Here is a 54,002-nt window from a genome sequence, read left to right as displayed (position 1 = left end):
ATATCAAAAACAGGTCTGGAAAAATCCGAAGATTTTTCCAGACCTGTTTTGTTTCTAGAGACTTATGTCACAGCCTCCTCAAAATATTGATGAACTTTAACTAAACTTATTCAGCGAAAACCATGTTGTCAACGCTAATAGTCTTAGTATCACCCTTTTGTGCAGCGTTTTGTAATTGTTCTGCATATAAGATGAAGGTGTTTGATGATTCAGTTGCACCAGTGACAACATCAACCTTAGTTGGGTCACTTGATTTAACTAATGACTTGTTCAAAGCTGGTTGATAAGTCTTAGGGTTAGTCTTTGAAATCTTCTTCATTTGCTTATTGTAAGCAGCATCGTCAACTTTTGACTTGCCCTTCTTATTAACTTGGTCAAATGCAGACTTCGTAATCTTGTTATTCTTAACGGTGATTGTGAAGGTGTCACGATAGCCGTGTGAATAGTTCTTTTCAGCTAACTTGTAAGTGCCATCTTTCATCTTGGCACCGTTGTTGATCTTGATCGTAGCCGTGTTGCCAGCTTGGGCAGCTTGAACTAATTGTTGCGCATAGTTTTGGAAAGTCTTTGATGATTCAGTCGCACCTGAAACAACGTCGATTGTTGAAACGTTACCAGTTGCAGCCGCGCCTTCCAAGGCCTTGTTCAATTTAGGTTCGTAAGTCTTAGGGTTAGTCCCTGAAACTTTCTTCATTTGTTTGTTGTATGACGAATCATCAACCTTTGATTTACCATTCTTGTTAACTTGGTCATAACTTGACTTCGTAATCTTACCTTTACTATTAACGGTAATGCTGAACTTAGTCTTGTAACCATGTGAATAGTTTTCTTCGGCGAGTTTATAAGTCCCCGCTTTCATTTTGCTACCAGCCGTTAATTTAGCAACCTTGGTAGTTGATGATGAGCTAGATGAAGAACTCTTCTTTGATGATGATGAACTTGAACTCGATGAAGAACTCCCACAACCTGCTAATGCTAATGCAGAAATCGCAACTACTGATGCACCTGTAATAACTGACTTAAACTTCATAATATCCCACTCCTAACCTTTTTGTATGAAAATTCACATTAATCTTAACGTTTATTATCAGTTTAGTCAATCTAATTTTATAAAAATAATCGTATTTAGACCGTTTAGTGTCGCCATTGGTGACGCTTTACCGTTTAAGAACCTCACCCAACTAATCCCCGTCCGATATAATGTGATTTATTATGCATTCTAATCAATAATTCATAGACAAACGCTTCCATAACTTATATAATTGTTAGTGGAATTATTACTTTTTTTATTATTTATTCAAGGGAGTTGTTACGCAATGGCAAAGAAAAATATTGTCGTTGTCGGCGCGGGTTTTGCTGGGGTTTATGCGACTAAGAAATTAGCCAAGCATTTTAAGAAGAATCCTGACGTTGAAATCACGTTAATCGACCGGCACTCGTACTTCACGTACATGACTGAACTACATGAAGTTGCGACCGAACGGGTTGAACCAGAACATATCCAATACGATTTGCAACGGTTATTCTCACGGCGCAAGAATGTTCGATTAGTGACCGATACGGTCAAGAACATTGACAAGGACAAGCAAACCGTCATCACCGAAAACGGCAGTTATCAATATGATCAATTGTTAATTAGTTTAGGTGGCGAATCGAACGATTTCGGGACCCCTGGGGTCAAGGAATTCGGTTATGAATTGTGGTCCTTCGAACAAGCGATGGCATTACGGGCACATTTGGCTGAAATCATCCGCCGCGGTGCTGCTGAATTAGATCCAGCTAAACGTAAAGCAATGTTAACATTGACTGTTTGTGGCTCTGGTTTTACCGGTTCTGAATTGATTGGTGAATTAATTGAATATCGTGACGTTTTAGCACGCGATAACAAATTGGATCCAAATGAAATCACCTTACAATTAGTTGAAGCAGCGCCAACCATTATTAACATGTTAAATCGGACGCAAGCTGGTAAGGCTGAAAAGTACATGACCAAGCATGGCGTGGATATCATGACCAACTCAATGATTACTGAAGTGTGTGAAGACCACGTTAACTTAAAGGGCCAAGATCCAATTCAGACATATACCTTGATTTGGACAGCTGGGGTTCGTGCCAATAGTGTTGTTAAGAACTTTGGTATCGAAACCAACCCACGCGGTGGCCGTTTGATGGCTAATGAATTCATGCAAGCTAAGGATTGCGACAACATTTTCTTAGCTGGGGATTCTACAAGTTATCAAGAACCCGGTCAACCACGGCCAGTACCACAAATCGTACAAGGGGCCGAAGAAACCGCGGCCACTGCGGTTCAAGGAATCATTAAGAACATTGACAATACCGATAAAGAAATCAAGCCTTTCCATGGCGCTTATCAAGCTTCTGTGGATTCAATTGGCTCAAAATATGCGGTTGCCCAAGTTTTAGATAATTGGAACGTTTCCGGCTTCATCGCAGTGATGTTGAAGCATGCCATCAACTGGTTGTATTACGTTCAAATTTTCTCTGGGTACTACTTATTCCAATACTTCATGCACGAATTCTTCCGGACTCGCAATCGTCGGAATGTCTTCCGTGGTTGGACGTCACGGATGGGGAATGTGTTGTGGAGTGTCCCACTACGGTTCTTCTATGGCGCTATGTGGCTATGGGACTGCTGGACTAAGGTTCAAGGTTCTGAATCATGGTTCACTGATAAACTACGCTTGCCATTTAGTTGGATCCAAGTTGCTGCTACTAGTGGTGCCAGTGAAGCAGCCACTAAAGCAACCAGTGGTGCCAGTGAAGCGGCAAGTTCTGCTGCTAAAGCAACCAAAGGGGTCTTCAGTTTATCGTACATGTACGGTAAGGATCCATTGATGGTCTTTGAAAAGTCACCACACTGGTTCGAAGCGGTCACGAAAGTCTTTATTCCAAACATGCAAATGGCCCTCTTCTTCCAGAAGTTCATGACTTGTGTTGAAATCATCATCGCCTTATGTATCTTCTTTGGTCTTTTCTCATGGTTAGCAAATGCGATCACCATTGGTTTGGTCGTCGTCTTCTGCTTATCTGGGATGTTCTACTGGGTTAACATCTGGATGGTCTTTGTGGCCCTTGCCTTAATGAATGGTTCCGGCCGGACATTTGGGTTAGACTACTGGGTTGTGCCGTGGATGCAAAAGCACTTCGGACACTGGTGGTACGGCAATGTCAGCTCCCATTACGATGCTGTCAAAACCCGCTAGATGCGTTATAATTAATTGAATAGTTTCCCGATGGTTCAAGGGTAGCTTTTACCTTGAACCATTTTTTATTGAATCAAATCAGGAGGGGTAATGATGCATCGATTAAAAGCGGCACACCAAGTCTTAAAACGCTATGGTGGCATGATTCGACCCTTTGATTATGTCATTGTTGTGGCGTTGCTCGTGTTATCGTTTACGCCCCTGGTCGTCTTTTCCTATCAACAACGTCAACAGGCCGTGCGTGAAGCTCAAATTGCCAAGCAGCAAGCCAAGCAACCGGCCCGCCACACGTTAACAGCAGTCGTATCACATAATGGTACCGTTTTAAAAAAAGTCAATCTGACGGATTTAAAACAAATGATTCACTATACGTACCGTGCTAAAGATGGTGATTATAACCGCGTCACGTTCGAACCTAAGCGCGTCGCCATCACCAAAGCGAATTGCTCAGATCAAGTTTGTATCCGTCGTGGGTGGATCAAAAAACCTGGTCAAACGATCGTCTGTTTACCGCATAAACTCTTAATTGAAATCAAGTCTAGCACCGGTCACGTCAAGTCCGGCGGTAACGGACTGGTTACGGAGTAAGCCTATTGAATAATTCGTATGAACAATCTAATCGGACCCACCGCAATATTTACATTGCGTTATTAGTCGCCCAGGGGGTCATCATCGGCATCTTAGAGCGCATGATTCCCTTCCCTTTTGCATTTGCACCAGGCGCAAAACTAGGGTTGGCCAACTTAATTACTATCGTGGCCATTTTCACGCTCTCCTTGCGTGATGTGATCACCTTAACTTGGTTACGGCTCATCTTAACCGCATTATTAGGTGGCACGCTATCGACCTTTCTGTATAGTTTTGGAGGCGCATTTTTAAGTTTATTTTCAATGTTGCTGGTCAAACAACTCGGTCCAAAACGCGTGAGCATTATTGGTATTTCGGCAACTGGGGGCGTCATGCATAACGTGGGGCAACTGCTGATTGCTAGTCTCATCGCACAAACTTGGACTGTCATGTTGTACTTACCGATTCTCTCCATTATTGGGATTGCCGCTGGGGTGGCGTTGGGGATTGCCGCCAATTATTTATTTACTCACGTCACAATTCTCAGCTATTTACGTTTTAATCATGAACAGCAACCAAGTAAAAAGAAGGAGTAATTGTCATGCAAGCAACGCAACTACATCCATTATGGCGCGACTACCCGGCCTTACAGCCGGAATTAGCCCAAGTCATGCAATTGATGGATGATAATATTAATCTATCCGACCCCGCTATTACTGAAGCCATTTTGGCCATGATTCACAGCGGTGGCAAACTCCTACGACCGGCTTATTGTTTGCTTTTCTCGCAATTCAAAGCCACCGATCGTCAACGCATGATTGCCTTAGCTGCCTCACTAGAAACCTTGCACACGGCAACTTTGATTCATGATGATATTTTAGATGACGCTAAGTTACGCCGGCATCAAGTTAGTATTCAAGAACAATTCGGGAAAGATGTTGCCGTTTATGCTGGCGATTACTTGTTTGTCGTGGTCTTCAAGATTTTAGCCCACTACTCCAGTAGTTTTCGCAGCATCCAACTTAACTCCGAAAATATGGAAAAGATTTTAATCGGTGAAATCCATCAAAAAGACCGGCATTACTTACTGGACGTTACTTTAGATCAATATAAAGAACAAATCCAAGGTAAAACGGCCGAACTATTTGGACTTAGCTGCTTCTTGGGGGCCTATGAATCTGGTCAAGGTGAACTCTTCGCCAATAAAGCCCGCAAGATCGGCATTGCCATCGGGATGGCTTTCCAAATCTTAGACGATATTTTGGACTACCAAGAAACCAGTCATGAGATTGGCAAGCCGATTTTAGAAGACGTCGCTGAAGGCGTCTACACGTCGCCGCTTATTTTTGCCCTACAAACCGAGTACCGCCAACAACTCTTACCTCTCTTGCGCAAACAAGGCCAAATAACCGTCGCTGAGCGCGAACAGGTCCAAACCTTAGTCCGTGCAGCTGGCGGTGTTGAACAAGCTCAGCAGCTTGCAACAGCCTATACAAACACCGCGTTGCGCCTGCTTAAGCGGCTACCAAAAGTTCCAGCCCAACAGATGTTAACGCAACTAACCCAACAGTTACTTTACCGTCATAATTAAGTTAACAAAAAAAGCCCGATGCAACAGCTAACACGCTGTTACATCGGGCTTTTTAGTTGTCTAATTCAAGTCAGAAAAAAATCACTTAAGACTGCGATACGCCATCTATGTTGAACATAAATAACTTCCGAACTAGACTTAGTTACTTGTTGCAGTAACCACCATCATAACGTCCGTCAACCAGCAATCCCAGTGATCCGTAAAAACTTTAATTAGTCAACGAGTTCCAAGACAACCATTTGTGCACCGTCGCCACGACGAGGCATAGTCTTGTAAATTCGTGTGTAACCACCATTGCGGTCAGCATATTGAGGACCTAAGTCACTAAATAGCTTTTGCAAAGCAGTTTGTACAGTTACGTTGTCGCCATCTTCTTTAACATCGGCAACAATGTCGCGCATAAATGCAGCGGCTTGACGACGAGCATGTAAGTCGCCCTTCTTAGCCAATGAAATCATCTTATCAGCAGTTGAACGAACTTCCTTAGCGCGGGCTTCAGTAGTTTCGATCCGGCCGTTAACGATCAATGAACTAGTCAAATCACGAAGTAAGGCACGACGTTGTGAACTTGTACGTTGTAATTTACGGTAACTCATGAACGGATATCCTCCCTTGTATTAGTCTTCTTTGCGTAATGATAACCCGAGATCAGCTAATTTTGCTTTAACTTCTTCGAGTGACTTGCGTCCAAGGTTGCGAACCTTCATCATATCAGCTTCAGTTTTGTTAGTTAATTCTTGGACCGTGTTGATACCAGCACGCTTCAAGCAATTGTATGAACGAACAGAGAGATCTAACTCTTCAATCGTCATTTCTAACATTTTTTCCTTATGCGTTTCTTCCTTCTCAACCATCACGTCAGTGTTTTTAGCTTCATCAGTGAGATTTACGAAGATTGAAAGGTGATCAGTCAGGATTTTGGCTGATAGACTAATGGCTTCACTTGGAGTGATTGAACCATTTGTCCAAACGTCTAAGGTTAACTTATCGAAATCATCACGTTGACCAACCCGCGTGTTTTCAACTTGGTAGTTGACACGTTCGATTGGAGAATATAATGAATCAACAGGCAAAACGCCAATTGGCATATCATCTTCACGATGTTTGTTATCCTCAGCGGATACATAACCACGACCAGTATTAGCAGTCATACGCATATGGAAGTGTGCGCCATCTGCGACAGTACAAATTGCCAAGTCAGGATTCAAGACTTCTACGTCCGCATCACCGATAATGTCACCGGCGGTAACGTTGGCAGGTCCCTTAACATCGATTTCCAATGTCTTAGATTCGTCTGATTCCAACTTAAGTGCAATCTTCTTGACGTTCAAGATAATCGCCGTAACGTCTTCTGTTACGCCTTCAATCGTTGAAAATTCATGAAGAACACCATCAATTTGGATACTGGTAACAGCAGCGCCAGGTAAAGAAGAAAGAAGAATCCGACGAAGTGAATTCCCTAAAGTTGTACCATAACCACGTTCAAGTGGTTCTACAACAAACTTACCATAGTTGTCGTTTTCATCAATTTTATGAATGTTAGGTTTTTCAAATTCAATCATTCTTATCTTTTACCCCTTTCAAAACGCGTGGTGTTTAGTAGTTGTGCGTACAAAATGAAGTTTGCCCTCAAAATGAACGTCACAGATTAAACACGACGGCGCTTTGGAGGACGAGAACCATTATGAGGAACTGGCGTAACATCACGAATTGCACTAACTTCCAAACCAGTGGCTTGTAAAGCACGGATTGCAGCTTCACGACCTGAACCAGGACCTTTAACAGCGACTTCAACAGTCTTCATGCCATGTTCCATTGATGCCTTAGCAGCAGCTTCTGCGGCCATTTGAGCAGCAAAAGGTGTTGACTTACGACTACCCTTGAAACCTAATGAACCAGCTGATGACCAAGCAATAGCGTTACCTTGCATGTCAGTGATCATCACAAGTGTGTTGTTGAACGTTGAATGGATGTGAGCCACACCGGATTCAATGTTCTTTTTTACCCGACGACGACGGGTTGTCTTTCTAGTTGCCATAAAATTCGAAAACCTCCCTTATAATTATTTTTTACGTCCAGCGATGCTGACTTTTTTACCCTTACGAGTACGAGCATTGTTCTTCGTGTGTTGACCACGAACTGGTAAACCACGACGATGACGCATACCACGGTATGAACCGATTTCTTGAAGTAACTTGATGTTCAAGCTAACTTCACGACGTAAGTCACCTTCAGTTTTGTAACCGTCAACGACGGCACGGATCTTATCTTCTTGTTCAGGAGTTAAGTCGCGTACACGAACGTCTTCTGAAACGCCGGCTTCAGCAAGGATCTTCTTTGCAGAAGTATTACCGATACCGAAAATGTAAGTCAAACCGATGACAATACGCTTGTCACGTGGTAAGTCAATTCCTTCAATACGAGCCATTAATTTTTCACCTCCGACTTAGTTAAATTATTTACCTTGGCGTTGCTTATGCTTTGGATTAGCAGAGCAGATAATCATCACGCGGCCTTTACGACGAATAACTTTGCAGTGTTCGCACATAGGCTTTACAGATGGTCTTACTTTCATGAATATTTACCTCCTATAAGGTACGAAGCGTCGCCCCTATTTGAAACGATAGGTAATGCGACCCTTAGTTAAATCATAAGGTGACATTTCGACTGTAACCTTGTCACCAGGCAAGATACGAATGTAATGCATCCGAATTTTACCAGAAACGTGAGCTAAGATTTCAGCGCCGTTTTCAAGTTCGACTTTGAACATTGCGTTAGGCAGTGTTTCTTTAATAGTCCCTTGAATTTCGATGACGTCTTCCTTTGCCAAGTAGTTGTCCCTCCTTATTATCTTGGTTTCGTGCTACCACGTATTTGGTCCGCTTTTCGAACCAGTCGTTGTTTAAATTATGATTAAGTTAATCCTAAATTATTCAACGGCTAAACCTGAATAAGTTTATCACAACGGCATTTGAAAAGCAAATGAGGCCACTGCTAGTGGGACAATTTGTTAAAGGTTGTCAAGGATAGTTTTAATATCTTGATAAACGACATCAATGTCGCGATCACCATCGACATTGTGTAATAAGTTTTCTTTGCCATAAAAATCGATCAATGGTGTGTTCAACTTAACGTTGACATCCAACCGATTTTTAACAGTAGCTGGCTTATCATCATCCCGTTGATAGAAATCATGACCGCCACAAACATCACAAGTGCCTTCAACCTTTGGCTTGTTATACAACTTATGATAAGTTGCACCACAAGTCCGGCAGATGAAGCGACCCGAAAGCCGTTCAACTAACACACTAGGTTCAACATGGATGTTGATGACGCCGTCCAATGGCTTGTTCAAATCTTTACCGATTTGTTCGAGCGCATGAGCTTGATCAATATTACGTGGATAACCATCAAGTAAGAAGCCATTAGCCGTATCGCTTTCAGCTAACCGTTCCTTAACGATGCCATTAGTGACTTCGTCAGGAACCAAGTTACCTTGGTCGATATACTTTTTAGCTTCAATACCCATTTTGGTTTCGTTCTTAATTGCTGCCCGGAAGATATCACCCGTTGAAATATGAGGAATATCAAAATCTTCAAGGATCTTCTGTGCTTGAGTACCCTTACCGGCACCTGGCAAACCCATCAAAATCAGGTTCATTGTTCCCATAGTTTTTTCCTCCTATAATGCACAAATGTGCTGAGTCTCCCCAACACACTCGCTTGATTAACGAATGAAACCGACGTAGTCACGCTTCATCATTAACCCTTTAATTTGACGAATTGTTTCAAGGGCAACCCCAACAACGATTAACAAGCTGGTCCCACCTAAACCAATTGATTCATCTAAGCCCCAGATATCTGAAGCCAACAATGGAATCAAGGAAATTAATCCAAGGTAAAGCGCACCAACGGTACTTAACCGCATTAACAATTTTGAAACCCAGTCTTGGGTATCCTTACCAGGCCAGACGCCTGGAATATAGCTGCCTTGCTTTTGTAAATTCTTCGATAATTTTTCAGGATTGACCTGAACAAAGGCATAGAAGAAAGTGAAAAGCACAATCAAGACGGTGTATAAGATCGCCCCGGGTGTTGACTGCATATTGAAGATACTACTCATAACTGTGTACCAAGTTTCGTCACCATGACTGGATTGGAAACCAAGTAAAATCGTTTGTGGCGTTGCGATGAAAGAACTCGCGAAGATAACGGGAATAACCCCGGCAACATTCACCTTAAGTGGTAGGTAACTACTGTCAGGTGCACCAGCTGCACGGCGCGTATATTGAATTGGTACCCGGTCATTAGCTTGTTCAACCCACGTTACGAACATAACAATTAGGATGACCAAGACTAATAAACCAAGACAAAACAGAATACTTTGCCACCATTGACTCTTAGCAACATTGACAAATTGTTCTTGATAAATTTGATAAAGTGACGTTGGGGTCCGAGCAATAATCCCGGCGAAGATAATGATAGAAACACCATTACCCATCCCACGGTCAGTGATCATATCCCCTAACCAAGTCGTAAACATCGCACCACCGGTCAAAATGATCCCGATAGTTAAGTATGTCGACACACTTAGATTATTCACTAATTTAAGTGAACTCAAGGAGTTGAACCCAGCCGTGATCCCAATCGATTGAACGAAAGCTAAGATGATCGTTAAGTAACGGGTTGCTTGATTAAGCTTCCGTCGCCCAACTTCACCTTGCTTGCCCCATTCAACAAATTTAGGAACAATGTCCATTTGCAATAATTGGACAATGATTTGTGCAGTAATGTAAGGGGATACCCCCATAGCAAGGATGGAATAATTTGTTAAACCGCCACCACTGAATGTATTCAACATACTTATAAGTCCAGATGATGCAACGGATTGAAGCGCCTTTGCATTAACTCCTGGAACTGTGATATAAGAGCCAAGACGAAATACAATCAAAACGCCCAACGTGAACAGAATTTTATTCCGAATATCCTTAACTTTCAGAGCGTCCTTCATGGTAGTCAGCAAGTTAGATCACCTCAGTTTTACCGCCAGCAGCTTCGATTGCCTTAACAGCAGATTCGGAGAACTTGCTTGCCTTGACCGTTAACTTTTTGGTGAGTTCGCCATTGCCAAGAATCTTGACAGCAGCGCTCTTCTTAACCAAGCCGGCAGCCTTTAATGATTCAGGTGTTACTTCAGCACCATCATCAAAACGGTTTAAACCATCAAGGTTAACAACCGCATATTCTTTACGGTTGATATTAGTAAATCCACGTTTTGGAATCCGACGGTACAATGGCATTTGGCCACCTTCGAATCCAACACGAACCTTACTACGCGCCTTTTGACCCTTTTGGCCACGACCAGAAGTCTTACCTTGGCCACTTGAGTCGCCACGACCAATCCGACGACGTGAAAAACGTGAACCTTCACTTGGTGTTAATTCATGTAACTTCATCTAGTAGGCACCTCCTCTTTAAATATTTTAATTACTTAATGATTTCCACATCAACTAAATGAGCGATATGGAAGATTTGACCGCGAGTTGCTGCGTCATCTGGCTTAATAACTGAGCTGTTTACTCGGCCTAAACCTAATTCCTTAACGATTGTACGTTGCTTAGGAAGACGATGAGCCGCACTGCGCACTAAAGTGATCTTTAATTGAGCCATGTTGTTTGTCCTCCTATTCAGCTAAATGTTCAACTGAAACGCCACGTAAAGCAGCAATTTGTTCAGCTTTCTTTAAGCTCTTTAAGCCTTCAAACGTTGCACGAACAACGTTAACTGGCGTGTTTGAGCCAAGACGCTTACTTGTAACATCATCAATACCAGCCAATTCCATGACGGCACGAACGGCGCCACCAGCGGCAACACCAGAACCTTCAACGGCAGGCTTAAGCATGATGCGGCCACCACCGTAAACTCCGAGTGCTTCATGAGGAATGGTTGTACCGACCATAGGTACGGTGATCAAGTTCTTTTTAGCAGCTTCAGATGCTTTCCGAATTGCTTCAGGAACTTCTTGAGCCTTACCAGTACCAAAACCAACGTGTCCTTTGTGGTCACCAACGATTACCAATGCGGCAAAGCGAAGACGACGACCACCTTTAACAACTTTAGTAATCCGGTTGATGGCAACAACATTATCGTCAAGATCTAATTTTGATGGATCAATGAAAGTCATGTGGTATTATTCCTCCTTTGTTAGAATTTAAGTCCGTTTTCACGAGCGGCTTCAGCCAAAGCTTGAACCCGACCATGATATAAGTAACCGCCACGATCGAAGACAACGTCAGCAATCTTCTTTTCAGCAGCACGCTTTGCAACAATTTCGCCAACTGAAGCAGCTTTTTCACTCTTGGTGTTGCCAGTTACTTCGCTATCTAATGTTGAGGCACTTGCGAGCGTTACACCCTCTACATCATCAATAACTTGAGCGTAGATGTTTTTGTTTGAACGATAAACATTTAAGCGTGGGCGCTCAGCAGTACCAGAAATCTTACCGCGGACACGAGCGTGACGACGTTGACGTGTCTTATTTTTATCTGGTTTTGAAATCACAATAGTCACCTCTAATATATAGTATGGACAGCACTAAGCTGCATTATTTACCAGTTTTACCTTCCTTACGACGAACATATTCATCGACGTAACGAATCCCTTTACCTTTGTAAGGTTCAGGTGAACGAATTGCCCGAACTTCGGCAGCAAAGTCACCAACAGCTTGCTTACCAATACCAGAGATATTGATGTGCGTGTTGTCAGGAACTTCAACTGTTAAGTCTGCAGGTGTTTCGAATTCAACAGGATGTGAGTAACCAACGCTTAATACTAATTTCTTGCCTTGCAATTGGGCACGGTAACCAACACCGACCAATTGAAGGTTCTTAGTAAAGCCTTTAGTAACCCCTTCAACCATGTTGTTAACATTAGCACGGGTAGTACCGTGTAATGCCTTCATCTTGAAATCATCAGTTGGGCGTGTGAATTTAACTTCGTTGCCTTCAACTGCCATCGTAATTTCGCTAGCAATCTTACGCGTTAAAGTACCTTTAGGGCCCTTAACCGTAACGTCTTCACCAGCTTGTGATACTTCTACCCCAGCAGGTAGTTCAATTACTTTATAACCAATACGACTCACTTACTTGCACCTCCCGTCTTAATTATTTATTACCAAACGTAAGCTAAAACTTCGCCGCCAAGCTTCTTAGCACGAGCTTCTTTATCAGTAATGACGCCTTCTGAAGTTGAGATAATAGCAATACCTAAGCCGTTTAACACCTTAGGAACAGCATCAGCTTTAACATATGAACGCAAACCAGGTTTTGAAATACGCTTCAAACCACTGATTACCCGTTCGTTGTCTTTACCATACTTCAAGAAGACACGGATGATGCCCTGTTTGTCATCATCGATGTATTCAACGTCGCGAACAAAACCTTCATTCTTTAAAATTTCGGCAATGTTGCGTTTGATTTTTGATGCAGGAACTTCTAATGAATCGTGGCGTACCATGTTAGCGTTACGGATACGAGTCAAGAAATCTGCGATTGGATCAGTCATCATGAAAGTTTAACCTCCTTTAACTTGGGTTCGTTTTTACCAGCTGGCCTTTTTCATGCCAGGGATTTGACCTTTGTGGGCCAGGTCGCGTAAGCAGAGACGGCACAAGTGGAATTTACGGTAAACTGAATGTGGACGACCACAACGTTCGCAACGAGTATAGTTTTGAACAGCAAATTTCGCACCACGTTTTTGTTTAGCAATTAGTGATTTTTTAGCCAACTTCGATTAACCCCCTTCGGATTATTTAGCAAATGGCATGCCAAATTGAGTTAACAACTCGCGTGATTCTTCATCACTTTCAGCAGTTGTTACAATTACAATGTCCAAACCGCGTACACGGTTAACATTATCATAGTTGATTTCTGGGAAGATCAATTGTTCACGGACACCCAATGTGTAGTTACCGCGACCATCAAATGAACGAGTACTTACACCATGGAAGTCACGAACACGTGGTAATGATACGTTGATCAATTTGTCCAAGAAGTCATACATACGTTCACCACGTAAGTCAACCTTGGCACCAATTGCCATACCTTCACGAAGACGGAAACCGGCGATAGATTTCTTTGCGCGGGTAACCAAAGGTTTTTGGCCGGCGATCAAAGTCAATTCTTCAACAGCTTCGTCTAAGTTCTTAGCGTTGGTAACTGCATCACCAACACCCATGTTCAAAACGATTTTTGCCAGCTTAGGTACTTGCATAACTGAAGTGTAATTAAACTTGTCTACTAATGCTGGAACGATTTCTTTGTCATATTGAGCTTTTAAACGGTTTTCCATGAAACTTGCTTCCTCCTTTCAGTCAGAAATATTAGTTTTCTAAGTCTTTGCCAGACTTCTTCGCAAAGCGAACACGCTTGCCATCTTCACGACGAACACCTAAACGAGTAGGTTCGTTAGTTGATGGGTCAAGGAACATAACGTTAGAAGCATCGATTGGTGCTTCGACATCAACGATACCGCCTTGTGGGTTAACGTTCGTAGGTTTTTGGTGTTTCTTGATCTTGTTAACACCTTCGACAACGACACGGTTCTTGTCAGAAATTACCTTTTTAACAGTACCTTCTTGACCACGATCCTTACCGCTGATTACACGAACTTTATCACCAGTTTTAATCAACATTAGGTTGCGCACCTCCTTATTTACGGTGTGTGACTACAGAACTTCTGGAGCTAATGAAACGATACGCATGAAGTCTTTATCACGTAATTCACGAGCGACCGGGCCAAAGATACGAGTACCTTGAGGGGTCTTGTCATCACGGATAATAACTGCAGCATTTTCGTCAAATTTGATGTATGAACCGTCAGCACGGTGTACACCAGACTTAGTCCGAACGATTACTGCCTTAACGACATCATGAGCTTTGACAACACCACCGGGTGTTGCTTGTTTAACCGTAGCAACGATGATATCACCAATATTAGCAGTTTTACGACCAGAACCACCTAATACCTTAATAGTAAGGATTTCACGGGCACCGGAGTTGTCAGCAACTTTTAAACGACTTTCTTGTTGGATCACAGTAAGTGTCCTCCCTTCATGTAATTTTATTCAGCTAATAAACTAGATAATAACAGCTTTTTGAACAACTTCAATTAAGCGGAAACGCTTTGTAGCTGAAAGAGGACGAGTTTCCATGATCTTAACGATATCGCCAGTCTTGGCTTCATTGTTTTCATCATGAGCCTTGAATTTCTTTGAATAACGAACACGCTTGCCGTAAACCGGATGGTTCTTGTAAGTTTCGACAATGACAACGATGGTTTTGTCCATCTTATCAGAAACAACGCGTCCTTGGATCACCTTACGGCTGTTACGAGTATCTTCACTCATTCGTGATTGCCTCCTTTATACTCTACTTGTTTAACTCTTGTTCACGCAACGCAGTTTTAATACGCGCAATATTCTTACGAACTTGTTTTAAACGAGCGGTGTTTTCAAGCTGACCAGTGGCCAATTGAAAACGCAAGTTGAAAAGTTCGTCTTTGTAAGACTTTTCTTTTTCGAGCATTTCAGCAGTGGACAATGCCTTAATTTCTTTAGCCTTCATCTGATTCGCCACCTACTTCCTCACGCTTAACAATCTTAGTTTTCACAGGTAACTTCGTGCCGGCTAAGCGCAAAGCTTCGCGAGCAACTTCTTCAGGAACGCCACCGACTTCAAACATAACCTTGTTACGTTTTACTGGGGCAACCCAACCTGCAGGAGTACCTTTCCCATTACCCATCCGCACACCAACACCTTTTTCAGTGTAGGACTTGTGAGGGAAAATCTTAATCCATACTTTACCGCCACGCTTCATGTAACGGTTCATAGCAACACGGGCAGCTTCAATCTGCCGGTTACTAATCCAGTGTGATTCGAGTGTTTGTAAACCGAATTCACCAAAAGCAACTGTCTTACCGCCCTTAGCTTCACCGCGCATTTTACCACGATGAACACGACGATACTTAACCCGTTTAGGTACCAGCATGTTTATTTTCCTCCTTTATCTGCAGATTTCTTTTCTGGCAAGATTTCGCCACGGTAGATCCATGTCTTAACACCGAGCTTACCATAAGTAGTCATGGCTTCAACCCATGAATAATCAATGTCAGCACGGAGTGTATGCAATGGAACAGTACCGTCTGAGTATGCTTCAACACGTGACATGTCGGCACCGTTTAAACGGCCGGCAACTTGTGTCTTAATACCCTTGGCGCCTGAACGCATAGTACGTTGCATCGCACCACGCATCGCACGACGGAAAGCAACACGGCCTTCCAATTGACGAGCAATACTTTCACCAACTAATTTAGCATCTAAATCAGGTTTCTTGATTTCGATGATGTTGATGTGTACTCGTTTACCAGTTAAATTGTTCAATTCTTTACGAAGTGCTTCTACTTCAGAACCACCCTTACCGATAACCATCCCTGGTTTTGCGGTATGGATTGAAATGTTCACGCGATTTGCAGCGCGTTCGATTTCAACGGTGGAGACGGAAGCGTCGGCAAGTCGTTTTTCAATATACTTACGGATACGTAAATCTTCGTTTAAGTAAGCAGCAAAATCTTTTTCAGCATACCATTTTGCTTCCCAGTCGCGAATGATTCCGACACGTAATCCGGTTGGATTTACTTTTTGACCCACGCGTTATTCCCTCCTATTTTTCAGTAACTGTGATCGTAATGTGGCTAGTCCGCTTGTTGATTGGTGAAGCAGAACCTTTGGCACGTGGACGGAACCGTTTTAAGGTTGGTCCTTCGTTGACGAAGGCTTCGCTTACGACCAAATCTTCACGATCTAAGTCAAAGTTGTTTTCAGCGTTAGCAACTGCTGAAAGTAGTACTTTTTCTACTACTGGTGAAGCACCCCGTGGAGTAAACTTCAAAATTGCAAGTGCTTCGGCAACGCTTTTACCTCTGATAAGATCGACAACTAGGCGGACCTTACGAGCGGCGATACGAACAGTTTTTGCAGTTGCGCGTGCAGATGTTACTTGTTCAGCCATTCTTTATATCCTCCTAACTATTACTTCGTTGTCTTATCGTCTGTACCATGACCATGGAAAGTCCGTGTAGGAACAAATTCGCCTAACTTGTGACCTACCATATCGTCTTGGATATAAACTGGGACATGCTTACGCCCATCATAAACAGCGATTGTGTACCCAATAAAACTTGGGAAAATTGTTGAACGACGTGACCACGTCTTGATGACAGATTTCTTGTCAGAATCAGATTGTGCATCGATTTTCTTTAATAAATGCGCATCTGCGAAAGGTCCCTTCTTTAAACTACGACCCATCGTGTGACCTCCTCTCGAGAACTACAGTAATTTCAAATATTAGTGCTTGCCTGGGCGACGACCACGAACAATAAGCTTGTTTGAACGAGCCTTCTTGTTCCGAGTCTTCTTCCCAAGGGTCTTCTTACCCCATGGAGACATTGGAGATGGATGACCGATTGGAGCCTTACCTTCACCACCACCATGAGGGTGATCGTTAGGGTTCATTACAGAACCACGAACTGTTGGACGCTTACCTTGCCAACGAGAACGACCGGCTTTACCTGAGTTGATCAATTCATGTTGTTCATTACCAACAGTACCAATAGTAGCACGGCTAGTTAAAAGAACTAAACGAACTTCACCAGATGACAAACGTACGATAGCGTACTTGCCTTCCTTACCAAGTAATTGCGCAGAGGTACCAGCTGAACGAGCTAATTGGCCACCCTTACCAGGTTTTAATTCGATGTTGTGAATCACAGTACCAACTGGAATGTTAGTTAATGGCAATGCGTTACCAACCTTGATATCGGCTTCGACACCTGATTGAACTTGCATCCCAACTTCCAAACCTTTTGGTGCTAAGATATATGACTTAATCCCGTCAGCGTATACCAATAAGGCAATGTTAGCTGTCCGGTTTGGATCATATTCGATTGCTTTAACCGTAGCTGGAACTTCATCTTTAATCCGCTTGAAGTCAACTAAACGGTATTGTTGTTTATGACCGCCACCACGATGACGAACAGTAATGTGACCATAACTGTTACGACCGGCAGTGTGACTTTGTGAGTCTAATAATGACTTTTCTGGTTTCGTCTTAGTGATTTCTGAGAAATCAGAAGCAGTCATATTACGACGGCCGTTAGTGGTTGGTTTATACTTCTTAATACCCACTAGAGTTACCTCCTATAATAAGATTTATTGTTGATCGTCGTTGAACAACTTAATTTCGTTTGAATCAGGAGTTAAGGTAACAATGGCCTTACGACGCTTCTTAGTGTAACCGGCGTAACGGCCTTGGCGCTTAAGCTTCCCTTTAACGTTCATTACGTTAACTTTAACGACTTTGACATCGAAGATTTCTTCGATAGCCTTTTTAACTTGAGTTTTAGTTGCCTGTACGTTGACATCAAATGTATAGCGCTTGTCGTCCAAGTCAGCCATTGATGATTCAGTAATTACAGGACGTAAAATTACATCGCGTGCTTCCATTATGCGAGCGCCTCCCCTAATTGATCGAGGGCTTTTTGGGTAACGACTAATTTGTCACTGTTAGCGACATCTAAGACGTTAACGCCATTGGCTTTGAGGATCTTAACATTTGGTAAGTTCCGACCTGCCAAAGCAGCCTTTTCGTTGTCGTCTTCAACCAAAACAAGGGTCTTGGTGTTGACGTTGAGGTTACTTAATACATTAGCAAATTCCTTAGTCTTTGGTTCGTTGAAAGCTAAAGCTTCAACTGCAACTAAGCTACTGTCCAATACTTTTTGTGAAAGGACGGACTTCAAAGCTAAGCGCATAACCTTCTTAGGTAATTTGTAGCTGTATGAACGTGGAGTTGGTCCGAAGACAATCCCACCTTTACGCCATTGTGGTGAACGGATTGAACCTTGACGTGCACGACCAGTACCCTTTTGACGCCATGGCTTCTTACCACCACCGCGACGAGCACTACGGTTCTTAACTGCATGTGTCCCTTGACGTAATGATGCTCGTTGCATCATGATGGCGTCAAAGACCACGTTTTCGTTTGGTTCAATACCAAATACGGCTTCGTTTAAATCAACGTCACCATTTTGAGTACCGTCTTGTTTAAATAATGCTACGCTAGTCATGTATTATGTCCTCCTTTCTTATTTACTCTTTACAGATGTTTTGATCGTTACAAATGATTTGTTTGCGCCAGGGACATTACCCTTAATTAATAAGACATTGTTTTCAACGTCGGCACGAACAACTTGTAAGTTTTGCATCGTCCGTTGGTGATTACCCATCCGGCCTGGTAATTTCTTACCTTTGAAGACACGGTTGATAATGGCACCCATTGAACCAGGACGACGATGGTAACGAGACCCATGGGCCATTGGTCCACGACTTTGACCGTCTTTATGGATGTTACCTTGGTAACCATGACCTTTGGTGATACCCGTAACGTCAACTGCGTCACCGGCTGTAAAGATATCAGCCTTGACTTCGTCACCTACTGTGTAATCTCCTAGCTCAACATTACGAATTTCACGAATGAAGCGCTTAGGAGCCGTTTTTGCTTTTGCTGCATGACCTTGAGCAGGTTTGTTGCTTAAGACTTCACGCTTATCATCGACACCTAATTGAATTGCTTCGTAACCGTCGTTTTCAACAGTTTTAACTTGCAACACAACGTTAGGTTGAGTTTCGATGACAGTAACTGGGATTAATTCCCCGTCTTCAGTGAAGACTTGCGTCATTCCTACCTTTTTCCCTAAGATTCCTTTAGTGGTCATGAGTACACCTCCAATTAATTGATTTATTTTGTATTAAAGCTTGATTTCAATATCTACACCGCTAGGCAAGTCTAACTTCATTAATGAGTCGACTGTCTTTGGCGTTGGGTTAACGATATCGATTAACCGCTTGTGAGTCCGCATTTCGAATTGTTCGCGTGACTTCTTGAACTTATGTGGTGAACGGAGAACCGTGTACACAGTACGTTCAGTAGGCAATGGAATTGGACCTGAAATAGTAGCACCAGTTCTCTTTGCCGTTTCAACAATCTTGTCAGCAGATTGATCAAGAATACGGTGTTCGTATGCCTTTAAACGGATACGAATTTTTTGCTTTGCCATTGTTGTGACCTCCTTCGTCTATTTTGAAAAATAAGACTAGCTCCGTGAAAATTACCGCCACGTCCCATGACAATGTGGCCGGGCGTGTCGCAACCTTTCACATCAAAGCTAACTACGACTACTTGATGCCGGGGGATACAGCTATCCCCTTCTAAATACCAAGCACAATCTATAATAACTGAAAAGCTTTGTAATAGCAAGTGCTTCCGCACTATTTTCAAACCATCGCTGTAAACCGTGTTACCTTTTTTCGAACCAGCATCAATAAATGTAACATAAATTAGATCAAAATAGTAGTGTTTTCACATTTTTCTTTTAATCTCAACCTTTAGTCACGTCCCTTGAAGCTGCGCTCGTCATTTTTAAACTACTGTGACAGCTCACTGCCAATTGGCTCAAAAATCAAACCGGCGATTACGCACAACGATGTTTAGTATCATACGCGCAATTTGCTAGCCTTGCAAGTAGAACCACATTTTATTTTTAGTTACGGTGCTTTATCGACCTTCGACACACACATTGGTCACTGTCGCATGACTGAAAGAGTTTTATCGGCAAGTTAAACCACCATGGCCAATTAGTTGGTGAGCGTCTACGATCACTTTTAATCTGCGCTGTCGCCTGCCATCATCGCTGACATGTAAAAGACCGCTAGTCGTGTTTAAGTTATCCAGGTGCCAAAAGAACCGCATCGGCGCATTGATTACCTTGGCTCACATTCCAATATCATTGATTACATCCAAAGCTGGTTCAAACTAGACTCAACTACCTTTGCACGCAAACGTGTGCTTATCAGGCGCATTTTAAGTTCTTCTTGTCCCCAGTAGCGTATACTTATGCATCAAAAACGCATAAATCACGTAAATATTCATTCCTAAAGCTACTCAAAACGGCGTTATCATGCGCTCGCTCGCCAGTAAAAGCAGGATAACTTGATTAATTCCTACTATATTATATGGATCTGAGTACAAAAAAAGACGCTGAGGATAATTCCTCAACGTCTTTGAAAGTCTCAAGCTTATTCGGCAGGAGTACCGCCATTCTTCTTGATGATTTCTTCTTGGACTGTCTTTGGTACCTTTTGGTAATGATCAAAGGTCATTGTGAAAGTCCCACGGCCTTGCGTTGCAGAACGTAAAGTCGTTGCGTAACCAAACATTTCGGCCAATGGTACGAAAGCGTGAACTTCTTGTGCGTTCCCACGTTCTTCCATACCTTCGATATTACCACGACGAGCGGTAACGTGACCCATAACATCACCTAAGTAATCTTCTGGGGCAACAATATCAACCTTCATGATTGGTTCCAAGATAACTGGGCCAGCAGTCTTAACGGCATTCCGTAAAGCTAATGACGCAGCAATCTTGAAGGCAGCTTCACTAGAATCGACATCATGGTAAGACCCATCATAGAGCTTAGCCTTAACGTCAACTAATGGATAGCCAGCTAACACACCGTTAGCCATAGCTTCCTTCAAACCTTGTTCAACTGAAGGAATGTATTCGCGAGGAACAACCCCACCGACGATGGCATCTTCGAATTCGAAGCCTTTACCTTCTTCGTTAGGTGTAAATTCAACCCAAACATCCCCATATTGACCTTTACCACCAGATTGGTGAACGAACTTACCTTGAACTTGCGTTGATTTGGTGAAAGTTTCACGATATGAAACTTGAGGTGCACCAACAGTTGCTTCAACGTTGAATTCACGACGCATCCGGTCAACGATGATGTCCAAATGCAATTCACCCATCCCAGCGATTAAAGTTTCACCAGTTTCTTGGTTAGTTTCAGCCTTGAAAGTAGGATCTTCTTCAGAAAGCTTTTGTAAGGCAACGTTCATCTTATCTTGGTCAGCCTTAGTCTTAGGTTCAACGGCAACTTGGATAACTGGATCAGGGAATTCCATTGATTCCAAATGATATGGATGTTCAATAGAAGTCAATGAATCACCAGTTGTGGTGTTCTTCAAACCAATCGCAGCGGCGATATCACCAGAGAATACTTCTGGGATTTCTTTCCGTTGGTTAGAATGCATTTGAAGTAAACGACCAACCCGTTCACGCTTGTCCTTAGTTGCGTTCAAGACGTATGAACCAGATTCCAAAGTCCCTTGGTATACCCGGATGAAAGTCAACCGACCAACGAATGGGTCAGTCGCAACCTTAAATGCTAAGGCAGCGAAAGGCTTGTCATCACCGGCAATCAAGTCGATGTCTTCATCAGTTTCAGGATCAGTGGCCTTATATGGCTTAACATCAAGTGGTGATGGTAAGTAGTCCACAACAGCATCCATTAACATTTGAACACCCTTGTTCTTGAAGGCTGAACCAGCTAAAACAGGGAAGAATTCAAGACTTAAAGTCCCTTTACGGATAGCAGCTTTGATTTCATCTTTAGAGATTTCTTCACCACTAAGGTATTTTTCCATGATTTCATCATCGATATCAGCTAAAGCTTCAATCAAGTCATCACGAGCAGCTTGGGCTTCTTCTTTGTATTCGTCAGGAACGTCAACAGTATCCCATTCAGTACCAAGTTGATCTTCATCATAAAGGTCAGCTTTCATTTCGATCAAGTCAATGACCCCTTCGAAATTGTCTTCGGCACCAATTGGTAATTGGATAGCGTGGGCGTTAGCTTGTAAACGATCATTGATCGTGCTTACAGAGTACTTAAAGTCCGCACCGATTTTGTCCATCTTGTTAACGAAAACGATCCGGGGAACGTTATACGTTGATGCTTGACGCCAAACAGTTTCAGTTTGAGGTTCAACACCAGATTGGGCATCCAACACGGCGATGGCACCATCTAAAACCCGAAGTGAACGTTCAACTTCAACAGTGAAGTCAACGTGTCCTGGGGTATCGATGATGTTAATGCGGTGGTTTTTCCACTGAGCAGTTGTCGCAGCAGAAGTAATGGTAATCCCACGTTCTTGTTCTTGGGCCATCCAGTCCATTTGTGAAGCACCATCATGGGTTTCACCAATTTTATGGATTTTACCAGTATAGTACAAGATACGTTCGGTAGTGGTAGTTTTACCAGCATCGATATGGGCCATAATACCAATGTTACGAGTCTTATCGAGTGAAAATTCTCTTGTATTAGCCATTAGAAAATGTGTTACTCCTCTCAATTTAAATGGAAACGATTAAAAACTTTCTTCAAAAAATGGCTACTATATGCTCACATATAATAGCCACCTTGTTGTGTTTAGTTAAAGCTAGGCTTCAACCAAACCATGGAAATCTTACCAACGATAATGTGCAAAGGCACGGTTGGCTTCAGCCATTCTGTGTGTATCTTCACGTTTCTTAACTGATGCACCAGTATTGTTAGCGGCATCCATGATTTCACGTGCTAACCGGTCTGACATGGTATGTTCACCACGTAAACGAGCATATTGCGTAATCCAACGAAGACCCAAAGTCGTTTTACGATCTGGACGAACTTCGATAGGAACTTGATAGTTAGAACCACCAACACGGCGAGCCTTAACTTCAAGTACTGGCATAACGTTCTTCATAGCTTCTTCGAAGACTTCTAAAGGTTCGTTACCAGTTTGTTCTTTAATTTGATCAAAAGCATCATACAAGATTGTTGATGCAGTCCCACGTTTACCATCTAACATTAAGTGGTTAATTAAACGCGTTACTAACTTAGAATTGTACATTGGATCTGGCAAAACTTCGCGCTTTGCAGGTTGTCCTTTTCTTGGCATTTAACTTACCTCCTTATTTCTTTGGCTTCTTAGTACCGTACTTAGAACGGCCTTGGCGACGATCTTCGACACCGGCAGTATCTAAAGCACCACGGATAACGTGATAACGAACCCCAGGTAAATCCTTTACCCGGCCACCACGGATTAAGACAACACTATGTTCTTGGAGGTTATGACCAATACCAGGAATATAAGCAGTAACTTCGATTAAGTTAGATAAACGTACACGAGCATACTTCCGCAAAGCCGAGTTAGGCTTCTTAGGAGTCATCGTGCCGACACGAGTAGCAACCCCACGTTTTTGTGGTGCTGGATTACTAGTTTGAACCTTCTTGTAACTGTTGTACCCGAAGTTCAAAGCTGGGGAATTAGATTTTGATACTTTAGACTTGCGGCCTTTACGGATCAATTGGTTAATTGTTGGCATGTTCTAAAGTGTCCTCCTTCCAAATATTTGAGTTTTTAAGTCCACACATCCAGGTGGTTCTTTTTTTAATAAAAAAACGACACCAGAATGCTGGTAATTTTTGTGCGCTTAGCCGACCAGTCAGCATGTCTGTATTCCTGATACAGGAATCTGTCTGCAAAAAGCACCTTTACTAGAATAGCATGAGTGTTTTTAAGTGTCAACAATGAAAGCCAAAAAGACAGCTTAATTGTGACACCCACTTGGACCCGACCTTGACTATAATTGCGTCAGCTCACCTAGTATAGCACTTTTATCGTTACTAACACTAAAAAGCACCTCTACTGCGTAACTAATTTTTGAAAGGGCGTGAACAAATGTACGCTACGTTACTATTTTTCATTGGCATGATCCTTGGCTCATTTCTCACTTGTATGGCTGAACGTTTAAGTGCTGGCCAATCGATTTTTAATACCAGCCGCTCACACTGTCCCGTTTGCCAACATCCATTACGGGTTTGGCAGTTAATGCCACTGATTGGCATCAGCTGTCAACGTGGCCGTTGCTTTGATTGCCACACCCCTATCAGTTGGCGTTCAACCTTCATTGAACTCACTACTGGTAGTTTGCTCCTCATCACGTTGACGGACATTACGAGTTTGAAACTGGTTTTATATTTTGGTTATCTGGTGTTGATTTTTAATAGTCTCACCGACTACTTGACGTTTAACGTCTATCCGCTAACTTTAGTGCCACCCGCACTTTTAGGTTGGTGGGTGCACCCCCTGACGTTTACTGGAGATACTTGGTTAGTCGTGGGCCTACTCGTGGCTTTATATGCCGTAGCCATTCTAACGACTAAATTTGGTTTAGGCGATGTCGATGTCTTAGTCATGTTGACGCTACTTGCTAGTCCAGCAGTCGTCTTAAGCAGTTTAACGTTAGCCGCTTGTGGCGCGCTTTTAATTTTATGCTTACAGCGCTCACGGACGCATTTACCATTCGTGCCGTTTATGACTTGGGCCTTTATCTTGACCACCCAGCTGACTTAAGCGCACCAAAAAAGGGACGACCAACTGAATGGTCGTCCCTTTTAAACAAGCGCTAATTATTTACTAGCATCTTGTTCTTGCATTTGCTTTTCAAGGTCACTGATTGAGTAAACCCCATCAGCCACATTGCCAACTTCCTTAGGCTTAATATGACGGTAATCCGGCATACCAGTCCCAGCAGGAATGATCTTACCAATGATGACATTTTCTTTCAGACCGATCAATGGATCGTTCTTACCACGAATAGCCGCATCAGTTAAGACCCGAGTTGTTTCTTGGAATGACGCTGCTGACAAGAAACTATTTGTTTCCAAGGCAGCCTTGGTAATCCCAAGAATAACTGGCCGTGATGTTGCTGGAATGCCACCAGCAATCAAGGTCTTGTAGTTTTCATCCTTAAAGTCCGCAATATCCATCAAGGTCCCAGGTAAGACATCCGTGTCACCTGGATCCATGATCCGAACTTTACGAAGCATCTGACGAATCATGATCTCAACGTGCTTATCGCCAATTTCAACCCCTTGCATCCGGTAAACCCGTTGGACTTCACGGAGCAAGTAGTTTTCAGTTGATAAGACGTCGCGTACTTGGATCAATTCCTTAGGATCAATTGAACCAACGTTTAACGCAGCCCCACGGTGGATAAAGTCGCCTTCACTAACTGCCATACGAGCAGTCAATGGTAAGGTGTAAGTCCGGGTATCAGTTTCACCCTTAACCGTAACTTCCTTCGTCCGTTCCGCTGGGTTTTCTTCAATTGATTGAACTGTCCCAGTAACTTCAGTGATTTCGGCACGCCCTTTAGGATTACGCGATTCAACAATTTCTTGAACACGAGGCAACCCTTGGGTGATATCGTCTCCGGCAACCCCACCAGTATGGAAAGTCCGCATGGTTAATTGGGTACCAGGTTCACCGATTGATTGAGCGGCAACCGTACCAACGGCTTCACCGACTTCAACTTCATCACCAGTCGCCATGTTACGACCGTAACAATGTTCACAAACCCCATGTTTCGTGTTGCAAGTGAACGCTGAACGAATCGTGACTTCAGTCACACCAGCATCAACGATCTTAGCAGCTAAGTCTTCGTCGATTAAGACGTTACGACCAACGATTTCATCATGTGTTTCAGGGTCAAAGACCGTCTTCATCGTGTAACGGCCTAAGATCCGGTCATACAATGGTTCGATAACTTCGTTACCTTCCATGATGGCTTCGATCCGTAAGCCACGATCAGTCCCACAATCCTTTTCACGCACAATAACATCTTGGGCAACATCGACAAGTCGACGAGTCAAGTAACCAGAGTTGGCGGTCTTCAAGGCCGTATCGGTCATCCCTTTACGAGCCCCATGGGTTGAAATAAACATTTCCAAGACTGACAAACCTTCACGGAAGTTTGAAAGGATTGGCAATTCCATGATCTTCCCATTAGGAGCGGCCATCAAACCACGCATCCCAGCTAACTGCGTAAAGTTAGAAATGTTACCACGCGCACCAGAATCACTCATCATGAAGATTGGGTTATCTGGGCTAAAACTATCGATCAGTTTTTGTTGGATTTGGTCTTTGGCGTCATTCCAAACACCAATAACCCGTTCATAACGTTCGTCATCAGTAATTAAACCACGACGGAATTGTTTTGAAATCGTGTTAACTTGCTTATGAGCTTCGTTGATGATGGCTGGCTTTTCTTTCAAGTCGGTCACATCGGCAACCCCAACCGTTAAACCAGACTTAGTTGAAATGTTATAACCTAAGTCCTTCATCCGGTCAAGCAAGAGTGACGTTGCCGTCACATGGTATTGTTTGTAGACTTCAGCGATAATATCAGCCAAGAAGCCCTTCTTAAATGGCATGATCAAGTCTTGCGCATCTAAGAATTGATGAATATCTTCACCAGGCTTCAAGAAGTACTTCGCTGGCGTCCCATTAATCAAGTTGTCATTAGTTGGTTCGTTCAAGTATGGGAACTTACCAGGTAAGATGTTGTTAAAGATTGCTTTACCAACAGTCGTTACTAAGACACCTTGACGTTGTTCGTCAGTGAATGGCTTGTCAGGCATTGATGAAACTTGTAACCCAACCCGGCTGTGCATGTGCACGTAACCTGATTGATAAGCTTTTTGCGCTTCGTTCAAGTCTTTGAAGATCATGCCTTCGCCTTCACGACCAACTTCTTCAGTCGTCAAGTAATAGTTACCGATAACCATATCTTGAGATGGCGTTACAACTGGTTTCCCATCCTTAGGTGCCAAGATATGATGCGCTGCAAGCATTAACAAACGTGCTTCTGCTTGTGCTTCGTCAGATAAAGGTAAATGAATGGCCATTTGGTCCCCATCGAAATCGGCATTGTAAGCTTCACAAGCCAATGGATGTAACCGCATCGCTTTACCACTAACCAAAACAGGTTCGAACGCTTGAATCCCTAAACGGTGAAGCGTAGGGGCCCGGTTCAACAGCACTGGATGTTCTTTGATGACGTCTTCTAAGACGCCCCAAACATCATCATCAGCCCGTTCAATCTTACGTTTAGCATTCTTAATGTTAGAAGCTAATTCACGTTTAACCAATTCCTTCATGATGAATGGTTTGAAGAGTTCCAAGGCCATTTGCCGTGGTAACCCCATTTGGTTCATCTTTAAGAATGGGCCAACGTCGATAACGGAACGACCAGAATAGTCAACCCGCTTACCAAGTAAGTTTTGACGGAACCGACCTTGCTTCCCTTTTAACATATGTGAAAGGGACTTCAATGGTCGGTTACCAGGACCAGCAACGGGACGGCCACGCCGACCGTTATCGATCAAGGCATCAACGGCTTCTTGGAGCATCCGTTTTTCGTTTTGAACGATAATCCCAGGTGCGTTTAAATCTAATAAACGCTTCAACCGGTTGTTACGGTTGATAACCCGACGGTACAAATCGTTCAAGTCAGAAGTGGCGAAACGGCCACCTTCCAATTGAACCATTGGCCGTAAGTCAGGTGGGATAACCGGAATCGTATCCATTACCATCCAAGCTGGTTCATTACCAGAGGTAACGAAAGCTTCGATGATATCAAGCCGCCGAACGGCCCGGGTACGTTTTTGACCAGAAGCATCTTTTAACGCTTCTTTTAAGTCGCGGGCTTCTTTTTCAAGATCCACGTCATTTAATAAGCGCTTGATGGCTTCGGCACCCATTTCAGCATCGAATTCGTTGCCGTATTGGGCTTTCTTTTCACGGTATTCACGTTCTGAAAGCAATTGCTTCTTTTCAAGTGGTGTGTTACCAGATTCGATAACAACGTATGAAGCGAAGTAAATGATTTCTTCAAGGGCACGAGGGCTCATGTCTAAGACTAAGCCCATCCGGCTAGGAATACCTTTGAAATACCAGATGTGTGTTACTGGTGCAGCGAGTTCGATATGACCCATCCGTTCGCGACGAACTTTACTACGGGTAACTTCGACCCCACACCGGTCACAGACGATACCTTTATAACGAATCCGTTTGTATTTACCACAAGCACATTCCCAATCCTTGGTAGGACCAAAAATACGTTCATCAAACAGACCGTCTTTTTCAGGTTTCAATGTCCGGTAGTTAATGGTTTCCGGCTTTTTAACTTCGCCATATGACCAGCTGCGAATCTTGTCTGGTGATGCCAGACCGATTTGCATGCTTTCAAACTTGTTGACATCGATCAAAGGACCGACCTCCCTTTTTATTGATTATCCTGGTGAGCGTTTGTTGTTGCATCTGCGGCTGGTTTGTCAGTCTTAGCTGGCTTATCAGCGGCTTTTTGTTCTTGTTCTTGCTGGAATTTGCTCAAGGCATCAACGTTGACAACATCGTCGTCATCGTCGTCCATATCCCGCAATTCGATTTCTTTATCTTCTGAATCCAAGACCTTCATATCAAGACCGAGGGCTTGAAGTTCCTTAACCAAGACCCGGAATGATTCTGGCACCCCTGGCTTAGGAATTGGTTCGCCCTTAACGATGGCTTCATAGGTCTTAACCCGACCAACCACGTCATCAGACTTGTAAGTCAAGATTTCTTGTAAGGTGTAAGCAGCACCGTAAGCTTCTAAGGCCCAAACTTCCATTTCACCGAAACGCTGACCACCAAATTGCGCTTTCCCACCAAGTGGTTGTTGCGTAACTAAGGAGTAAGGTCCGATTGAACGGGCATGGATCTTATCGTCGACCATGTGGCTAAGCTTCATATAGTGCATAACCCCAACAGCGACACGCTTATCAAATGGTTCACCAGTCCGCCCATCATAGACGATTGACTTCCCATCTTCATCAATACCAGCTTCACGAACAGCTTTCCAAATATCAGAATCACGCGCCCCATCAAAGACTGGTGTGGCCATGTGGATGCCTAACTTACGTGCAGCCATCCCTAAATGCAATTCCAAAACTTGTCCAATGTTCATACGTGAAGGCACACCCATTGGGCTTAACATGATATCAATTGGCGTCCCATCTGGCATGTATGGCATGTCTTCTTGTGGAACCACGATTGAAACGGTCCCTTTGTTCCCATGCCGGCCGGCCATCTTGTCACCAACTTGAATTTTCCGCTTTTGCGCAATGTAAACGCGGACCATCATGTTAACACCAGGTGATAATTCATCACCATTTTCACGAGTGAAGATCTTAACATCTTGGATAATCCCGCCGCCACCATGAGGTACTCGGAGTGATGTATCCCGAACTTCACGCGCTTTTTCACCGAAGATGGCGTGTAACAAACGTTCTTCAGCTGATAATTCCGTAACCCCTTTAGGCGTTACCTTACCAACTAAAATGTCACCGTCTTTAACTTCAGCACCAACACGGATAATCCCATCTTCGTCAAGGTTCTTCAAAGCGTCTTCCCCGACGTTAGGAATTTCGCGTGTCATTTCTTCAGGTCCAAGTTTAGTGTCACGCGCTTCTGATTCGTATTCTTCAATATGAATTGACGTGTAAACATCTTCACGGACCAACCGTTCATTAATAATGATGGCATCTTCGAAGTTATAACCGTTCCAAGTCATGAAGGCAACTAATGGGTTTTGGCCTAAGGCTAATTCCCCGCCTTCCATAGCTGGACCATCGGCTAAGACTTCGTCGTTATCAACCCGGTCGCCAACTTTAACAATTGGCCGTTGGTTGTAGTTCTTACCACCGTTAGAACGACGGAACTTCATTAATTTATAGGTATCAAGTGACCCATCATCACGCCGGACACGCACTTCACGTGCATCAACGTATTCAACAGTCCCTTCATGCCGGTTAATTAACGCAATCCCCGAGTCATGAGCAGCTTTATATTCAATCCCAGTCCCAATCAATGGCGCATGTGGGTCAACCAACGGCACAGCTTGCCGTTGCATGTTGGCACCCATCAAGGCCCGGTTGGAGTCATCGTTTTCCAAGAAAGGAATACATGCCGTGGCAACGGCAACAACTTGTTTAGGCGAAACGTCCATGTAATCGACATTTTCAATCGTCGTTTCCAAGTTTTCTTCCTTTTCCCGTGCTAAAACAGTGTCTTCCACGAAGGAACCATCATCGTTTAATGGGGAGTTGGCTTGGGCGATAAGGAATTGGTCTTCTTCGTCGGCTGCTAAGTAGTCAATCTTGTCAGTAACCTTATGCGTCGTCCAATCGACACGCCGATATGGCGTTTCGATGAAGCCGTAGCGGTTAACTTTGGCATATGATGACAAACTGTTAATCAAACCGATGTTAGGACCTTCAGGTGTTTCAATTGGGCACATCCGACCATAGTGGGTATAGTGCACATCCCGGACTTCATAACCGGCCCGGTCACGTGTCAAACCACCAGGACCAAGGGCTGATAAACGACGCTTATGCGTTAATTCACCAAGCGGATTGGTTTGGTCCATGAATTGTGACAATTGTGATGACCCAAAGAATTCTTTAATTGAAGCGACAACTGGCCGAATATTGATCAATTGTTGTGGTGTTACCGTTGCGGCGTCTTGAATTGACATCCGTTCACGAACAACCCGTTCCATCCGAGATAACCCGATTCGGAATTGGTTTTGTAACAATTCACCCACGGAACGAATCCGTCGGTTACCCAAGTGATCAATATCGTCAGTCGTGCCAAGGCCTTCTTGTAAGTTAAAGAAGTAATTAATTGACGAAATGATATCAGCAGGCAAGATATGCTTGTACTTAATATCAATATTGCCATTACCAATCACATTAACAACCTTTTCAGGATCGTTTTGTGAGTAAACTTTAACCACTTGTAAGACCATTGGATTCGTTACAACAGCTTCATCAGAAGGTGTGTAAGTGACCGTCTTGAAATCATCACGTTCCAAGTATGGTGCTAACTTAGCCATGACTTCCTTATCAATCACATCGCCCTTTTGTGCAATAACTTCACCAGTATCAGGGTCAGCTAAGGTTTCAGCTAAGGTTTGATCCATTAAACGGGTCTTCATACTTAACTTCTTGTTAACCTTGTAACGCCCAACTGGGGCAAAGTCATAACGTTTTGGATCAAAGAAACGTGCCGTCAATAAACTCCGTGAGCTATCAGCCGTCTTAGGTTCACCAGGACGTAGTCGTTCGTAGATATCCTTTAAGGATTCTTCGACCCGTGAGTCGTCGGTGTTCTTGTGCACATCTTTTTCCAAGGTAAGCATCAAACTGTCAGTTTCACCTAACATGTCGATGATATCGTCATCAGAACCATAACCTAATGCCCGCACTAATTCCGTCAATGGAATCTTCCGTGTCCGGTCAATCCGCACGTAGGAAATGTTCTTGGCATCAGTTTCAAGTTCTAACCAAGCGCCTCGGTTAGGAATAACCGTGGTACCGTAGCTAGGACGACCATTTTTATCTAATTCTTCATTAAAGTAAACGCCGGGTGAACGAACCAATTGTGAAACAATGACCCGTTCGGCACCATTGATAATGAAAGTCCCTTGTTCAGTCATTAATGGAAAATCACCGAAGAATACATCTTGCGATTTGATTTCACCACTCTCATGGTTAGTCAAGCGTAAGGTCACATGCAATGGTGCCGAATAGTTGGCATCATGTTCACGAGCTTCTTCGACGGTGTACTTTGGTTCTAATAGTTGATAGTCGACAAATTCAAGTGAAAGTTTCCCTGCAAAATCGTCGATTGGCAAAATATCTTCAAACATTTCCCGGAGACCTTCATCCAAGAACCACTGATATGAATCAGTTTGGATTTCGATCAAGTTAGGCAAATCAAGAACTTCCTTGATACGTGCATAACTTCTACGGGTACGGTGTTTACCGTATTTAACTAAATGTCCGGCCAAGTTGTTCACCCCTTCTTATTATTCCGGAACTCGCCTAAGTTCGGTTCAAATATTACATTTGTGTTACAAATGCGTTTTAACCCGAATTTTAGGCATAAAAAAACCAAAAATAGTCATTTAAGTTGGCTATTTTTGGATTTATATTAACAAATCGCGCAGACAATAGATTGCGCATTTGTTCGAGTTCACGGTTACAGACAAGCTATACTATACAACACACACCCAGGCGTGTCAACCCATAACCTTTTGAACTTATTCAGTTGGTGTCGCTTGAGCAATGCCATATAAAATCATCTTCAACAAGGTTTGCACTTGCGTCCGTTCATCAGCATTCGGATCACCGATTTGATGGAAGCTATTAAACAACGGGCTCAAACTCGTTAAGTAAAAATTGGCGGCCATCGCCGGTGTGACCCCCGCTTGTAACGGCAAGTCAGCTTGTTCAAAGAACTGCTGCAACGGCTGCACATAGTCTTGCATGAAGACCCCACCAAGTTGGCGCATGTGGGTTGGTGATAATTCTTTAAAACTCGTATGAATCAGCGTAAAGATATCCGCTGGATGTTTATGTGTTAAAAGTAATGATATCTCAGTCAATTGTTCCAGCGGTGCTTGGGTCGTATCCGCCAGAATCGTTTGCATGCCCGCTTTAATCTCAGCCCCGACCGTGGTAATCACCGCTAAAAAGATCACTTCTTTATCATCAAAGTGATGATATAAAGCCGGTTGGGTAATGCCAATCGCTTTAGCGATATCCCGCGTACTAGTAGCTGCATAACCATGCTTTAAAAATAACTCTCGGGCGGCATCTAAGATTGCTTGGTGCGTCTTGGCGAGTTGTTCCGCACGCGTTACCATAAAATCATCTTCCTTCCAAAGTACTCCTTTATATAATTTACACCATTTGGCGCATCAAGGCGAGTAACGCTTTCATTTTCACCCAAAATCAAAAGTGACTTATTCAACTGATGACGATACTTTCCTACTATAATAAAGCGTTTGCTTTTACACATCATAAAGAAGCCGCAAGCAATTGCTTACGGCTTCTTCATGCTTCATTTGACACCTTACTTCGATGACACCGTCGAACGGCCATCGGTAGTTGGTGCTTGATTTTTAACATTAATGGTAATAACGCCTTTGCTGGCCCCAATCGTAACTTGATCATCAACATTGATTTCACCAGTTAATAAGGCTTCACTCAACCGATCTTCAACTTCAGTTTGTAAGGCCCGCCGAATTGGTCGTGCCCCATATTCTGGGTCAAAGCCGGCTTTAGCCACCACATCGATTGCAGCTGGCGTAATCTTGATCTTGATGCCTTGTTGAGCAACCCGATCAACGATCTCTTTAGCCATCAACTTGACAATTTCGTGGAGTTCTTCGCGATCCAAGGAATGGAAGACAATGGTTTCATCGATTCGATTCAAGAACTCTGGTCGGAAGGCTTTCCGCAATTCTTCATGAATCGTGGCCGAAACAGCCTTGTAATCATTAGCCTTATCTTCAGCGCCAAACCCAACCGACTTTTCATCCCGTAAGGTCGTGGCCCCTAAGTTAGATGTCATGATTAAAATCGTATTCCGGAAGTCCACTTTACGCCCCTTAGAATCGGTTAAATACCCGTCATCTAAGACTTGTAACAAGATATTGAATACATCTGGATGGGCTTTTTCAACTTCATCAAATAGGACAACGGAGTAAGGCTTTTGACGAACCTTTTCGGTCAATTGACCACCTTCATCATAACCCACATAACCGGGGGCTGACCCGATCAAGCGACTTGTTGAATAGCGTTCCATATATTCAGACATATCAATTCGAATCATGTTGTCTTCAGACCCAAACATTGCTTGGGCTAAAGCCTTGGCTAATTCAGTCTTCCCAACCCCAGTTGGTCCTAAGAACATAAAGGAACCAATTGGTCGGCTCGGATCTTTCAACCCACTACGGGCCCGCCGAATCGCTCGGGCCACTGCGGAAACAGCTTCTGGTTGACCAACAACACGTTGGTGCAAAATCTTCTCTAAGTTCACGAGTCGTTCACTTTCAGACTTTTGCAACTGGGTCAATGGCACACCCGTCCATTCAGCAACCACTTGGGCAATATCTTCGCCCGTGACCTGTAAACTGTATTGTGGCGCTTCACCAGCCGCCGCTTCGGCATCATGATCAGCTTGCAACTTATCTAAGCGTTGCTTTAATTTCATTTCTTGCTTACGGATTTCTGCCGCTTGTTCGAAATCTTGATCTTCGATGGCTGTTTCCTTTTGTTGCCGTAATGTTGTGAGCTTATCCATATTCTTGGACATCTTATTAGGTTGATCCATTTGGTCGATACGCACCTTTGCAGCAGCTTCGTCCATAAGATCAATCGCCTTATCTGGCAAGAATCGGTCACTAATATAACGGCTTGATAACGCAACAGCTTGCTTGACAGCTTCATCCGTAATATTGACATGATGGTGCGCTTCATAGCGTGGTCGTAATCCGGTTAAGATTTCAACGGCTTCATCCTCAGTTGGTTCATCAACCATGACCGTTGCAAAGCGACGTTCCAAAGCAGCATCAGATTCAATATACTTTTGGTATTCATTTAAAGTCGTGGCCCCAATGGTTTGTAGTTCACCACGAGCCAAGGCTGGCTTCAAGATGTTAGAGGCATCAATTGCCCCCTCAGCACCACCAGCACCAATTAAAGTATGCAATTCATCAATGAACAAGATGACATGCCCATCATTGTAAATTTCATCGATCACTTTCTTCAACCGATCTTCAAATTCACCACGATACTTCGTACCAGCAACTAATGACCCCATATCGAGCATCATCAACCGTTTGTCCGCCATATCACTTGGGACATCACCAGCAACGATCTTTTGCGCTAAACCTTCAGCGATCGCCGTCTTCCCCACACCAGGTTCCCCAATTAAAACGGGGTTATTTTTCGTCCGGCGTGACAAGATCTGAATGACCCGTTTGACTTCTTTAGAGCGGCCAACAACTGGGTCCATGGCTTTTTCACTAGCCAATTGGGTCAAGTCTCGAGCTAAGGAATCCAAAGTTGGCGTACCTTCAGCTTGCTTGGCGCCACGATTGTTTTGCGTCCCCTTACGTTTATTCATGGCATCACTGACGCCTAATTTACGTAAGACAACTTTCCGTGTTTGACCCAAGTCTAAGTTTAAATTCATTAAAATACGCGAGGACAGGATACTTTCGTCGGATAGCATTGCCAACAATAAATGTTCCGTCCCAATTTTATTAGCGCCTAACCGTTTGGCTTCATCACCAGCCACGGACAAAATTTCTTTGGCCTTTGGTGAATATGGCAAATAGGTATCCTTGCCGACATTGCTTAAAGTGCCATAACCGGTAAACCGTTCGATTTCTTCACGAATATCATCTTCGGTAACCGCATATTGTTGTAAAACTTTATTGGCAATCCCATTCTTCTCGATGGCCAATGCTAATAATAAATGTTCCGTGCCAACTGCTTGATGCTTAAAATACTTGGCCTGTTCTTGAGCCAAGACTAAGACACTTTTGGCACTCGGGGTAAATAGGTTATCCATTGCGATTCCTCGCTTTCTTTAGCTTTCATAGCGTAAATGATTCAAGATTCCAATAATGATCCGCGCCCGTAAGCTGTTTTCCAAATCATGATCGTCAACCCCGAGGGTATTGCGATCTGTCGCAACTAAAATCAATTGGGCCTCTCGGCGGTTCAAGACACCATCTTCGTAGAGACTCTGAACGACTGCGTAGGCATCCCGTTGGGTGATTGAATCGCCAATCACCTGAATCAGGGTGTCTAACACATCAGCATCATCCAACAAGTTAACTTTTTCAATGCGGATATAGCCCCCACCGCCACGTTTACTTTCAACTAAGTAACCATTTTGGATGGTAAAGCGGGTCTTAATCACATAGTTAATTTGGGAAGGCACCACGTTGAAGAGATCCGCGATTTCGGATCGTCGGATTTCAACGTGCTCAGCGTCCGCCAAAATACTTTTTAAATATTTTTCGATGATATCGGAGATATTTTGACTTTGCATCTGTATCACCCTTTACATAATCTTTGACTAATATTGACTTTCATTATACGAGGATAATTCGAAAATGCAAAGAATTTCACCTAAGCGGCCGCTGCGAACAGCTCCCCCACGGTTGTTCCAGCATAGCACGCTCACGGTTGGCTTTCAATTGATTGAACTAAGCCTGGCTTAAAATGACCGGCTAGTAAGCTGACCTTTGCAAAATAACGCGCTTAAGGGCTAACCAAGCAGTCAGTCAAAAACCAATGATTTTCAGGGCTATGGTATCTCATGATCAAGCTGTATCGGCTACAAGCCACCGCGATATCATATTTCGACTACTGCCGGACCAGCAAAACGTCGCCTGCCAGTTAGCAGACGACGTTTGATGTAACAGATAGGTCTAAGCCGCATCTTCAGTTAAAACCAATTGTTGTTTTTGATCCAAACGGATAATCACCGTTAACACAACCGTAAAAGCAACGAGCCAAATCAGTGACATGCCCAAGTTACCTAAAACGCCACCTGCAAAGTCATAGCCAAAGTAATCAGCAAAGCTGGCACCAACCGGCCGGGTTAAAATATACGCTAACCAGAAACTACTGATCTCCAGTCCGCTATTCAAGCGTGGTTTGCCCCAAGCCCGATAAGCCAAGAGCAGTAAGAATAAAGCCCCTAAAATCAAGCCAGTGTTTAAAAATCCTAATCCCAAACCAGTAGGATCAACATTATAACCACCAGAACGGGCAGTCGCCAACCAGTCACCAGCAGCGGTCCCTAACATGAAGGAAAAGGCAACCGTCACCCAATAAAACCCTTCATTAGTAGCCGTTGTAATATGATGAATCGACAAATCATGTTCTTTTAAATACCAAGCCCCAAAACTAGCCAAGAGTAACCCGCCAAAGATCAACGTGGTTTCCAAATAATGGAGCCCAGTAATTGACTTCAGTGTATCTGCTGAGAAAGTACCAAAAACAGCTAATAGTGCTACTGACAACCAATAGTATAATGGACGATAACGTTTCGAACGCATTTGCAAGGTGAGAAAAATGGCAAATAAACTCAAGGACCAGCCAACGGTAAACCACTCACCAAGATTACCATTCTGTTGACCAAAAATTTGACTCGAGTAATCTGACAACGATTCACCTAACCCGGTAGAAATCATTTTTGCGAGCCAAAATAGCCCGGTAATTAATGGGACTTTACTTGCTGCGGTTAATTCTTTTTGCATGGGACAAGCCTTCTTTGATAGTTGATGCTATAAACTTACCACCCCAGTTAGACCGTAACTAGTTAGTTTCACTGAACATATTCTGAGCTTTCTTCAGAAAAAATCGGCTTTATTTTCATTTAACTGGTACTAACTAAATGACAACAAAAAAGGTTCATCCCATTAGGATGAACCTTTCGACCGTTGCTTTGATCGGGAAAACAGGATTTGAACCTGCGACCCCTACGTCCCGAACGTAGTGCTCTACCAAGCTGAGCTACTTCCCGTTAAAAATTTAAACAAAAAGCCCTAGTTAAAATTAACTAAGACTGTTTATAATCGATCGGGAAAACAGGATTCGAACCTGCGACCCCCTGGTCCCAAACCAGGTGCTCTACCAAGCTGAGCTATTTCCCGATACCAATGCACCCAGTAGGAGTCGAACCTACAACCTTCTGATTCGTAGTCAGACACTCTATCCAATTGCGCTATGGGTGCAAATTAAAATGCCGAGGACCGGGATCGAACCGGTACGGTTATCACTAACCGCAGGATTTTAAGTCCTGTGCGTCTGCCAATTCCGCCACCCCGGCAAATTAAAAGCGGAAGACGGGATTCGAACCCGCGACCCCCACCATGGCAAGGTGATGTTCTACCACTGAACTACTTCCGCAAATGTAATATTCAATTGTAAATGCCGACTAGAGGATTCGAACCTCCGACCTCCTCATTACTAGTGAGATGCTCTGCCAACTGAGCTAAGTCGGCATGTAAGTGCGGGTGAAGGGACTCGAACCCCCACGTCGTAAGACACTAGAACCTAAATCTAGCGCGTCTGCCAGTTCCGCCACACCCGCATGATCTTAAATCATGCATGCCTGTTGTCGCTTACTAACAGTTCTTACTTGTTATGCCTTTTGACAACTATTTAACTTTATCATGGTGATGAATAATTGTCAACATATTTTTAAATTTCTTGGATAAATATTCTTTTTCAATGAATGAAAATTTCTATTTTTCCGACAAGAAATATTATAGCACTGGAAACCGATTAAGCAAACCTTTTTTGGCAAAAAAGTTGAAATAACTTTTATTACGGTACTTACTTTGCTCAAGAACCCTTTTATATCAGCAATTACAGTATCTATATCTTTCAAAATAAGATCCTCAAAATCACAATTTTAGCAACTATTTCAACTCTACCTTTGCGCCTATACCGATGTTCAGCTAGTCCAAGTAACAAAAATTTGCCTACATTTAGGCATAATATATGCAACTATACCCATTATTTATTTTGAACAAACATCAAACCAATAAAAAAGAAGACCACCAACTAAGGTCGTCTTCCAAAGCAAGCCACAATTAAGCTTGTTTTTCAATTTTAGTTTTACCATGCATGTAAGGGACTAATACATCTGGAATCGTAATCGTACCATCTTCATTTTGGTAATTTTCCATAATCGCAGCAACAGTCCGACCAACGGCTAACCCACTCCCGTTCAACGTGTGTACGAATTGAAGCTTGCCATCATCGTCCCGGTATTGGATATGGGCCCGACGTGCTTGGAAATCAGTACAGTTCGAACAACTTGAGATTTCACGATACTTGCTTTGTTCTGGGAACCAAACTTCCAAGTCATGGGTCATTGCGGCCGTAAAGCTCATGTCCCCGGTCGTTAACGTGATTACGTGGTATGGTAACCCCAACTTCTTCAATAATGATTCTGCATTGTTGGTCAACTTTTCAAGTTCATCCCATGAGTCTTCAGGCTTCGTGAATTTAACCATTTCAACTTTGTTGAATTGATGTAAACGAATCAAGCCCTTCGTATCACGACCAGCACTCCCAGCTTCTTCTCGGAAGGCTGGTGATAAGGCGGTAAAGTAAACTGGCAACTTTTCAGCTGGAATCACTTCATCACGATAGTAGTTTACCAATGGCACTTCAGCCGTTGGAATCAAGCTCAAATCTTGTGTTGTAATCCGGAAGGCGTCATCCTTAAACTTAGGGAATTGGCCTGTTCCATACATCGATTCGTCTGTCACCATATATGGTGGTAAGACTTCGGTGTAACCTTCAGCTTCATGTTGATCTAAGAAGAAGTTGTAAACGGCCCGTTCCAACTTAGCCCCATCGCCGATGTAATATAAGAACCGGCTACCAGAAACTTTGGCGCCCCGTTCAAAGTCTAAGATACCTAAAGATTCGCCAAGTTCCCAATGGGCTTTAGGTTCAAAGTCAAATTGACGTGGTGTGCCGATGCGCCGTAATTCAACCGCATCTTCTTCTTTTAAGCTCACTGGTACATCAGGATGGGGCATATTTGGCAAATGCGCTGCCATGTCTTGCACTTGGGCATCAGCTTTACGCCGATCATCGTCTAGTTGCTTGATCTCAGCACTCACTTTTTGCATTTCTGCAATCTGGGCACTAGCATCTTCTTTATTTCGCTTTAATTGTGAAATTTCACCCGAAACTTGGTTCCGCGTGGATTTAAGTTGTTCACTCTTCGCGATTAAATCCCGCCGATCAGCATCGGCTTTGATTAAATCATCAATTTGACTAGCCGCAACACCACGGTGGCCAAGTTGTTCTTTAACAAAATCTGGTTGTTGACGAATCATTTTAACATCTAACATATGGTAGTTCCTCCTTGAATTTGGATAAAAAAACAGTCTCTCCTCCCATATTGGGACGAAGAGACTGCGATTCGCGGTACCACCCAAGTTCAGGATTATCAAAAATCCCACCCTTAAAACGGATAACGGCTCTGCCGTGCAGTATTACCTGCCCACTTTGTCGCGCCGGAGTTTCGACCACCGATTCACACCAACCACCGGTTCTCTGCGGGTCTACTTAAAACGCGCCGTGTTTCATATTCTGCTATTACTATAAGGCATGTCGCCTTAAAAGGCAACTAGCTTAAGCTAGCAACCTTATCATCGATCATTTGAATCACTTGTTTGCGGGCAGCTGGATCGGCCACAAAGTCTAATTCATCGCCATCGATTTGCATCTTTGGACTATGATCGTAATTGGCATACCAAGCGGTATAGCGATCGTTCAAGGTTTGATAATACTTGTATAATGTTGGATCTTGGTCAATTTGTTCATAAGAACGACCACGCTTTTGAATCCGTTTCAACATCGTCTCAAACGAAATGTTGATATGGATCAATAAGTCAGGACTCTTTTGGTGGGGGGCTTCTGGCAATTCTTGCATCATGTTAGTTAATAATGAGTCATAAATATCAACTTCAGTACTCGTCGCCCGACCTAAGTCACCATTTAAATGGAATAATAAGGAATCTTCAAAAATCGACCGATCCAAAACATCTAAATCATTGGCAAACGCTGACTTGATACTACCAAGCCGTTTGTTTAAGAAATAGATTTGGAGTAAGAAGGCATATTTCTTTGGGTCCTTATAAAATAACGGCAAAATTGGATTGTCGTCGACTGATTCGTAAAACGCTTTAGAACCGAAGTGATCGGCTACTAAGTTAGTTAAACTGGTCTTACCGGCACCAATTGTTCCTGACATTACAAGCATGGGGTTCTCTCCTTTTAACGTACAATTTTTCGTCTAATTGAATTAAAGCAACACTACATATTGTACGCACACCCTAGCTAAAATGCAATATCTGGTTACAAAATTACTTTTTAGCCGCTTCACGTGCTTTTAATAAGGAGACATATTGTTCCAAAGTTAAGTTATGTTTGGTCATAAAGGCCGCACTCTTTTTACCAACATAACGGAAATGCCATGATTCATAATCGATCCCGGTTGATTTAGTCCCACTCTTTGTAAAGCGTAAGACAAACCCATAATCAGGGGCATGCTTAATCAACCATTGTTGGCCCTTAGCTTTGTCAGATGAGGACAACAACTGACTGTTGTGCGAGTCAAACCAGTTGGTATTCATAATATCAGCTGCCAAACCAGTCTGATGTTCACTCCCGCGCGGAATGGCCACGTATTCTTTGGTTAACTTCAACGCTTGTTTTTCCGTCTTACCTTGGGCTTCATAGTTTTCAATCGATTCATTCCAAACTTCTTTTTGGTATTGAACGGAGCGATAACCTGAAACTAAAGTCGCGGGATAACCCGCTTTTTTCGCGCCATTTAAAAAGGCGGTCAATGGTTTGACGATGGAACTGCGGACGGTAATACCATTAACGGTTGATTTGCTAAACGTTAACTCGTTATGCTTATGCCACTTGTTAACCACAATTAGCTCACTATCAGTCGACTTTACGCCCTTTGGTAATTCACTAATCAACTTTTGCCGCTTAGTTTCCGTCTTGGTCGTTTTCTGACTGCTGGAACTACTGGACTTACTGCTTGCATTAGAAGTCGCACAGCCGCTCAATAACCCGACCATGCTGACTAATGCCAACCCCTTTAAAACTGTCTTTCTAAACATGTCTTCTCTCTGCCTTTCAACGCCAGCGTAACATACCTACATGGCTAAATAGAACTAACCACTAATATTTGGTGTTATCTTAATTATTTTGTAACATTTTCGGCAAATCGTCAAATTCAAACTTACAATTCTGCTAATAATTGGGTTGTCGTCATCACGTTATCAAAGGTTGCGACCATTGATGGAAATAATTTTGTTGACCGCGCAATCGTGGCATCACGCAAGACAACGGCGGTCAAGCCGGCCGCTTGCGCATCGCTAACCGTCTTACGCACCCCATTGTCTAACGTAAAACCACTGACCACCACCCGTTGAACCCCCGCAGCTTGCAAAGCAGGTAATAAATGCGGATTACTAAACGCACTCGGCCGCGTTTTTTTAACGTAAGTGACAGCTTTTAATTGATTAGTTTGTAATAGCGATCGGCTAAATCGGGCTTGCAAGCCCGCTGATAATAGTGTTGGCTGCATGGTGACAACGATAACGGGTAGTCCAGCTGCTTGCCATCGTGTCATTAACTGTTGATTGTTCGCCACTAAGGTTTGAAAGTCTAATGGCCCCGCCTGCCGAAATAGATGCTTGGCTAGCCAACGAGAACCAGCTTGTAAATCGATAATCACTAATGCTGTTTTTTCCATTTTATGACCCCTTTGCATCACTAATAGCGCTTATCATAACACTCGCACGAAAAAAGCGCTTGGCAAAATTGCCTAGCGCTTAATCAACTTGATTAATCTTTTTCGTGTGAATGTTTTGTTAAATCAACTTTATCCAATGGCACCATCTTCGTATGGTAACGAATCTTATAATAGACAAACAAGATAATGAACAATGGGATACTCATATAAGTGACCCCGATAGCTTGCCAATCAAGCGTGGCAAACGAATGCAAATCTTGGCCAATGATAACGACCATACATAAGAAGAACGCAAACAATGGCCCAAATGGGAATAACTTGGCATGATACCGAAGTTCACTCAAATCATGACCTTGTTTAATGAAGGCGCGTCGGAAGCGCAAGTGCGAAATCGCAATACCTAACCACGCGATAAACCCGGTCAAGCCACTCGCAGACACTAAGAAAATGTAAATTCGATCACCAAACAGACTTGATAGGAACGTTAATAAACCGATAAACGTCGTCCCTAATAACGCCATAATTGGAATTCCACGCCGGTTGACCCGTCCAAACGTCTTTGGGGCATAACCTTGTAAGGACAAGGAATATAGCATCCGCGTCGACGCATACATCCCAGAGTTAGCTGCTGACAAGACTGACGTTAAGATAACCGCGTTCATCACACTAGCTGCCGCGGCTAAACCAGCTCGCTTAAAGACTAACGTAAATGGACTGATTGCAATATCGCTAGCTGATGACCCTAATAAGTCTTTTGACGTATAAGGAATAATCGCCGCGATCACAAAAATGGCCAAGATATAGAAGAGTAAGATTCGCCAGAAAACTTGTTTAATGGCTGCCGGGATACTCTTTTCAGGCGTTGCTGATTCACCAGCCGTAATTCCGATCAATTCGGTCCCTTGAAATGAGAACCCAGCCACAACGAAAACACTCAAAATGGTTGGAATCCCACCTACAAATGGGGCTTTACCCGTCGTAAAGTTATGCAACCCAGTGGCATGACCACCCATGATTCCGAAAATCGTTAAGACCCCGATCACTAAGAAAACTAAGACGGTCACGACCTTGATCAAGGATAACCAATACTCCGTTTCCCCAAACGACCGGACCGATAACGCATTGATCGTAAAGATCAACACTAACGCAATCAGACTGAAGACCCAGCCTGGGACGGACGGCAACCAAAATTGCATCACGATTGCGGCCGTACTAATATCAACGGCTAACGTAATCGCCCAGTTAAACCAATAGTTCCAGCCCATTGCAAATCCTAAGGCTGGATCAACAAAGCGCGTTGAATAAGTTGAAAATGACCCTGAAACTGGCAAATACGTCGCCATTTCTCCGAGACTAGTCATTAAGAAATAAACCATGATCCCGATACCGACATAGGCTAACAAAGCGCCCCCAGGGCCGGCCGTTGAAATTGCTGAACCAGACGCGACAAATAGCCCGGTCCCGATACTACCACCTAATGCAATCATGGAGAGATGGCGGGTCTCAAGCGACCGCTTCACTTCATGTTGTTGTTCTTCTGCCATATTTTGGCAACCTCCAAAAAACTGATTTATATCTAAAAGTGTTCACACCGATTCAGTTGATCAGTGACCAAAATAAAAAGTCCTTTTGCAAACTGCGCAAAAAGACTTTAATCAGATTGATAACCTAATGCCTGATTTCATCGTCGATAGCGCCCCGCAATTCCTTCTTGAATTGCGACAGTCCTTGATTTATTCAACCAAGGCCCAACCGGCTAAAGTGATAATCCTTCGCCAATTTCGGCAACCGCCCCTTTTATCCAACCGCATTGATGATTATCCATCTTGGTTGGACGACTGATGTTGGTCGCGTCCTCTTCTTTCGATATACTCAATCATTATACAAAATCAATTTATCTTTGACAACCTATTGCCGACGATTTAAAAATTCCGTGTCGTGGGTCGGCACCACGACTTGAAGACTAGCTAAGGCTTGTAATTGGACTAAGCCCGTATCAATCCGATAGCCCGTTACATGACCACCAAACGTTTTATCTTGATTCAAAAAGTGTAAATGAAAACCCGTTTGAGTGACGCCGTGATAGACTGTCGGGACATAATACCCCACCAACGTCCCGGTCACGTTATGACCCGTAAATTGGCGATAAGTACTATCATCAGCAGCTGGTTCCGCCCGTTTTACCGATAAATCAACGGTCGTAAATGTCCCGGTTACCCGCAGTGCGACAAGCAAGTTTTTGTATGGATACAACGATAAAAGTTGTTGTTCAAACACGCGGTAATCAACATTTTCAAACGTTTGTTCAATCGTCGGCTCATTGGCATGTAACATTGCAAATGGGATTTTAGCTGAACTGGCCAAGGCTTTGGTCTTACCGTTAGCTTGTGATTGATAGGCTTGCCCATCTAAAATCGTCACATCGCCAGCTGCTCGATCAGCCGTGCCAATCCCAGTGTCACCATGCGTTAATAACGTTGCCAATGTTTGATTACCAGCAGTCACCCCTGCTTTAAGCGCTGCTACGGTACTATGTTGATACAATCCTGTTGTTGCCATTAGTTAGCCTTCTTCTTCAATTTTAGTAGAATTGATCAGGTAACATCGTTTGGCCGAGTGCCTGATTATCAGAGTAATCAATTGGAATATCAACGACGACGGGACCATCAGTTGCAAAAGCTTGGTCTAAGACGGCTTCTAAGTCACTTGGTTGTTCAACCCGTAAGCCCGTAGCGCCAAAGCTTTCAGCGTACTTAACAAAGTCCACCGGTCCAAAATCGACTGCCGCTGACTGCCCATACTTCATCTCTTCTTGGAATTTGACCATATCGTAATGACCATCGTTCCAAATCAATTGCACGATGTTTAAGTTCAACCGGACGGCCGTTTCGAGTTCTTGACCGGAGAATAAGAAGCCACCATCACCAGCGACCGACACAATTTGCGTGTTTGGCCGCACCAAGGCAGCGGCAATCGCCCATGGTAAGGCGACCCCTAGCGTTTGCATCCCATTACTAAAGAGCAAATGCCGTGGTTCGTAGCTCCGGAAATGCCGGGCCATCCAAATATAGAAACTACCGACATCCACGGTCACCGTCATGTCATCAGTGACCCGTTGTTGCAATGCCGCAATCACTGATAAGGGGTGATTTAAGTTCGAGTTTTCATCGATATTTGGTACAAAATCCCGTGTTTGTAGGCGTTCTTGTAATTCACCAAGATAGGTCTTCGCGGTATCACTAATATCATACCCTTGCATATATGGTAACAAAAAATCGAGGGTTTGGGCGATATCACCGACTAATTCTGTTTCTGGTTGGAAGTTATGGTCTAATTCAGCGCGCATGGCATCAATCACCACAATGCGCGATTTACCTTCAGCATTCCAGTTACGTGGTTCATATTCAATTGGGTCATAGCCAATGGCGATAACTAAATCAGACTTCTTTAATAACATGTCACCCGGTTGGTTCCGGAACAAGCCCACCCGACCAAAGAAGTGTTGGGCTTCCAAGTCACGCGAGATGACCCCAGCTGCTTGGAAGGTTTCGACAACGGGTAAGTTGGCCGCCGTCACTAAGTTCCGAATGGCTTGCGTGACTTCAGGTGAAGAAGCGCGCATCCCGACTAACAAGACGGGTAATTTAGCCGCTTTAATTTTTTGGGCCAATAACGTGGCTTCAACTGGACTAGCAGGGCCTAATTTAGGCGCTTGAATCGGCGTTAAAACAGACGTTTGCACAACTGAATCAGTCACATCTTGTGGCACACTGACAAAGCTGGCCCCTTGCTTAGCAGCCATCGCTTCTTGATACGCATTCGCAATGACTTCAGACACATTTTCAGGTTCTTGCACTTCAGCGCTATATTTCGTAATTGGTTCAAAGAGCGCCGCATTATCCATACTTTGATGGGTCAACCGTAATAAATCGGCCCGTTGAACTTGCCCTGAAATAGCTAATACGGGATCGCCTTCCGCGGTCGCCGTCACTAAGCCAGTGGCTAAATTGCTGGCACCAGGACCAGAAGTCGTCATCACGACCCCTGGTTTCCCAGTGATTCGACCAATACCAGCCGCAATAAAGGCGGCGTTTTGTTCATGCCGCGTCACGATTAACTTAGGTGCCTTCGGATTAACGGGATGATCCAACCGTTCAAAGACCCGGTCGATTTTCGCCCCGGGAATCCCGAAGACGTATTTAACATCGTGATTTGCAAGGCTGTCGACGATGGCGTCGGCGCCGTAATACTTTTTATCTGCCATTGATTTCGCTCCTGTTTGTGAAAAGTAATGTTAGAATAACACAGAAATACTAGTAATAACAGGCATTTGGCACTTGTGAAAAAAGTTTATGAGACTGATTTCAACCAAAGCCTAGTGCTATCAATCAAATCAACCGAAACCGCATACAATTTTAGCGAACTTTGTACGACTACTCACTTACTAGCCCGCAAATGGGTCAATAAGTGATTTAAAACCGCCATCTTATCTTCAGTTTGATTATTCCAGTCTAAGACCGGAATCTGCGGTACCGCTAGTAATTCTTTAATTAAAGTCGCTAGTTTTTGCTGTCCCAAAAAAGCTAACCACTGTTGATCAGCCTGTGAAAAAATCGCATTCACCACTTTGGTCCCTTCATCGGCCACGGGTTCAACATCTTTAAAAACTTGATCGAAGTAACCAAGGTCTGGGAACGTGTGCACCGGTCCTTCAATCGCAAGCACCACATCTTTGATGGTAATGCGCTCAGCTGGTCGTGCCAATTGCATGCCACCATTGTTGCCACTCGTTGACGCCACCAACTCAGCTAAGACCAACTTACGCATGATTTTGCGTAAATAAGTAGCCGAGCCACCAATCCGTGCATGAATCGCATCGGACGTTAGTGGCACATCCGGCCGTTGTGTCGCCAGTAGCACTAAGATACACGCCGCTTGTTCAAATGACTTCGTGAGCTGCATCGACTTCATCCCCTCTACTCGACCGAGGCGGTAGACACTCAAAAAAGAGTTCCGTTTGACCGGCCCCAAATTGGGCGTAGCGGGGGTGGGTCACCTGGTCATATTGTTCAAATCCAGCATGTTCCAAAATCAAGCGCGATGCGGTATTCGACACTAAACAACTTGCCGTTAACCGCTTTAATTGTAAGGTATCAAAGCCATAATCGCGAATTAAATGAACTGCAGCTGTCATATAACCATGTTGCCAATACGCGGCATTCAACATATAACCCAAATCCAGTTGTGACGGTGCTGGTTCACCATGTGAATTCATCCGTTCATATAGTCCCACACTACCGATCACCTTACCAGTTGTCATCAAGACCAAAGCAAAAACTTGCGGCTGATTCAATTGACGGCTCAACAAATATTGGGCTTCCATTAATCGATTGACTGGGGTGAATCCAGCACTCACCGCAATGTCGCGATTTTGAACGATTTCAAAATAATCCGTCACATCGGCTGGCGTAAATGGTCGCAATTGGAGCTGTTCTTGTTGTGAAGTCGTCGTTGCCAGTTGCATTTTAGTCCCGCCCTTCTTAGCGTTATAATAACCTATATCAACAATATCAATTGAGGTGATTGCATGCAAGTGATTCAACAAAAATTAGCCGACCCGAATGTTCAACTCGTCGGCTTATTGCGGGATCCAGATGCCAATGCTCATCTGACACAGCTTCCCGCAATCATTATCGTTCCTGGTGGGTCTTATACCCATATTCCGACGCAACAAGCTGAAAGCTTAGCTTTGGCATTTGCTGGTCATGGGTTTCAAGCTTTTTACTTAGATTATTCCTTTGTCAGTGACCACCAACCCTTAGAACTCAATCCCGTTTGGGAATTAGGTTTGGCTGTTCAGCTACTCCATCAACATGCCGCCGACTGGCAAATTGATCCTGATCAAATTACCGCAGCCGGCTTTAGTGTTGGCGGCCACATCGTTGCGCTGTATAACGATTATTGGCATGATCAAGTCGCTACTCATTTAAACGCGGACCCGGCTGACTTAAAACTTGCCAATGTGATTCTCGGCTATCCGGTCATCAGCCCATTGCTTGGTTTTCCTAAAGATGATGCTACTTTGGCCCAATGGACCACTGAGCCACAAACCATGGCAGCCGAACAACACGTTAACGCCCATAATCGGCCAACCTTCATTTGGGTCACCGCTGATGATCCCATCGTCCCATCGCAAAACGCGCTTGCTTATGCGACAGCGCTAGCGACGGCCAAAATTCCATATGAACTCCACGTTTTCCAACACGGCCCACACGGCTTGGCCTTAGCCAATGCCCAAACCGCTTGGAAGCCCGATGCCAATCAACCGCACGCGGCTCATTGGCTCACCCTAGCACTAGAATGTTTACACAACTGGCACCAAGCTTGATAGCCTAACAGAAAAGTCGTTACTGACAACTGCCAGTAACGACTTTTCTTCTATATTATAAGTACGAGCGATAAAATAACCGCCACTGTAATAGTTTGCGAGCATATAACACGTACAGCCATTCCATCACTTCAAGCCACCACCAACCGAGTAAAACGGCCCCAACCGTATCTGTCGGGTAATGGGCTGACAAGTAAACCCGCGAAATCATGACCAAAATCAACCAAATAACACTGACCGCTTGAATTGCGTCAGCAAGCCGATAATTTTCAAGTTCGGGGACAATAAAGATGACAATGACCGCGACAATCAAAAAGGTCCCAAGCACGTGACCACTAGGATAACTGTAACCAGTATCACTAGCAGAATGGCCAATGGGCCGTGACCGTGCGACTAAGTGTTTAAAGATAAACCCTAAGATATTGCCACCAGCTAATAACACCAGCGACCAAAATGCTTGGATTTTATATTTAAACCCATACAACAAAAACGCGAGGATGATCATCCACATGATATCGCGCCCCGGTGAAGCGAGCCATGAAATCACGGTAAACAGCCCAGTAAAGAAGCCGTTAGTTTGAATGGTGACAATGGATGTCACCCCTGCATCTAACAAATCAATTCCAATTGCGCCATCGCTAATAAAGTAACTTAAATAAGCGAACAAGATGACGGCAATTACAAACTTGATCGGCCGACTACGCGACTTATCGATCATCAAGACAAGAACCCCCATTAATTTAGCAATTGACTAAATTATACCATATCACTTTAAAAACCCGCAGCATCACCGCCAATTCGTAACTTAACATTAAAATATCGCAAAGAAATCATCTTTTTACCGCATTTTTTTATAAAAACAGTTATGATTAGAACTGCCTTAGGAATTATTCGGTATTTTTCACGAAATTAAATTAAGTTTCGGTTAATGGGGAAAAATGCTAAACTATGGGTAGTCTTTACATAACCAATGGAGGAAATGTTCATGGAAGATATGCCAAGCAGGTCACAAATGCATCAGGAAAGTCCCAAGGGTGGTGGCCCTAAGAAAAAACACCCCGTGCGTAATATTATTTTAGTTGTTATCGCGGTGTTGCTCGTTGGGATTGGTGCGTTTGCCGCGCGGACGTATTTAAACGCTAAAAATGCTGCTAAAATCGTCTATCAAAGTAGTGGGATTAAAAAATCGCGGAATACTAGTGCTATTTTAAATGGAAAAAAGCCTGTTTCGATTTTGTTACTCGGGACCGATACTGGGGCGCTCGGTCGGAATTATAAAGGCCGAACAGATACGATTATTTTAGCCACGATTAATCCTAAAACCAAGACGACTACCTTAATGAGTCTCCCACGAGATTCTGAAGTGGCCATTTCTGGTTTTGAACAAGACTTCCCAGCTAAGTTGAACGCTGCCTATGCTTATGGGAGCGCTGGTACGACGATCAAGACCGTTCAAAAATGGCTGAATGTCCCAATTGATTATTATGCCTTGATCAACATGGGTGGGATGAAGAAAGTTGTCAACGAAGTCGGCGGTGTCGATATCACCCCAATTCGGACCTTTACGTATGAAGGCTATCACTTTACTAAGGGCTCGAAGACGCATATGAACGGTGCCAAGGCCTTAGCTTACTCACGGATGCGTTACGATGATCCACTCGGTGACTACGGTCGACAACAACGGCAACGGCAATTGATCACCGCTATCATTAGTGAAGGAACCAACGCCACAAACTTGATGAAGCAAGACTTCTTGAAGTCGCTTGCTAAAGAAACGCGGACTGATTTAACCTTCAGTAATTTAACTAGTATCGTTGCTAATTACCGGACAGCAACCAAGAACATCGTTTCTGACCATGCTCAAGGGACTGGTAAGATGATTGATGGTCAATCATTTGAAGTCGTTTCTCAAAAAGAAAAACAACGTGTCACTAATGTCTTACGCAAGTCCTTAGATTTAAAGGCTGCCACGACAGGTAAAAAATACGCCAACAAATAGATCATAACTAAAGGCCACTGCGAACAACAACTTCGCAGTGGCCTTTTTTGGCGTTTAATTTTAAAGCTGATCAATCCTGTTTTAACCGAACCCACTGCTGTCGACAAAATGCAATCAAGCGATTGGTTAATTCGGCAATCAAAAAACCTAGTGCAATCGCCCCAGTTATCATCACGACTTGTAACATGAAGCCAACGGCCGTTAAATAATTGCTTAACGCAAAGTTACGAACCATTTGGTACGCCTGACTCCCCGGCACAAATGACACCAAACTAGGAATGTTAAAAATAATCGAGGGCATCTTTTTATAATGCGCCGCAAAATTGCTTAAAACCCCAATACCTAATGACCCAATAAAGCTGCCTAAGACCACGCCACCATCAAACGCTTGCACGATCAAATAAAACCCCCACGTTAAGGTCCCAATCCACCCTGCAATATTTAAAGCGCGCCTCGGAATATTGATAATTAGCCCAAATCCCAGGACGGCCACATAGGCTAACGCCAATTGACCAATAATTGCCATGCCTACTCCTCCTAAAATAGCGTAATCACAACGGCGATGCCAAATCCCAGCGCAGCCGCACTAATCAAAGCTTCCACCGCTCGCGCTGGACCACTGACAAAGTTACCAGCTAAAATATCTCGGACTGCATTGGTCAACGGGACCCCGGGCACGAGCGGCATCAAAGCCCCAATAATAATGTCATTGATATTCGTTCCCCACCCGAGCATCACGGCCCATTCAGCGGTAAAACCGATCGTTAAGGCCGCCACCAATTCACTGAGAAACTTGATTTTTAAATAACGATTTAATAAATAGAAGACTAAGTACCCTAAAATCCCAATCACAACGGTAGGCCATGTATTCACCACTTCATGTCGGAACATGATCATCAACGGCCCACTAACCAAAGCCGCCCCAACGAGTTGCAGCCATAACGGAAATGAGCGTGAGGCCCGGTCCAGTTGGCCTAATTGCGCATGTAAGGTTGGTAAATCAATTTGGTGGGCCGCAAGAGCGTGACAGTTGATTGACTTGTGACACCTTCTCTAAGTCAATCGTGCGCTTATTAATCGCCGCAATCTGAGTGGCATTTCTACCTTGAATCGACATCATAACCCCTGTAATCGTGACATAAGTATTCGCCCCAGTCACACCAGCATTTTGTGCAATTCGCAACATCGTATCATCGACCCGCGAAATTTCTGAGCCATTTTCCACCATGATCTGTCCTGCCTTTAAACATGTGGCAATAATTAATTCGTCCGTGGTCATCACGGTACCCACCTCTTCTCAAAACTTTATAGCTTAACTTTAAGCTAAAAGTGACGTGGCGCCTAGTCTTTTTTCTCAAAAAATGTGCATAAAAAAACCGACTAACGAAATTGCTTCCGTTAGTCGGTTTATAATTTCTAATCACTTAGAAATTAGCCGTTTAAGCTGTTAATTAGTCTTTAGTAACGTTAACTGCTTGTGGGCCACGATCGCTTTCTTCAACGTCGAATGCTACAGCTTGGCCTTCTTCAAGAGTCTTGAAGCCGTCTTCTTGGATAGCTGAGAAATGTACGAATACATCGCTACCGTTTTCGCGAGTAATAAAACCAAAACCTTTATCGGCGTTAAACCATTTAACTGTTCCATGTTCCATAATAAAAAATCCTCCTAGTGCTTTTTTGCACATATAAATTAATGTATATCATGATTCGGTGCAAATGGGGATAGTTTATTGAAACGATCTGACCAAAATTACCTAACCAAGCTACAAGAGTAATTGTAGCATATTGTTTTTGAAAAGGATAGCTAATCACACGAATTCGCTAAATTTCTTTATGGCGCAATAAAAAAATCAGAATATCAATCGTCAAAATGGTAAATTTGTTCAGGATATTCCGAATATTTCACATCATTTAACAAAAATATTGTGGGCCGCTTTGTAGCTAACTGGGATTTGTTGGCCGGTCTTTTCAACTTCAATCGTTACGGGGCCTTCAAACGGATCATGTTTAACCACTTTAACCGTTTGACCAATTTCCAATGTAATGTCGTGTAAATAAACTAACAAATCATGATTGTCAATGAACCGTTCAATCACGACTTCACTACCATCTTCAGCATCTGCTAAAGCGGTATGGCTATCTTCTTGATAATGACCATCCTTGTCTGGGATTGCACCACCGTGTGGACAATGGGTGGGATGATCTAAGAAGCTTTCTAGTGAATCGACTAATCGTTCACTAGTGACGTGTTCCAGAACTTCGGCTTCAGTATGCACATCCGGTAAATCGTAGCCTAACTTATCAACTAAAAAGTCTTCCCAAATTCGATGCTTACGAACCAAGGTTTCGGCATAACGAATACCTTTTTTAGTTAATGAAATCCCAGCATACGGGGTGTGCTTAGCTAAACCTTCTTGTACCAGTTTACCGACCATTTCAGTCACTGAACCGGCCGCAATGTCCAAGCTTAATGCAATCTGCTTATTGGACACCTTTTTCTTTGTACCGCCAAGTTCGAAAATAATTTTTAAATAATCTTCCTTCATGGGGGTCATGAATATCCTTCACCTCAACTAATTTATCTATCGTGCTTGATTAGTGATAGTTCACCTATCGTACTACAATTTTAATATTTTTGCCACTAAAGGCCGTGGTTTCGCGTTGATTCCACCCTTTAATTGCTTGCGAGCTATCCGACATCGTGCCATAATTAAATTGTAGCGCAAACCAAAGCAATTTGGTTGCAACCGTTTTAAATTTAACCCTAATTTTAACTGGTAGCGTGCAATACTAAGGAGGAACCGCATCGTGAATGATGATGCTCAATTATCAATTACTCAACTGAATGGTAGCTTACAACGCAAGGCCGTTGAAGACTTTGCCAAGTTTTATCAACGTCTGTTTGATGCTAACAATCTTGAGTTAATGTCTAACTATGATGTCGTCAACTTTATGACCGACATTAACGAACACATGAATTTGTCCCGCTTCATGACCAAGGCCCAACGGCTAACTGACAGTGTTGACTTTTCTTATCAAGACTACCTCAACTTGATTGACCGCTTGGATCAAAAGTACTTTGAAAGTGGTAATCCCGCATTAGACTGGGATGAATGGTACGCCAGCCACTTTGCCCAAGTTGCTAAATCTTAATTTAATAATGACAACAATTTGATGGACGCCGCAAGCTGATGCTTGGGCGTCTTTTTTTGTTAGCCTGTGAGGTCAACCGGGT

Annotated in this window: 60 protein-coding genes, 7 tRNA genes, 1 pseudogene and 1 riboswitch; of the genes and pseudogenes, 8 read left to right on the top strand and 60 right to left on the bottom strand. The window is 43.5% G+C overall.

The genetic code is table 11. The features are described from left to right. Nucleotides 1–106: 106 nt before the first annotated feature. A complete protein-coding gene (gene pplA / locus FFM75_RS07460) occupies nt 107–1,030 on the bottom strand; it encodes an extracellular electron transfer flavoprotein PplA (protein WP_137628543.1) in 924 nt (307 codons plus the stop codon). Between the two features lie 286 nt (nt 1,031–1,316). Here pplA and FFM75_RS07455 point away from each other — a divergent pair, with 286 nt between their 5' ends. The 4 genes from FFM75_RS07455 to FFM75_RS07440 all read left to right on the top strand — a co-directional run bounded on the left by FFM75_RS07455 (nt 1,317) and on the right by FFM75_RS07440 (nt 5,382). After that, the gene (locus FFM75_RS07455; RefSeq protein WP_137628542.1) at nt 1,317–3,224 is read left to right on the top strand and encodes an NAD(P)/FAD-dependent oxidoreductase; all 1,908 of its coding nucleotides are present in this window, start codon (nt 1,317–1,319) and stop codon (nt 3,222–3,224) included. 93 nt (nt 3,225–3,317) lie between these two features. Next, nucleotides 3,318–3,812 (top strand): NusG domain II-containing protein, encoded by a 495-nt coding sequence (locus FFM75_RS07450; RefSeq protein ID WP_137628541.1) that lies wholly within the window; start codon nt 3,318–3,320, stop codon nt 3,810–3,812. Nucleotides 3,813–3,817: 5 nt separating this feature from the next. Next, on the top strand, nt 3,818–4,387 hold the full coding sequence (locus tag FFM75_RS07445) for a Gx transporter family protein (protein WP_137628540.1): 570 nt from the start codon (nt 3,818–3,820) through the stop codon (nt 4,385–4,387). A gap of 5 nt (nt 4,388–4,392) precedes the next feature. After that, nucleotides 4,393–5,382 (top strand): polyprenyl synthetase family protein, encoded by a 990-nt coding sequence (locus FFM75_RS07440; RefSeq protein WP_137628539.1) that lies wholly within the window; start codon nt 4,393–4,395, stop codon nt 5,380–5,382. Between the two features lie 212 nt (nt 5,383–5,594). Here the strand turns inward: FFM75_RS07440 and rplQ are convergent, their stop codons facing one another. From rplQ to rpsL, 32 genes are all read right to left on the bottom strand, one after another. Continuing rightward, nucleotides 5,595–5,978 (bottom strand): 50S ribosomal protein L17, encoded by a 384-nt coding sequence (gene rplQ, locus FFM75_RS07435; RefSeq protein ID WP_137628538.1) that lies wholly within the window; start codon nt 5,976–5,978, stop codon nt 5,595–5,597. A 21-nt stretch (nt 5,979–5,999) separates the two neighbouring features. Beyond that, on the bottom strand, nt 6,000–6,944 hold the full coding sequence (locus tag FFM75_RS07430; RefSeq protein WP_137628537.1) for a DNA-directed RNA polymerase subunit alpha: 945 nt from the start codon (nt 6,942–6,944) through the stop codon (nt 6,000–6,002). An 86-nt stretch (nt 6,945–7,030) separates the two neighbouring features. Continuing rightward, complete coding sequence (gene rpsK / locus FFM75_RS07425) at nt 7,031–7,420, bottom strand: 30S ribosomal protein S11 (RefSeq protein WP_003641266.1); 390 nt, start codon at nt 7,418–7,420, stop codon at nt 7,031–7,033. A 24-nt stretch (nt 7,421–7,444) separates the two neighbouring features. Then, a complete protein-coding gene (rpsM, locus tag FFM75_RS07420; RefSeq protein WP_130845138.1) occupies nt 7,445–7,810 on the bottom strand; it encodes a 30S ribosomal protein S13 in 366 nt (121 codons plus the stop codon). 27 nt (nt 7,811–7,837) lie between these two features. Then, nucleotides 7,838–7,957, bottom strand: coding sequence for a 50S ribosomal protein L36 (gene rpmJ / locus FFM75_RS07415; protein ID WP_003638083.1), 120 nt, complete (start codon nt 7,955–7,957; stop codon nt 7,838–7,840). Between the two features lie 36 nt (nt 7,958–7,993). Then, complete coding sequence (infA, locus tag FFM75_RS07410; protein ID WP_003638082.1) at nt 7,994–8,212, bottom strand: translation initiation factor IF-1; 219 nt, start codon at nt 8,210–8,212, stop codon at nt 7,994–7,996. Nucleotides 8,213–8,392: 180 nt separating this feature from the next. Next, nucleotides 8,393–9,043: an adenylate kinase gene (locus FFM75_RS07405; protein ID WP_307722392.1), complete on the bottom strand. Its 651-nt coding sequence runs from the start codon at nt 9,041–9,043 to the stop codon at nt 8,393–8,395. Nucleotides 9,044–9,109: 66 nt separating this feature from the next. Further along, nucleotides 9,110–10,405 (bottom strand): preprotein translocase subunit SecY, encoded by a 1,296-nt coding sequence (secY, locus tag FFM75_RS07400; RefSeq protein ID WP_137628535.1) that lies wholly within the window; start codon nt 10,403–10,405, stop codon nt 9,110–9,112. A gap of 1 nt (nt 10,406) precedes the next feature. Next, nucleotides 10,407–10,838 (bottom strand): 50S ribosomal protein L15, encoded by a 432-nt coding sequence (rplO, locus tag FFM75_RS07395; protein WP_130845134.1) that lies wholly within the window; start codon nt 10,836–10,838, stop codon nt 10,407–10,409. Nucleotides 10,839–10,869: 31 nt separating this feature from the next. After that, nucleotides 10,870–11,052 (bottom strand): 50S ribosomal protein L30, encoded by a 183-nt coding sequence (gene rpmD, locus FFM75_RS07390; protein ID WP_137628534.1) that lies wholly within the window; start codon nt 11,050–11,052, stop codon nt 10,870–10,872. A gap of 13 nt (nt 11,053–11,065) precedes the next feature. After that, nucleotides 11,066–11,566: a 30S ribosomal protein S5 gene (rpsE, locus tag FFM75_RS07385; protein ID WP_137628533.1), complete on the bottom strand. Its 501-nt coding sequence runs from the start codon at nt 11,564–11,566 to the stop codon at nt 11,066–11,068. 20 nt (nt 11,567–11,586) lie between these two features. Beyond that, on the bottom strand, nt 11,587–11,952 hold the full coding sequence (gene rplR, locus FFM75_RS07380; RefSeq protein ID WP_307722391.1) for a 50S ribosomal protein L18: 366 nt from the start codon (nt 11,950–11,952) through the stop codon (nt 11,587–11,589). A gap of 34 nt (nt 11,953–11,986) precedes the next feature. Next, a complete protein-coding gene (gene rplF, locus FFM75_RS07375) occupies nt 11,987–12,523 on the bottom strand; it encodes a 50S ribosomal protein L6 (protein ID WP_137628531.1) in 537 nt (178 codons plus the stop codon). Nucleotides 12,524–12,552: 29 nt separating this feature from the next. Further along, nucleotides 12,553–12,948: a 30S ribosomal protein S8 gene (gene rpsH, locus FFM75_RS07370; RefSeq protein WP_003638074.1), complete on the bottom strand. Its 396-nt coding sequence runs from the start codon at nt 12,946–12,948 to the stop codon at nt 12,553–12,555. A 33-nt stretch (nt 12,949–12,981) separates the two neighbouring features. Further along, complete coding sequence (locus tag FFM75_RS07365) at nt 12,982–13,167, bottom strand: type Z 30S ribosomal protein S14 (protein ID WP_130845128.1); 186 nt, start codon at nt 13,165–13,167, stop codon at nt 12,982–12,984. Between the two features lie 21 nt (nt 13,168–13,188). Continuing rightward, the gene (gene rplE, locus FFM75_RS07360; RefSeq protein WP_137628530.1) at nt 13,189–13,731 is read right to left on the bottom strand and encodes a 50S ribosomal protein L5; all 543 of its coding nucleotides are present in this window, start codon (nt 13,729–13,731) and stop codon (nt 13,189–13,191) included. A 31-nt stretch (nt 13,732–13,762) separates the two neighbouring features. Then, entirely contained in the window at nt 13,763–14,074 is a 312-nt protein-coding gene (gene rplX, locus FFM75_RS07355) for a 50S ribosomal protein L24 (RefSeq protein ID WP_137628529.1), read from the bottom strand. Nucleotides 14,075–14,107: 33 nt separating this feature from the next. Then, a complete protein-coding gene (gene rplN, locus FFM75_RS07350; RefSeq protein WP_003638070.1) occupies nt 14,108–14,476 on the bottom strand; it encodes a 50S ribosomal protein L14 in 369 nt (122 codons plus the stop codon). 42 nt (nt 14,477–14,518) lie between these two features. Continuing rightward, nucleotides 14,519–14,788: a 30S ribosomal protein S17 gene (rpsQ, locus tag FFM75_RS07345; protein WP_024624520.1), complete on the bottom strand. Its 270-nt coding sequence runs from the start codon at nt 14,786–14,788 to the stop codon at nt 14,519–14,521. A 22-nt stretch (nt 14,789–14,810) separates the two neighbouring features. After that, entirely contained in the window at nt 14,811–15,005 is a 195-nt protein-coding gene (gene rpmC / locus FFM75_RS07340) for a 50S ribosomal protein L29 (protein ID WP_024624521.1), read from the bottom strand. Continuing rightward, on the bottom strand, nt 14,995–15,429 hold the full coding sequence (gene rplP / locus FFM75_RS07335; RefSeq protein ID WP_130845125.1) for a 50S ribosomal protein L16: 435 nt from the start codon (nt 15,427–15,429) through the stop codon (nt 14,995–14,997). The genes rpmC and rplP overlap by 11 nt, the downstream gene beginning before the upstream one ends. Before the next feature lie 2 nt (nt 15,430–15,431). Further along, complete coding sequence (gene rpsC / locus FFM75_RS07330) at nt 15,432–16,088, bottom strand: 30S ribosomal protein S3 (protein ID WP_137628528.1); 657 nt, start codon at nt 16,086–16,088, stop codon at nt 15,432–15,434. 13 nt (nt 16,089–16,101) lie between these two features. Further along, a complete protein-coding gene (gene rplV, locus FFM75_RS07325) occupies nt 16,102–16,449 on the bottom strand; it encodes a 50S ribosomal protein L22 (RefSeq protein ID WP_003638065.1) in 348 nt (115 codons plus the stop codon). A gap of 20 nt (nt 16,450–16,469) precedes the next feature. Next, on the bottom strand, nt 16,470–16,745 hold the full coding sequence (rpsS, locus tag FFM75_RS07320; protein ID WP_024624524.1) for a 30S ribosomal protein S19: 276 nt from the start codon (nt 16,743–16,745) through the stop codon (nt 16,470–16,472). A gap of 39 nt (nt 16,746–16,784) precedes the next feature. Continuing rightward, entirely contained in the window at nt 16,785–17,624 is an 840-nt protein-coding gene (rplB, locus tag FFM75_RS07315) for a 50S ribosomal protein L2 (protein WP_137628527.1), read from the bottom strand. Between the two features lie 24 nt (nt 17,625–17,648). Further along, nucleotides 17,649–17,942, bottom strand: coding sequence for a 50S ribosomal protein L23 (gene rplW / locus FFM75_RS07310; RefSeq protein ID WP_137628526.1), 294 nt, complete (start codon nt 17,940–17,942; stop codon nt 17,649–17,651). Further along, on the bottom strand, nt 17,942–18,565 hold the full coding sequence (gene rplD / locus FFM75_RS07305; protein ID WP_137628525.1) for a 50S ribosomal protein L4: 624 nt from the start codon (nt 18,563–18,565) through the stop codon (nt 17,942–17,944). Before rplD ends, rplW begins: the two co-directional genes overlap by 1 nt. 18 nt (nt 18,566–18,583) lie before the next feature. Next, nucleotides 18,584–19,213, bottom strand: a complete 630-nt coding sequence (gene rplC / locus FFM75_RS07300) for a 50S ribosomal protein L3 (RefSeq protein ID WP_137628524.1) — start codon at nt 19,211–19,213, stop codon at nt 18,584–18,586. A 33-nt stretch (nt 19,214–19,246) separates the two neighbouring features. Further along, a complete protein-coding gene (rpsJ, locus tag FFM75_RS07295; protein WP_024624529.1) occupies nt 19,247–19,555 on the bottom strand; it encodes a 30S ribosomal protein S10 in 309 nt (102 codons plus the stop codon). Between the two features lie 1,018 nt (nt 19,556–20,573). After that, on the bottom strand, nt 20,574–22,670 hold the full coding sequence (fusA, locus tag FFM75_RS07290; RefSeq protein WP_137628523.1) for an elongation factor G: 2,097 nt from the start codon (nt 22,668–22,670) through the stop codon (nt 20,574–20,576). A gap of 138 nt (nt 22,671–22,808) precedes the next feature. Further along, on the bottom strand, nt 22,809–23,279 hold the full coding sequence (gene rpsG, locus FFM75_RS07285) for a 30S ribosomal protein S7 (RefSeq protein ID WP_137628522.1): 471 nt from the start codon (nt 23,277–23,279) through the stop codon (nt 22,809–22,811). 13 nt (nt 23,280–23,292) lie between these two features. Further along, a complete protein-coding gene (rpsL, locus tag FFM75_RS07280; RefSeq protein ID WP_137628521.1) occupies nt 23,293–23,706 on the bottom strand; it encodes a 30S ribosomal protein S12 in 414 nt (137 codons plus the stop codon). A gap of 356 nt (nt 23,707–24,062) precedes the next feature. Here rpsL and FFM75_RS07275 point away from each other — a divergent pair, with 356 nt between their 5' ends. Next, on the top strand, nt 24,063–24,737 hold the full coding sequence (locus tag FFM75_RS07275) for a prepilin peptidase (RefSeq protein ID WP_137628520.1): 675 nt from the start codon (nt 24,063–24,065) through the stop codon (nt 24,735–24,737). Between the two features lie 56 nt (nt 24,738–24,793). On the opposite strand, the gene rpoC is transcribed toward FFM75_RS07275, so the two are convergent. The 22 genes from rpoC to FFM75_RS07165 form a co-directional block, all read right to left on the bottom strand. Next, nucleotides 24,794–28,435: a DNA-directed RNA polymerase subunit beta' gene (gene rpoC, locus FFM75_RS07270; RefSeq protein ID WP_137628519.1), complete on the bottom strand. Its 3,642-nt coding sequence runs from the start codon at nt 28,433–28,435 to the stop codon at nt 24,794–24,796. Nucleotides 28,436–28,452: 17 nt separating this feature from the next. Continuing rightward, nucleotides 28,453–32,067, bottom strand: coding sequence for a DNA-directed RNA polymerase subunit beta (gene rpoB / locus FFM75_RS07265; protein WP_171001455.1), 3,615 nt, complete (start codon nt 32,065–32,067; stop codon nt 28,453–28,455). A gap of 243 nt (nt 32,068–32,310) precedes the next feature. After that, on the bottom strand, nt 32,311–32,916 hold the full coding sequence (locus FFM75_RS07260; protein WP_137628517.1) for a TetR/AcrR family transcriptional regulator: 606 nt from the start codon (nt 32,914–32,916) through the stop codon (nt 32,311–32,313). A 209-nt stretch (nt 32,917–33,125) separates the two neighbouring features. Then, nucleotides 33,126–35,633 (bottom strand): ATP-dependent Clp protease ATP-binding subunit, encoded by a 2,508-nt coding sequence (locus tag FFM75_RS07255; RefSeq protein WP_137628516.1) that lies wholly within the window; start codon nt 35,631–35,633, stop codon nt 33,126–33,128. A gap of 18 nt (nt 35,634–35,651) precedes the next feature. Next, on the bottom strand, nt 35,652–36,119 hold the full coding sequence (locus FFM75_RS07250; protein WP_137628515.1) for a CtsR family transcriptional regulator: 468 nt from the start codon (nt 36,117–36,119) through the stop codon (nt 35,652–35,654). Between the two features lie 382 nt (nt 36,120–36,501). Beyond that, entirely contained in the window at nt 36,502–37,335 is an 834-nt protein-coding gene (locus FFM75_RS07245; RefSeq protein WP_137628514.1) for a COG4705 family protein, read from the bottom strand. A 192-nt stretch (nt 37,336–37,527) separates the two neighbouring features. Continuing rightward, nucleotides 37,528–37,601 (bottom strand) — tRNA-Pro (locus tag FFM75_RS07240). A 56-nt stretch (nt 37,602–37,657) separates the two neighbouring features. Further along, nucleotides 37,658–37,731: transfer RNA gene (locus FFM75_RS07235), tRNA-Pro, on the bottom strand. Between the two features lie 7 nt (nt 37,732–37,738). Continuing rightward, nucleotides 37,739–37,812, bottom strand: a tRNA-Arg gene (locus FFM75_RS07230). Nucleotides 37,813–37,821: 9 nt separating this feature from the next. After that, nucleotides 37,822–37,907 (bottom strand) — tRNA-Leu (locus FFM75_RS07225). 8 nt (nt 37,908–37,915) lie between these two features. Then, nucleotides 37,916–37,987 (bottom strand) — tRNA-Gly (locus FFM75_RS07220). A gap of 22 nt (nt 37,988–38,009) precedes the next feature. After that, nucleotides 38,010–38,082: transfer RNA gene (locus tag FFM75_RS07215), tRNA-Thr, on the bottom strand. Nucleotides 38,083–38,089: 7 nt separating this feature from the next. Next, nucleotides 38,090–38,171: transfer RNA gene (locus tag FFM75_RS07210), tRNA-Leu, on the bottom strand. A gap of 505 nt (nt 38,172–38,676) precedes the next feature. Then, entirely contained in the window at nt 38,677–39,954 is a 1,278-nt protein-coding gene (gene serS, locus FFM75_RS07205; RefSeq protein ID WP_137628513.1) for a serine--tRNA ligase, read from the bottom strand. 278 nt (nt 39,955–40,232) lie between these two features. Beyond that, nucleotides 40,233–40,868, bottom strand: coding sequence for a deoxynucleoside kinase (locus FFM75_RS07200; RefSeq protein WP_137628512.1), 636 nt, complete (start codon nt 40,866–40,868; stop codon nt 40,233–40,235). 103 nt (nt 40,869–40,971) lie between these two features. Next, on the bottom strand, nt 40,972–41,742 hold the full coding sequence (locus tag FFM75_RS07195; RefSeq protein ID WP_137628511.1) for a M15 family metallopeptidase: 771 nt from the start codon (nt 41,740–41,742) through the stop codon (nt 40,972–40,974). A gap of 122 nt (nt 41,743–41,864) precedes the next feature. Then, nucleotides 41,865–42,380: a cysteine hydrolase family protein gene (locus FFM75_RS07190; protein WP_171001454.1), complete on the bottom strand. Its 516-nt coding sequence runs from the start codon at nt 42,378–42,380 to the stop codon at nt 41,865–41,867. Between the two features lie 92 nt (nt 42,381–42,472). Beyond that, nucleotides 42,473–43,924 carry an amino acid permease gene (locus FFM75_RS07185; RefSeq protein ID WP_137628509.1) on the bottom strand — a complete coding sequence of 484 codons (1,452 nt, stop codon included), beginning with the start codon at nt 43,922–43,924 and terminating at the stop codon, nt 42,473–42,475. Between the two features lie 139 nt (nt 43,925–44,063). Continuing rightward, nucleotides 44,064–44,248, bottom strand: a riboswitch (Lysine riboswitch). Between the two features lie 40 nt (nt 44,249–44,288). Continuing rightward, nucleotides 44,289–44,939 carry an acetolactate decarboxylase gene (locus FFM75_RS07180; RefSeq protein WP_137628508.1) on the bottom strand — a complete coding sequence of 217 codons (651 nt, stop codon included), beginning with the start codon at nt 44,937–44,939 and terminating at the stop codon, nt 44,289–44,291. 22 nt (nt 44,940–44,961) lie between these two features. Further along, nucleotides 44,962–46,644 (bottom strand): acetolactate synthase AlsS, encoded by a 1,683-nt coding sequence (gene alsS, locus FFM75_RS07175; RefSeq protein ID WP_137628507.1) that lies wholly within the window; start codon nt 46,642–46,644, stop codon nt 44,962–44,964. Nucleotides 46,645–46,817: 173 nt separating this feature from the next. Then, on the bottom strand, nt 46,818–47,342 hold the full coding sequence (locus FFM75_RS07170; protein ID WP_137628506.1) for an Rrf2 family transcriptional regulator: 525 nt from the start codon (nt 47,340–47,342) through the stop codon (nt 46,818–46,820). After that, entirely contained in the window at nt 47,320–47,904 is a 585-nt protein-coding gene (locus FFM75_RS07165; protein ID WP_137628505.1) for a GNAT family N-acetyltransferase, read from the bottom strand. Before FFM75_RS07165 ends, FFM75_RS07170 begins: the two co-directional genes overlap by 23 nt. 63 nt (nt 47,905–47,967) lie before the next feature. Between FFM75_RS07165 and FFM75_RS07160 the strand changes: the two genes are divergently transcribed. Continuing rightward, complete coding sequence (locus tag FFM75_RS07160; protein WP_137628504.1) at nt 47,968–48,768, top strand: lp_1002 family arylesterase; 801 nt, start codon at nt 47,968–47,970, stop codon at nt 48,766–48,768. 55 nt (nt 48,769–48,823) lie between these two features. On the opposite strand, the gene FFM75_RS07155 is transcribed toward FFM75_RS07160, so the two are convergent. Then, entirely contained in the window at nt 48,824–49,486 is a 663-nt protein-coding gene (locus FFM75_RS07155) for a phosphatase PAP2 family protein (RefSeq protein ID WP_137628548.1), read from the bottom strand. 267 nt (nt 49,487–49,753) lie between these two features. Here FFM75_RS07155 and FFM75_RS07150 point away from each other — a divergent pair, with 267 nt between their 5' ends. After that, complete coding sequence (locus tag FFM75_RS07150; RefSeq protein WP_137628503.1) at nt 49,754–50,767, top strand: LCP family glycopolymer transferase; 1,014 nt, start codon at nt 49,754–49,756, stop codon at nt 50,765–50,767. Nucleotides 50,768–50,837: 70 nt separating this feature from the next. Here the strand turns inward: FFM75_RS07150 and FFM75_RS07145 are convergent, their stop codons facing one another. The 4 genes and pseudogenes from FFM75_RS07145 to FFM75_RS07130 form a co-directional block, all read right to left on the bottom strand. After that, nucleotides 50,838–51,293: a threonine/serine exporter family protein gene (locus FFM75_RS07145; RefSeq protein WP_137628502.1), complete on the bottom strand. Its 456-nt coding sequence runs from the start codon at nt 51,291–51,293 to the stop codon at nt 50,838–50,840. Nucleotides 51,294–51,304: 11 nt separating this feature from the next. Then, a pseudogene (locus FFM75_RS07140) lies at nt 51,305–52,046 on the bottom strand (threonine/serine exporter family protein). A gap of 172 nt (nt 52,047–52,218) precedes the next feature. Beyond that, on the bottom strand, nt 52,219–52,419 hold the full coding sequence (locus tag FFM75_RS07135; protein ID WP_024624485.1) for a cold-shock protein: 201 nt from the start codon (nt 52,417–52,419) through the stop codon (nt 52,219–52,221). Nucleotides 52,420–52,674: 255 nt separating this feature from the next. After that, nucleotides 52,675–53,322, bottom strand: a complete 648-nt coding sequence (locus FFM75_RS07130; protein WP_137628501.1) for a metal-dependent transcriptional regulator — start codon at nt 53,320–53,322, stop codon at nt 52,675–52,677. 253 nt (nt 53,323–53,575) lie between these two features. Here FFM75_RS07130 and FFM75_RS07125 point away from each other — a divergent pair, with 253 nt between their 5' ends. Then, nucleotides 53,576–53,920 (top strand): hypothetical protein, encoded by a 345-nt coding sequence (locus FFM75_RS07125; RefSeq protein WP_137628500.1) that lies wholly within the window; start codon nt 53,576–53,578, stop codon nt 53,918–53,920. Nucleotides 53,921–54,002: the final 82 nt, after the last annotated feature.

The sequence above is a fragment of the Lactiplantibacillus daowaiensis genome, assembly GCF_005405085.1.
GTDB lineage: Bacteria > Bacillota > Bacilli > Lactobacillales > Lactobacillaceae > Lactiplantibacillus > Lactiplantibacillus daowaiensis.
The sequence above is the reverse complement of the archived record's forward strand: the minus strand, read 5'-3'. Positions and strand labels throughout refer to the sequence as shown.

Coding starts and splice junctions, on each gene's coding strand:
- rpmJ (WP_003638083.1), bottom strand. CDS start 7,957: ATGAAAGTAAGACCATCTGTAAAGCCTATGTGCGAACACTGCAAAGTT.
- rpsS (WP_024624524.1), bottom strand. CDS start 16,745: ATGGGTCGTAGTTTAAAGAAGGGACCTTTCGCAGATGCGCATTTATTA.
- rpmC (WP_024624521.1), bottom strand. CDS start 15,005: ATGAAGGCTAAAGAAATTAAGGCATTGTCCACTGCTGAAATGCTCGAA.
- FFM75_RS07135 (WP_024624485.1), bottom strand. CDS start 52,419: ATGGAACATGGAACAGTTAAATGGTTTAACGCCGATAAAGGTTTTGGT.
- rplC (WP_137628524.1), bottom strand. CDS start 19,213: ATGACCACTAAAGGAATCTTAGGGAAAAAGGTAGGAATGACGCAAGTC.
- rpsK (WP_003641266.1), bottom strand. CDS start 7,420: ATGGCAACTAGAAAGACAACCCGTCGTCGTCGGGTAAAAAAGAACATT.
- fusA (WP_137628523.1), bottom strand. CDS start 22,670: ATGGCTAATACAAGAGAATTTTCACTCGATAAGACTCGTAACATTGGT.
- rpsQ (WP_024624520.1), bottom strand. CDS start 14,788: ATGAGTGAAGATACTCGTAACAGCCGTAAGGTGATCCAAGGACGCGTT.
- rplQ (WP_137628538.1), bottom strand. CDS start 5,978: ATGAGTTACCGTAAATTACAACGTACAAGTTCACAACGTCGTGCCTTA.
- FFM75_RS07430 (WP_137628537.1), bottom strand. CDS start 6,944: ATGATTGAATTTGAAAAACCTAACATTCATAAAATTGATGAAAACGAC.
- FFM75_RS07170 (WP_137628506.1), bottom strand. CDS start 47,342: ATGCAGCTCACGAAGTCATTTGAACAAGCGGCGTGTATCTTAGTGCTA.
- FFM75_RS07245 (WP_137628514.1), bottom strand. CDS start 37,335: ATGCAAAAAGAATTAACCGCAGCAAGTAAAGTCCCATTAATTACCGGG.
- FFM75_RS07260 (WP_137628517.1), bottom strand. CDS start 32,916: ATGGTAACGCGTGCGGAACAACTCGCCAAGACGCACCAAGCAATCTTA.
- FFM75_RS07190 (WP_171001454.1), bottom strand. CDS start 42,380: ATGGAAAAAACAGCATTAGTGATTATCGATTTACAAGCTGGTTCTCGT.
- FFM75_RS07255 (WP_137628516.1), bottom strand. CDS start 35,633: ATGGATAACCTATTTACCCCGAGTGCCAAAAGTGTCTTAGTCTTGGCT.
- FFM75_RS07275 (WP_137628520.1), top strand. CDS start 24,063: ATGTACGCTACGTTACTATTTTTCATTGGCATGATCCTTGGCTCATTT.
- FFM75_RS07405 (WP_307722392.1), bottom strand. CDS start 9,043: ATGAACCTGATTTTGATGGGTTTGCCAGGTGCCGGTAAGGGTACTCAA.
- FFM75_RS07130 (WP_137628501.1), bottom strand. CDS start 53,322: ATGACCCCCATGAAGGAAGATTATTTAAAAATTATTTTCGAACTTGGC.
- rpsE (WP_137628533.1), bottom strand. CDS start 11,566: ATGACTTTCATTGATCCATCAAAATTAGATCTTGACGATAATGTTGTT.
- rplD (WP_137628525.1), bottom strand. CDS start 18,565: ATGACTAGCGTAGCATTATTTAAACAAGACGGTACTCAAAATGGTGAC.
- FFM75_RS07440 (WP_137628539.1), top strand. CDS start 4,393: ATGCAAGCAACGCAACTACATCCATTATGGCGCGACTACCCGGCCTTA.
- rplP (WP_130845125.1), bottom strand. CDS start 15,429: ATGCTGGTACCTAAACGGGTTAAGTATCGTCGTGTTCATCGTGGTAAA.
- rplO (WP_130845134.1), bottom strand. CDS start 10,838: ATGAAGTTACATGAATTAACACCAAGTGAAGGTTCACGTTTTTCACGT.
- FFM75_RS07455 (WP_137628542.1), top strand. CDS start 1,317: ATGGCAAAGAAAAATATTGTCGTTGTCGGCGCGGGTTTTGCTGGGGTT.
- pplA (WP_137628543.1), bottom strand. CDS start 1,030: ATGAAGTTTAAGTCAGTTATTACAGGTGCATCAGTAGTTGCGATTTCT.
- FFM75_RS07155 (WP_137628548.1), bottom strand. CDS start 49,486: ATGATCGATAAGTCGCGTAGTCGGCCGATCAAGTTTGTAATTGCCGTC.
- rplW (WP_137628526.1), bottom strand. CDS start 17,942: ATGGAAGCACGCGATGTAATTTTACGTCCTGTAATTACTGAATCATCA.
- rpsM (WP_130845138.1), bottom strand. CDS start 7,810: ATGGCTCGTATTGAAGGAATTGACTTACCACGTGACAAGCGTATTGTC.
- rpmD (WP_137628534.1), bottom strand. CDS start 11,052: ATGGCTCAATTAAAGATCACTTTAGTGCGCAGTGCGGCTCATCGTCTT.
- FFM75_RS07200 (WP_137628512.1), bottom strand. CDS start 40,868: ATGCTTGTAATGTCAGGAACAATTGGTGCCGGTAAGACCAGTTTAACT.
- FFM75_RS07145 (WP_137628502.1), bottom strand. CDS start 51,293: ATGGCAATTATTGGTCAATTGGCGTTAGCCTATGTGGCCGTCCTGGGA.
- FFM75_RS07160 (WP_137628504.1), top strand. CDS start 47,968: ATGCAAGTGATTCAACAAAAATTAGCCGACCCGAATGTTCAACTCGTC.
- rpsL (WP_137628521.1), bottom strand. CDS start 23,706: ATGCCAACAATTAACCAATTGATCCGTAAAGGCCGCAAGTCTAAAGTA.
- rplX (WP_137628529.1), bottom strand. CDS start 14,074: ATGTTGATTAAAACTGGTGATAAAGTTCGTGTAATCAGCGGTAAGGAT.
- FFM75_RS07150 (WP_137628503.1), top strand. CDS start 49,754: ATGGAAGATATGCCAAGCAGGTCACAAATGCATCAGGAAAGTCCCAAG.
- FFM75_RS07165 (WP_137628505.1), bottom strand. CDS start 47,904: ATGCAACTGGCAACGACGACTTCACAACAAGAACAGCTCCAATTGCGA.
- serS (WP_137628513.1), bottom strand. CDS start 39,954: ATGTTAGATGTTAAAATGATTCGTCAACAACCAGATTTTGTTAAAGAA.
- FFM75_RS07195 (WP_137628511.1), bottom strand. CDS start 41,742: ATGTTTAGAAAGACAGTTTTAAAGGGGTTGGCATTAGTCAGCATGGTC.
- alsS (WP_137628507.1), bottom strand. CDS start 46,644: ATGGCAGATAAAAAGTATTACGGCGCCGACGCCATCGTCGACAGCCTT.
- rplE (WP_137628530.1), bottom strand. CDS start 13,731: ATGGAAAACCGTTTAAAAGCTCAATATGACAAAGAAATCGTTCCAGCA.
- FFM75_RS07180 (WP_137628508.1), bottom strand. CDS start 44,939: ATGGCAACAACAGGATTGTATCAACATAGTACCGTAGCAGCGCTTAAA.
- rpsG (WP_137628522.1), bottom strand. CDS start 23,279: ATGCCAAGAAAAGGACAACCTGCAAAGCGCGAAGTTTTGCCAGATCCA.
- rpsJ (WP_024624529.1), bottom strand. CDS start 19,555: ATGGCAAAGCAAAAAATTCGTATCCGTTTAAAGGCATACGAACACCGT.
- rplV (WP_003638065.1), bottom strand. CDS start 16,449: ATGGCTGAACAAGTAACATCTGCACGCGCAACTGCAAAAACTGTTCGT.
- rpsH (WP_003638074.1), bottom strand. CDS start 12,948: ATGATGACTGATCCAATCGCAGATTTCTTGACTCGTATCCGTAACGCT.
- FFM75_RS07185 (WP_137628509.1), bottom strand. CDS start 43,924: ATGGCAGAAGAACAACAACATGAAGTGAAGCGGTCGCTTGAGACCCGC.
- FFM75_RS07250 (WP_137628515.1), bottom strand. CDS start 36,119: ATGCAAAGTCAAAATATCTCCGATATCATCGAAAAATATTTAAAAAGT.
- FFM75_RS07450 (WP_137628541.1), top strand. CDS start 3,318: ATGCATCGATTAAAAGCGGCACACCAAGTCTTAAAACGCTATGGTGGC.